This window comes from Ammoniphilus oxalaticus, from assembly GCF_003609605.1.
GTDB classification, from domain to species: Bacteria; Bacillota; Bacilli; order Aneurinibacillales; family RAOX-1; genus Ammoniphilus; species Ammoniphilus oxalaticus.
Genome location: NZ_MCHY01000008.1, coordinates 863,271 through 920,941, shown reverse-complemented (window position 1 = coordinate 920,941; position 57,671 = coordinate 863,271). Strand labels below are relative to the sequence as shown.

Genomic DNA, 57,671 nt, shown 5'->3' with positions numbered 1-57,671 from the left:
ACCGCGCGTTGACTGCAATGCAGACGAAATTGATAGCGCTTCAAGATGATCACCAATGATTCTCTTTTCCGAACGAGAAAGAATCGCGGAAGACGTCGCATGCTCTTCCGGACGAAAACGGTTTAGCCTAATCACATCAATTCCATAATCATGGGCGATTCGAAATCCGCCTGTAATTAGTTTCATTTGAGCCACAATCGGATTTGCTAAAGATTCAACCCCGATTAACTCGAGAACCTGTCTAGTAAAAGCGTGAGGCACCGATAAAACCGAATCAATCCCTAACTCTTTTCTACCTAGTAATTCATTAAACACTTGCCTCCAAATGGTGGTAGAGTGTGGAAATTTCTTTTCTTTAAACAAAAAGTCAAAGTCATTTAGGATCACATCTACTGACCCCGTTAATAGAGGCCTTAACATCTCTCTCAATTCACTCGGATTAATCGCAAAATCCGCATCTAAAAACAGAAGAATTTCCCCAGTTGCTTGACGGGCGCCTATCATTCGACCGACATCATTTCCCAAAGCTAGCGATTCTACAATGATTTGACAATTAAATTTCCTAGCAATTTCCACGGTCCGATCCGTACAACCATTCGCGACTACAATGATCTCATGCGGATCTAGTTGTTGGCAGGAAGAAAGTACGCCAGGAAGCGTACTTTCTTCATTACATGCTGGAATAATAATTGAAACCTGCTTACTCACGATTAACTCAACTCTCCTCTCGCTAGTTTTCGACGATACCAACCGATCGATTCTTTCAATCCTTGTTCCAATTTGACTTGCGGTTCATATTGCAGGATCGTTTCAATCTTATTAATATCTGGAGATCGTTTGGGGATTTCTTCGAAACCATGAGGATATACTTTATCAAAAGGAATGTGTACGATATTTGAGGAAGATTTAGTGAGGTTTTTAATTTTAGTTGCTAGACCAAGGATTGTGATCTCATTCCGACTACCAACGTTAAAGATCTCTTGATCGGCTTTCTCTTCTAAGCATCTGATCGTTCCTTCGACAGCATCACTGACATAGGTAAAACTACGTGTTTGACTGCCATCTCCGTAGACTAATAGATCCTCGCCTGTCAGGGCGGCTTTAATAAAGCGGGATACAACACCACCATATGACCCATCTTTTTGTCTCGGTCCAAATATATTAAAATAGCGAACAATCGTAATTGGTAACTTTTTGCGCCCGTACGCAAGACAAAGACACTCTTCTAACGATTTTCCAAGCGCATAACTCCAGCGCAATTTTGTCGTGTTGCCAAAGCGCAGATCCATATTTTCGGAGAAGGGCGGTTCCCCTTTACCATACACTTCTGAAGTCGAAGCAAAGACAACCTTTTTTCCTGTCCTCATCGCTTCTTCTAAAATAATCGATGTTCCCGCTAGATTATTTTGAACCATTTCGATCGTATGGGTCATCGTCGTCTTGACGCCTAACATCGCAGCCAAATGAAACACAGCATCGTGTTCAGCAACTAGCTCCCGAACCAAAGAACGATCAGTTACACTCCCTTTTACAAAAGAAAGCTGCGAGTTCTGGTCTAAATCGGGATCAGCAATCGAATTCTCTAAATTGTCCAGGACCGTGACTTTATAACCCCGTTCAAGCAATCCCTCAGCAAGATGAGAACCGATAAAACCTGCGCCGCCTGTCACCAGGTACTTCCGTCTAATCATTTGCATCGAATCACCTTTCTTCATGATTATCGTAAACACCTCGCATATCTATGATTCGTTGACCATGCTCCTTAATCATCTTCCAATCGATAGCTGAATGATCCGTTAAGATGACAATAACGTCCATAGCGCGCAACAGGTTTGCTGATAACGGACAAGACGTAAGCTGCTCTTGATTCATGTCTACGACAGGGACGTGTGGATCGCTATATTTCACCTTATATCCATGCATTAACAGTAATTTAAGAATATCGAGAGCAGGCGATTCTCTTAGATCATTGACATCTTTTTTATAAGTGAGGCCGATGAGTAAGATTTGCGCTTCTGTCTTATCTACGCTCCCTAATTCCTCGTTTACCCTGTCTACCACGACTTGAGGCATCACCCGATTAATTTGTAATGCCTGCTCAATAAGTTGACTGGATAATCCTTGTTTCTTTGCTTTCCATTGGAAATACATCGGATCGACAGGGATACAATGGCCTCCCACCCCAGGACCAGGCCAATAAGGAGTGAAGCCAAAAGGTTTAGTAGCCGCCGCTCGCAATGATTCTCTAAAATTTATATTAAGCTGTTGGCACAATTGATCGATCTCATTAACTAATGAAATATTGACAAGCCTTTGAATATTCTCAAACAATTTACACATTTCCGCAACGCGAGGTGAGCTGACCGGAACGACCTGTTCGAACGCCACTTCATATAACTCCGTTACTTTCTTCAAGCAGGCTGCTGTTTGCCCGCTAACAACCTTCGGTATTCGTTGTAAGGAATATTCGGTGTTTCCAGGATCAATTCGTTCAGGCGAATAGCCTAGGAAAAAGTCTTTTCCGACCGTTAACCCGGTACGACTCATAATAGGGAGAATCACCTCCTCTAGCGTCCCAGGGAATGTTGTGCTTTCTAATATGATTGTCTGCCCTTCTCTTAACTGTTCGGCAATCAATTGACACGCTTCTTCTACTGCTGATAAATCGGGTTGCTCATTTAAAATCGGAGTTGGAACGGCGACGATGATATAATCCGCTGATTGCAGCAGGTTTTTATTTGGCAACGAGGGGGTTAGTCTCCCTTTTTTCAACGCTTCTCGTATGGCTTGCTCCGTGACATCACTAATATAGGTTTCGCCCTTCATCAGACGAGCGATCTTCTGTCCATCCTTATCCTTGCCGATCACCTCAAATCCGTGTTCTGCAAAATGAACGGCCAAAGGCAATCCGACATAACCCAAACCAATCACAGCTAATTTAGATGTTGTCATTTTCCTTATCCTCCATTTTTAAGAGTTCTCGCTTTCGATTTCCATCGGTAAACAAGCCTCTATGATTTGTAAGATGAAGAAGATGACCTAGCGCCTCGACATGATCACCTATAATTCTTTCAAAAGCTGGTATTTTCCCTTGCGTTGAAACGTGATCTTGACGTATCCGATTTGGCTTTACCACATCTACAACATGAGTCGCCTGGATCTTAAATCCCTGTTGCAACGCCTCGACTTGCGCTTTAGGTGGAATCATCAAAGATTTAAATCCAATCTTATCAATCACTCTTCTATGCATGGCGTGCGGAACAGCGGTAAGCGAATTATTTAGTAGATCTGGCCTTCCTGCTGACAAGTTAAGAAAGTACTTGACAACACTGATCGTATCCATCGGATGAAATTGGTCCATCAAAAACTCCAGATTATTGAGAGCAATATCGACGCCGCCTTCTACAGCTTGAATAAAAGGAATTAAATCATCGGGTGGAATAACAAAATCTCCGTCTATAAACAAGCAAATCTCCCCTGTCGCATATGCGGCTCCTATCGCTCTTCCCACATTGTGTCCCAGCTGTTTCCCAAACGGGACCAACAACACTTTTTCCTGCTGAGCAAAATGGAGCGTATCCCGATCCGCGCCATTGGCGACGACGATGATTTCATCCACGCCCGCTTGGCGTACGGAAGAAATAACTTGGCTGATGGTTCGTTTTTCCTCGCCGACAGGAATCACTGCGCTCCTTTTCGCTCTTTTAGCAAAGGAGTGAGGAACAAATCGTTGTAAAAGTTTGCGATTTCGATTTCCATCCGTAAAGCCACCACGCGGCCCTTTTTTCTCAATTAAATACTGGATAGCCCGAAGGTGATCTCCTAGTATTCGACTAGTTGATTGCGGATACGGTGATCCTACAGAAGGAGCGGAGTGAACAGGCCGAATGCGATTCGTACCGATAACATCTACATCGATAGGCGATGCGATTTTTAACTTTTTTTCTATAGCGATCGCTTGAGCTAACACCGGATCAGCAAGATGATGCCAGCCAATTTTTTCTAGAGCGACTTTACTCATAGCATGAGGAATCGCTATTAGTGAATTAACCGACAGCGACGATGCGCGTAAAAAATGATTCACTGCGATTTTGGAAACAGTTGTTGTATGAGGACGAATAGGAAGTTGCGCTGTCCAGCGGAGATTATTTAGGGCGATATCAGAGCCCGATTGGATTTCACGAACAAAAGGAAAAAGCTTATTTGAAGGGATAGGGATATCCCCGTCTATAAATAAGAGGATATCCCCGTTGGCATGAAGCGCGCCAATTGCTCTTCCAACATCATTTCCGATTGAAAATGGATACTCGATAATTTTACATTGGTGGGATTGAACGATTTGTTTCGTATTGTCACTGGAACCGTTGATAACGACAATTATTTCCAACGGCGATAGCTTTTTTGCCTCTTCGATTACCGATGAGATTGTTTGTTCTTCATCTTGAGTCGGAATTATAATTGACAGTTTACTCACTCGAACACTCTGACGTAGCCAATGTTTTCGATCCGGATCATTACGTCCTCCGCTCCGTCATACCCCGGAAAAGTAGATGTCCTTAGTGTGATCACTTCTGCATTAACTGCCGCTAAAACTCCCGCTAAAACCTGACCAGGTGTGGCAACTTGGATCTGACTGTTTATATGCCTTCTCAATTCATCAATAAACATAATACTACTCCTTTCTATTCAAAATTTTATTGCGGTCGAATAGAGGTCACATTTCCAAAGGGAACGATTACAATCGTTGACTCCGTTTCACGCAAGACAAGATAACCGTCTTCCACATCCGTTATTGTTCCATAGAGGGCTCCCGCATGTGTAAGCACTTCAACATCCTCATTTAGAAATCGTTGAGCAATTTCTTTGAAATCACCTTGCCCACGCTCGGCTTGTAGGACCTCTTTTAACCATTCGGCATAGCGCGCTGAATACAACTCATTTTGCAACTCTCTTCGCGCCTGTTTTCTTAATCGATTCTCCAGATCATACATTCGATTCTCTAGATCATAAGTTTGATAGCGCAACATTCTTCCAAAATACCAAAGTAATCTTTGACGCTCCCTCCTAATCTCCCTCTCAAATGCCCTCTCTAACTGTTTCCTTTGCCAATAGATATAACATTTAAGCTCAGGATATCGTTTGTCTAATTCCTTTGAATAGCTTTTACCTTTTTCCTTGCATTGATTTCTCATATACTTTGACTCCTTTCAATAGACTTACTCTTATTTCTATTGAAAGGAGCATCACACTGATTGTTTAATTACCTATCACATATGAAAACAGGCTATTAATAGAGGATGATGATCCCAAAGAAAGAAATGGTTTGGCAGGCGCAAAGTTTGACGGTAACTTAAAGATTCAATAGAAAAAGCGCCCCTTAGCAACCACACCAAGAAGCGCTTTTACATGTTCATACATACTTAGCCAAATCTAGTTATAATCCTACCCAAACGGCAAAATAGACACACTCCGCAGCATCAAATAGATCAACTCGCGCGTAAGGCAAGTCTTTTCACAACATCATCCTGGGGAACTCTAGCCCAAAACCAACTTTCAACCCCTTCATTAGAAATTATGCGATTTATGAAGCTTGTGCGATTCTTCTTTTTCATGCTTATTTGTTCTCTTTTATCTGTTTTAATATCTGATCCCACTCCGTATGGATGCGGACAATATCTTCTTCAATTAGTTTTCTGCCCAACTGAACTTCAATAAATTCCAGCTCTGTTGTAGCCCGAATCGTATGCGCGCTGCCCGCGGGAATCGTTACAACGTCGCCTACCTTCAATTGTTTTAACGATCCGTTGAGAATAAACTGACCTTCGCCTTAACTCACCTAATGGCAAACGATAGTCAGGAAAAAACCAAAACTCTATAGATTCAAGTCTTTTTCTGTCCTTTGAGACTTCAATCCTTTTTATCAGTGCCCTTAATAACGATTTCTTTAACAACCTATCCGCCGAGAAATAAACTGATTCAAAGTCTTTAAAGGCTTCTCTTATTCCTTTTTCATTAATTTGCTTATTTTCCTTTTCAGCTATCTCTTCCTCTAAAAATCCTTTGTTAATCTCTAGTTCTTGAAGTTCTTTAGAAACTTTTTCAGCTAGCTTATTATTACGTTCCCTAGCGTAGTCATTCAATAAATCATTTAGATATTCTTCTTCAAGTTTTGTAAGTCTCTTATTTGTAAGTTCAATTTTATTTATAATACTTTTCAATTGACTCTCAGCTAAATCAGTATTTGCATTACTAGTTTTTTCGTGATACTCAATCATTTCTTGTATTATTTCCTCATTATTAATTATTTGTAGTACCACATTTTCAACGTGTTTTTCTATAAAGTCCCTTTTAACAAGATTACTTCTGCATACTGTAATTCCTTTATTGTGATATTGTCCACACATATAATAGAAGTGCCCTTTACTTTTATGCATAACAGTACCGTAATTACAAACAGGGCACCTAAGGACACCAGTAAGCAGTAATTCCCCTTTCACAGTTCTATTCACTAACCTTTTTTCTCTATACTTTTTATTTATCTCTTGTACATTATCCCATAACTCCTGTGAAATAATCTTTTTATGCTGGCCTATTACAATCTCAGGCTCTGCTCTTCCTGCCCTTCTCTTTTCATTCCAATTAACATACTCTCCATATTTTATTAGACCTATATATATCACATTATTCAGGATTCCCTTTATTCCAGCTATAGAAAAGGAGTTGTTCCTTTTTGTTTTAATTCCTCTTGCATTCAATTGTAGGGCAATATATTTATATCCTTTTCCAAGAGCTCTTAGTTCAAATATCTCTTGGACTATCTTACTTTCATCTTCATTTACAACCAAATGTTTGTTAACCATATCGTAACCAAAAACTTTACCGCCATTACGATACCCTTCTAAGGCCCTCTTTTTCATACCCAAACTTGTTCTTTCAAGTATCTTTTTTCTTTCCAATTCAGAAAAGTACCCCTGTAAAAGAAACACAATGTCATCATTCTCTTTTGTAGAATCTGAATTTGTGGAGGTAATTACAAGCTTTTTATCTTTCCCGTTTAGTTCTTTTATTAATTGCATTAAATCAACAACATCTCGGCTGATTCTATCAACTTTCCAAGCTAATATTACTTCAAATTTATTCTCATATAAATCTTTCACCATTCTTTGGAATTGGGTACGGTTTAAATTTTTCGCTGATTCTCCCCGCTCCTCATATATATCCACTATTTCATATCCGTTTAAGCTTGCATATTTTCTTATCTCGTCTGCTTGAAATTCAAGAGAGTAACCTTCCAATTGCTCTTCCGTGCTCACTCTAACATACCCACAACATTTAATTAAATTTGTACTCATATTTAATTCCTCCATAATTTTGTAGTGAAAAAGCTTAGGACGTGAATCCTAAGCTTTTTTTGATTTACTTTTCGAATACTCACTAATCATTTTAACTAAAGTCTCAAGTAATTCCTGCTTTTTAATTTCTTCTTCTGTTGGTTTTATTATTGTTTTGTTACTCATGTCCAATCGTTCCCTTACTATGTATTTTAGAAATGCTTGAACTTGAATAAATTAGCCCAAGCATTTCATTTCAATTAATTATCCTTATTCTGCAGCTTTTGCTTGTGCTCCACTTTCTGCACTTCATTCCATATATCCTTTGTAATAATTGGCAAATGCGTTCCTTTGACTAGTTGAAATTCTTTTGTCTTAATATCAGCAAATTCAACAAATCCTACGTAAAATACGTTTTGCAATATTATTGAAACCCTTTGTGCAGTAAATGCCCTTCCTCTGTCCATAATGTATCCTGATTCATTCAAATGTCTTGAAATTAAGCTATATTCCATACCTTCACTTCTTAGCTGGAAAATCTTGCGTACTACTTTTGCTTCTTCTTTTTCAATTAGCGCTTGCCCATTATTACATTTGTAACCGTATAAATTTATTTTCATATGACCTTCATTTTTCCACATTAAAATTACCTCCGTGAAATGGAATAAGATACAGGGGCAACTTCAAACATAAATACCCCAACCCCTATTTTATGAATGGAATACTTTTGCTAGTTCCAACTTGTCTATTTGCTCGCAAATATGAAACATAATTTTATCTATCATTAGGTATTCTTCATCGGGGATTTCTACGATAAAAGCTTCCCAGTTGGCAGAACTTGTTCCAACGTATTCAACATGGTCAATTTCATTTGAAATCTTATTGACATAATAAACAACCGTAAAGTATATGGGGTGATTGCTAACCGCTAATAATTGACTCTCCACTTCAACAGTGAAATCAACATTTATGAGATTTATATTTTCTCCTACCGTTTGTTCTTCTTTGCTAATAATATTGTACGATAATTGTTTCATGTTATTTACCTCCAAATTTTTTAATTGCATTACAATGCGGCACCTATGTGAATAGGTGTTATGCTATTTTGCGCTTTCGCCCAATACCCCTTCCGAAAAGGGCACATTGTATTGTTTCGTTCATTATGAAGTTATCAATGTACAAGGAACGACAAAAAGGGATTCCATTTTGTCGTAATGGAATCCCTATGGCACAAAAAAGAACCAAACTATTCCAATACCTGCGACGCTGAACTGCTTTAGTGTAAGTTGACACACCTATCCCGTGGATAGGAAACATCAAAGTTTACATACTTGTCCCTTATAAAGGGAAAAAGTAATCATTACACTATTCAATTCAAAATAAATCTGATGTGTTTAAAGCAAAATAGAAGTGCAAAGTAGCTTCCTAATTGCAACCTAACAGGAATTACGAGCATAGCGCCCCTACATTAGAACCTGGTTCGATGACCATACCTATTTAAAGGCTTCCGTGCTGGTTGCAACGTCTAAAGTGGCTTTGCATATTCTACTTTTTTTGCTATTACACAAAGATTTTCGTCACAATGCCAAGCAATTGGCTGGGCATTGGAATAAGTTGGTTCGATTAAAATAAAATTAAGTTCGACTTTTAATTTCTAGACTAACCACCTTTCATAATTAAAGTACTATCAATCTAGCATATGGTATTTTTAAAGTCAATAGTTTTTTCTCTACTAAGACAGCAAGTTGCATGGAATGCATATCATTTGTTATTAACGTGTTCATACGACTTCCCTCCTTCTCACTTCACTGAACTCATTGCGCTCCATGTATGGAATGCGATTCCTTGTTAAAGCATCCATTACCTGTATTTTGACCGTGTTAAAATTACTTAAACTCGTTCTATCATAACGTCCACCTAAATTTAACCTTACAAAGCCACTCTCTGTCCGAATTATTCCTAACCTGATATTCGATAAAATTGTAAAATTAACCCCTTTAATCGTTGCCTGATAAGATGCGTATATGACTTCCTTTTCGATAACTTGTATGACCTTTTCCAATAAGATATTTTTTGGTGTATAGATAACGAATTTCATAATTACCTCCAAGTTTGTATTTTATTAATTTTATATGACGTTTGGTTTTCTTCAAAATAAAAGGCTGTGACATGGCACCACCACAGCCTCTTCATTTATTATCTTTCAACATTATATTTGCAAATGGTATCTGCAATTCCCTGTATAAGTAACACATTCCAATCCCAATAGCATCCGCAGCATTTCCATCGATATCAGAAGCGACAATATTCTTCATATAGCCATGCCAAACAGTTTGACTAACATTTCCCTTCTCCACTTCCAAAAGTGCCCCAACACCATTTGCCCTCCCCCTCCAACTGCGTGGTTTAAATGCTTTGTAAGCATACTTTACGCCTTTGCCTATACAGAAGAGTTCAATTACCGCCTGTAGCTTTAAAAGGTCTACTGCGCTGTCGAAATTACGTACGAATACTACGTCCTCTCCAGCCACAATTGAAATGTTAAATCGAGCAAAGATATCCGATAATAATACTTTGATATTAAGTGCTTTTTCGATTCCTTTTTCTTTTTTATCATTTAATTTGCATGTACCGTATTCAATTAACTTCGCATTTTCTCCGTTTATCCTAAAAATGGCGTAACCAGTGACCGTTGCAGGGTCAAGGGCTAAAAGATAATCCAATAAAACAATTAAAGTTTGTTTGAGGTGTCTCTAAGTTTTTATTTACAAAGTTAATTCCAGTAAAATTCAATTGTATTTTTATCTCCAAAAATTTCTTCTGGTTCATCATTTTCATTTTGAAATCGCTCCATAACATATTTTGTTAATAATGTTGTTCTTGTTTTTATCTTCAACTCATAAAGGTTTCTGTACAATGTATTTAAATTACCTACAATGTATAGCTTTTCTTTGGCTCTGGTGATAGCGGAGTAAATCACATCACGTCTTATTAGATGCTCGCTTTCCGTAGGTACCAATAGAATTACTATACGGTATTCATTACCTTGGGCTTTATGAACCGTTAAGCAACTGCCCAAGGTGATTTGATTTAATTCATCGAATCTATAAGTAATAAATTTATCATTTTGATTCCCATAATCTATTGTGAGGATTTCACGTTCAGGACAAATACCTACAACAAAACCAATCTCTCCGTTCAAAACACCTTTTTCTTTGTTGTTGGCGTTTTGAACAACTTTATCGCCTAGACCTATGCCCAAATCTTGTCCAAATGGTGGGGGATTACTAGACCATCTAAGCTTGGTAGTCCATTTCTGTATTAGGCGACTTACATTAATGCATCCAAAACGATATTCTTCTGAACTAAAAAGTGTTAATATCTGAATATCTGTTAACGGGTTATATCCCTTTCTCCAAAGGTCATGAAAAACATATTCCAGTTCGGAAATTATCTTCCCATCGTCAGCATCAATTAGTGCAAAGTCTGAATCAAATGGACTCTCAATAAATTCTTTACCCACTAATAAACGGTCTGAATTAATCCTTATCAAGCTATCACTTGCTTGCCTATGTATACGTGTTAATACCGTATGTACAAATCTCTTACTATCAACAATGTCCCTTAGAAAGCTTCCTGCTCCTATGCTTTCAACCTGATTTATGTCGCCGACAATGATTACACGACAACCACTTGGTAAAACTCTAAAAAGCTTATTGGCTAAAATATTGTCTATCATGCTAGCTTCATCAATTACTATGATGTCTGCTTGAACAGTTTCTTTACAATAGGAACGTATTTCCTCAATCAGACTATGAATAGTGGTAGCGGGGGCACCTGTTGCAGCATTTAATTTCTCACTTGCCCTACCAGTAAATGCAACAAGCCTCACTTGAAGATTTGCTTCTGACGCAATATTCACTATCGAGGAAATCAAAGTTGTCTTTCCAGTACCTGGATTGCCAGTTACAATACTTAAAGCACCATTCTCACTGAATACAGTCTCAACAGCCTTTCTTTGTTCTGTATTGAGTGGTTTACAATGCTTCTCGATATTGGAAGGATATATTTCTAACTTTTTAGTTGCAATGCGGTGAGCGTGGTAGGCAAGTTCTTTTTCAATTTTATTTTCCTTATAAAGAACAATATAGTTGCCTTCAATCTTAAATTCTCGAGATTGCATTTTTGTTATTTCTTCAGCTATTAACTTTTTACTAAGTTGCAGCTTAATTTCCATTTCACAATAAAATTCCTGAATATCCATCGCAGTATTTCCCTGATTAGTATTGTTGACCAATATATCCAGCGCCCATTGTTCAATCCTCATAGTATTTTCAGGTGTTATATTTAAATTTCCAATTGCAAATTCATCATATATCGCTAAATCAACATCTATATATTTATATAGTAGATATGGGGAATCGCAAATTATTGAAAAAATATTGCTTTTTTGCTCCTGTTCAATCTTTGCAATCGCACCTGCCAAATGCACCATGGGCTTTCCTAGTTCATACGCTAGTAGCTCTGCAAAGTTGTTTTTCTTTTGTACTTCCTTAAATTCTTGATAGAGACTATAACTTACATCACTAAAGGGCAATATTTGTCTTATTAGCTCAGGTGTCTTAATTAAACATTCAATTGTGTCGTTCCCAAATACTTTATAAAGTTGCCCAAATCTCTTTTCGCCGATAGAGCAATCTCTTTTTTTCAGCCATTCCAAAATCCCTGTTTATTGGCGACATACGGATATTTGGCCTGTTCAACCCCAAAGTTCAAACACTCTCCTAACGTCATCGATTCCGGCAATTGAAACACAGTGACATTTGACGATCGTCTCGCTCTCGCCTCCCAAACGCTGCGATCCATGTCATCCCGATTTAATATAATAATAAGCTCTTTTTCACGATAATCCTGACTTTCATAGTTTCGAAATGCATTCTCCATAAAATGCTGACGCATCGTACAACAAATAATAGAAACCATTCGGTCGATCCCCTCTCTCGGATTGAACTAACAAGCATCTATTCATTCTATTCCTTGCTTCATTCTTCTGTTTGTGCGATGGCATAGGATACAGGCGAAAGCATTCATCATTTCCTTCCTTTAAAAATATACGAATCTACCAAGAAAAACGCCGATACCAGTTACGAGAAACAAGCATATCTTATATTAACCAAACAAAAAGGAGGAATTAATTATGGGAGTTCGAAAAGATTGTTTTTGTGACTGTGTTGCAAACATGAAGAGGAATTTAAGAGAACACTTTAGTATGGGGCAACCTGGCAATTTCGTGTTGCTTCTAGGTAACAATGGCGGATTTCTAGGAGTGGGAACGATTACAGATATTGAGCATTCCAAAGTAGTTCTACAATTCCCACCGACCAATGGACCTAGAAATGCGGTTAACGGCGGGTTCCCGGATATCACGTTTGAAGTTTCAATCTGCGCGATTGGCTCAATCGTATCCTTTGACTACGGTCAAATGCCAGAACCTCTAGTTCTTGAGCAATTACGAAATAGAATGATGGGTTTATAAGAGATTTTGTAATCCCTCGTGTTCGCGCGAGGGATTCTTTTTTCCCTACACAAAATGATGGGAGGTCGAACATGTTGAGAAAAGGATTTTGTCGTCCCTTAAATGATCAATGCAGCAGGGCTACAGTATTTCAGACAATCCCCTTCAGCGCGAATTCCTTCACATGCGGAGCGAAAAACCACACGGTTTGGTATACGTTCATTTCTGAATATACAGGTACGCTCGCCGTAAGTACCGCCCATACCGATTACGCTACAAAGGTATGTATTTATACAGGCGCTTGCCATGCGCTAACAAATGTAAGTTGCGGGAAAAGCGATGAGACTCCCGTATTCTTTGAGGCTGTCGCTGGGGAAACCTATACCGTTTCTGTTGCAGGCTATGGTCGCAACGCTTGTGGAATGCTTTACCTTGCCGTTTTTCCAGTGATTGATTCCGGAGTTCTTTAGAAATAATTTAATAGAGGGGGAATGAAAATGGGAATGATTCATCGTCCACGTAAATCACAATTCATTGCCTGTCCTGTTAATGACGAATGCGTTACAGCGACAACCATCCGTAGATTACCTTTCTCAGCGATTGAGCTCACCTGCGATGCGACACAAAACCCACTGGATCCAACTTGCGTCACCGATGAATACTTTTCAGTTTGGTTCAAATTCACCGCGCCGCGCAATATGACAATTGGTGCCAACACGATTCATAGCAATTACGATACAATATTGGGTGTTTACACGGGAACCTGCGCTAATTTAACAGAGGTCGCTTGTAGTGACGACGATGGACCTGGTTATACTTCCTTAGTATTTTTTGAGGCGCTAGCGGGAAAAACCTACTATTTCAAAGCGAGTGGATTTGATAACGACGATTGCGGTCAATTATTTCTCAACATTTTTCAAGTGCCACCCTATGCTAATGGAATTGAAATCGGCGCGATCACCAGACTTGCAGCGTCGAAAAAACAAAAATAATAGAAAAAGGGCTTCTTCAGCTCCCATGCTAAGAGGCCCTTTCTATTTGTTTGCGCTTTGATTCATACATACTTCTTCAAGTCTAGCAAGGACCCAATCCAAAGACCAAATTCTTCAGATGTTTGCAGAAAGCCGCCGCCCGGAGCGAAGGTCATTTCATTAAAATAGACACGCCCCGCAGCATCAAATAGATCAACCCGTACGTATCGTAAATCTTTGGCAAGGGCGCGGGCAACGCGTTCCATTTCCGCGAAGGTAGCTGGTTTCGCTATGCTCTTCTCATCGTTATTCGACGGCGTCGTCTCGACCCGCTCGAGGAGCGGCTGCCAGTCCATAGAATAGATGCCGAGGCTTTGATATCCGTCGATCCGAACAAACTGAGGCTCTCCATGGAAACAATGAAAAGAGTATTCTGAAAAGGTTTTCGGCGCGCGGGGTAAATACTCTTGAATCAAAATCCTCTTCGGCAATGGTTTATAATTCGATTCCTTTGATTTCGAGAACCAGCTAGACTCAAGCCACTCTCCTAGCAATTGCTGGATCTCCATCCAGTCAATCTGGGTTTTGTCCTTTACAATCTTATACCAGCTTGAACCATGCGTTGCTTTTATGACAAAGGACTGCGGGAGTTGTTCAAATTCAATCTCCTCCAGATGCTCATACACACCAATCGTTGGAATAAGATAAGCTTCACCGATTGTCTCTATTATAAACGTTTGAACCTCAACCTTATCTGTATATTTGGCAAACCTTTCTAACTTTCCATATATCTTAATCCATTGTATTTTCTCTTGGATTGTTTTGGGGTCTTTTAGATCACATTCATATCCTAGTTTTTTTTTAAAACTTCTTTTCAATGATTCAATTTGCTTCCGAGTCAAAGCCTTCTTCATTTAGCGCCCCCCCTACTCATAAACGTTCTATCATATTATATGCTAGGGGAAATAGTCTTGCTCTCAGTCAATCACCCCATCGTTCTATCCAAAACCAGCCAGCGCTTTAGCATAAGCAAGCGGTGTTGTCACAAATTTTTCGTACAGTTCATCAGGATTGTCATCTACATATAATCCTATTTCATACTGATGAAATTTGTTGATTTCTAACAGCCAGATCCGCTTGGATTGATCGATGATCACATCAAATCCAAAATCCCCATACATCCCAAAACGCGCGTAACGTTGTTCCATAACGTGACTGGCTTGGATGCATAGATCAATGATCTGTTGCTCTTTCGCCTCCGCTTCCTGTTCCGTAAGCTCAAAAATTTCCATTAACGCTTCCATCCCTGTCATAACTGCGCTCGCATCATTCGTGAAGATCTGATCAACCCGACCGAACTTCGCTAACACCGCCGATGACTTCCAACTTTGTGAACCGTCTTTTTGCAAGATGATTCTAAAATCTACATGTCGATCTTCATATAAAAGGGGGACCGCTTGCTGAATAATATAATGCTGCATAATCAACGGATTGAGGTCGTCTGCAATTTCTGCCACAGCTTGAAACGACTTGTCAACTTTGTCGCCATCATACAACCGATACCCGTCTGCCGTCTGATCTATTTTTAAAATCCCGATCCCGTACCCGCCAAACATCGGTTTCAAATACACCGACGGATAGCGCGCTAACATCCGATTGACATCCTCCACCCCAATGAACAACGCGGTTTCAGGCAGATGATTACGCAGAGAAGGAACCTTTGACAACGCGTCCCACATTTCATATTTGTTGAATAAATAGCCATTAAAGAGTCTCCCTTGTAACGTAGTAACAAGATCATAATGAATCCGATCTTGTAAAAGAACGCGGCGAAAAACCGATCCTGGATATGGAAACACACCTTGCTTCCAACATTCTTCTTCCTCACTCGCCTGTGGATCATAGTAGTATCCCTCGATCGTTTTTGCCTGCGTATTAATTCCGCTTTCCGCGCAAATATAGACAAGGCCGTTGATTGACGCATAATCTTGTAAGTAGGTTTCGAATTCATCGAATGCATCTTGATTTAACTCTTGCTTGCCAACGATCAGAGCGATAACCGGGCCAACGATCAACTGCGTCCCCATCCATCGACTCTCGTAATAGAGGTTCGCTGGAATGGTTAGACTTGGAAATAAGGCAGTGGAGATGCCAATTGTATCAGAGGCTAAACGGTCACTAAACACGACTTGCATACGTTTTCTCCAGGCGCCAAGATTCAAGGTTAGTTCTCTTGGAAATCGACTGCTCCGCCACTTCTTTGAAATAAGGACTTGATCGGGAGAGAGATGGTAACAACGTTGGATCTGTACATTCATTGAATGCGCCTCCTTTCTTTTTTTATTAGAAAAATAAAGCAATGATAAAAATAAAAAGACTGACCCAATACGAAGGGTCGTACCCTGATTGAGTCAGCCTCTCAACAGTGATTAGCCGTTATTTTTGCAACAAATGCAGAATGTCTTTTGGATAATAAGTTTTCCAACACAATATCCAGGGACACCACCTGTCGGCTCACAAGCTAACGAAACCCACTCTACATTTTCAACTTGCATCGCATAACTACCGGGATGGTCATATTCATTAACGACTGCGGCAGGGATTAACTGTGAAAATGGTTCATTTCTATCACGCGTCTTTACAAATAAGCGTAACTTGCAAGGATCCGCATCTGTCCGTTTTACAACGATTAACGCTTTGTTATGATTGTGAGTCTTGTCTTCAAAAAAGACTCTGCCGTAATCTACAACACTATTAATCGGCATTGATCCGGAAGGGGCCGGCGCGGGGGTATTGTTGTAACCGAGAGCAAAATCTAGATAGGCTTTATGCGTTTCAACAAAGCATTGATCATGTTTTCGAATTCCCATTATATTCACCTCTTTCATTTGATCTAGTATATTTATATGTTAGAGAGAAGCTTATTGACTAAGCGCTCGTCCTCATCCATTTGCACATTTTAATAGAGTGACTACAAATGATTGATAGGTCGAGTCAGAGTATAAAAAAGCATAGATCAAGTCTATGCTTTTACGTTCCTCTTATTTTTTCAAGCGTACGCGATACCGTTCTAAACTGAGCGCAGGTCGAAACTTTTCCTTAAACTTGCTAAGCCCCTCCACCCCTAAATCACTGCCGACATTGAGTAGTTCCACCGTCGGATAGAGACGTTGAACTGCGCGCGCCATTTCTACAATCATCACTTCATTCAGACCGTCAACATCGGCCATTTTCTTAATCAGGCAGCCCCATGACTGGCCTTCCGCGGTCAATCCTGCGCTCACCATCCCGACAATTTCGTGATCAATTTCAACGACAAGGATTGCGTGTTCCAGTTCTTCATGCTGTTTCATGATTTCCCGAAAGTACAGTTGGTCGAAGATAACCGAATACTGCTGCTTCGCTTTTTTCAACCAGTTGTTGTTTACACGCAACACAGCCTCATAATCACGATGTTCGTAGGGACGAATCACCGCATTAGGATAGTCGCGGTTAAAGCGGTTTAGTTGATTGCGTATTCGTTGAAAGTCCTTTCCCTTCAATTCGGTAATCTTTTCAATGCTGAAATGCCGTTCTCGCCCGTTCATCTCTCGGTATTCAAAGTATTTTTGAAACTCGGAACTACGTTGCAAAAAAGTGAGCTGATCCCGATTGACCGTGCGGATTGTCGCTGGATAGTAGCGGTTTTTTCGATTCCAAGTATTGCAGAACTTTAAGCATTGATAAGCAACATATAATATACGATCGGGTCCCCCCGCTCCTAACGGCAAACAAAGGAGATGCAATCCTTCTTTCCGATATAGAACAAACGGGACGAGCAGATCATCGATGATTTTCCAGAAAACAAGCTTCTGATCCCCTTTAGCGTCTGCCCAAAGAAACGCAAAGTTCATCGACCATAAATTGGTCGGATAGTCACAGCGTTTCGTGTACGATTCAAACATCTCTTTGTCTCTTAAGCGAATCTGACGAAACGTCTGATCACCTAACTTGATTTTCCTTGGCTGTTCTCCCCACTTGATCAAGGACGATCCCCCTCCTTGATGATCAATTTTTTAATTTGATCGACGCGATCCATCATCGATGTCTTTAGGAGGACAACAGCGTCTTTATCTACTAATTGACGAAACCGTCCGTACACTTGATGCGGGGAATGACACGAGAATACTCTACGAGGATCCATACCAAGCTCAATCGCGCGCTTCCCGATCAAATCGGCGGTTGGATCGATCGTAATTAAAGCGTCGACCTGATTCTCAACAACTTTATCCCCTAGCATCTGATGTTGTTCGTCTGTATGTTCCCCTAGCATGCCGATTCGCCCCATGATCGCGACCGTTTGCTTCCCTTGCGCCAACTCATGCAACACTTTCAAAGCCGCCTCCGCCGAAGTCGGATTGGAACTCCATGTATCATCTAATAACAGACATCCATTAATCCCTACGCGTGTTTGTAGATGCGCCTCTAGCTGACGGTAGGACGCCAAACGTCTGATCGCAGTCTGCAGATCAACCCCAACGGCTTCACAGGCAATCAGCGCGGCAACCGCATTGTAAACCGTATGTTCCCCGTACCCGTGCGTCGAGGCTTCATACGACCTTCCATTGCTGGAAAAAGTAAAGCGCATGCCCTCGTTTCGATAACTGATCTGCGTAATCCGATAATCCACACCCTCTCCTTTTCCATATGTTAGGATCTTTCCTTGAAAAGAGGACGTGTCCAGGTTCCGAATATTCGCGTCGTCCCAGTTCAAAATAAGGACGCCCCGCGGATCTAACCCATCGATTAACCGCGCCTTCTCTCGGATATAATTTTCCATCGTCCCACAGTGTTCTAAATGATCCGTACCAATGTTAGTAAAGATCCCTATTTGCGGTTTAAACACGCGGCACGTATGCAACAGATCGCCAGGCACGGCGACTTTCATTTCCATTACAGCCGCATCGGTTCGTTCATCGATCCCAATCAAATAACGCAAATTGTAGACGAGTCCGTTGTATGTTTTATAGGTCGATTGCGTTCGCATCGATTCACTCAAAATATAGCTGACCATTTCCTTCACCGTTGTTTTCCCGCATGTGCCGGTTACACCGATGACAGGGATGTCCCACAGTCCGCGATAATACTCTACAAAGTCCCAGAAAGCTTGTTCCATATCTTTCACGTATATGATCGTCCAGCGACAGTCGTTGCCCAAAAACATCGGCGGCGTGTCGGTGACAATGACCCCCCTGGGAAACATCCGCCACGCGCGCGGCAGCAAATATTTATCGTAACGGTCAAACACTAACGTGTTTCTTCTCCGAATTTGCGAAGGATGTTCAACGGCATCCCGTATCGGCTCAGTTCGGCTCCCGCGGACCAAAGTCCCTTTAAGCGGTCCCAAAATATCTTGAACAGTTAATGTTTTCAAGTTCATTCCTCCCTAGCGTTAACCTACTCTATTGTATTAACAAAGATAGGACTTGGCTTGAGCGTTTGCGGCGGGGCATTGGCTTAATTTTGAGGTTACCCTCCCTTCTGTCTAGTCACTTGCATGACAATTTCATATACTAGCTACTACACTTGCCTGACGTTTTCCCGCGGGAGGGATTTCACTTGATTAGAAGAGTCAAGATTATATCAGAATCTAGCGCTTCCGCTTGTCTGACAGCTCATCCTCAAACACTCGCCCACCTAAATTTAGAAAAGGGAGAGCAAGTAACACTCGTTTTTGGCAATGTTTATGAAGAGGTCACGCTTGCGTTGGATCCCGACCTGGATTTGAATATGCTGCGGGTTTGTTCGGACACGTTATCCCATTTACATCTTCCAACAACGGTGGAGTACGAAGTCAAACGACAAGGAAATAGCCTGATCATCGGGCCCTTTATCGGGGTCTTAGCCGCTGTATCCGATAATCAACTAGAAAATAACGAAAACTATCTAGCGAGCTTTACCGCAAATTACGAGCAAATCGGTGGCGCCTTGCTCATCTTCTCTCTTGAAGGTGTAGATCCAGGCTCGCAAACGATTCAAGGATGGATCTTCAATCCAACATACAACCGTTGGGAAAAAGGAACATACGCGTATCCAGCGGCAATCCTATCGATCGTGGAAGTGAGTCTGACCGATAAATGGAATTTATTTCAGGAATTATCCACTCATTTTTACCAAACGCTAGGTCCGCGCATTTTCAACTATCCGATTTTCGATAAATGGGAAATGTATCGATGGTTGCGCCGTCACCCCAATCTCAAACACCATTTACCCGAAACCGTCTTATTAAACGACTCCTCCGATGTGAAACGAATGTTAAAAAAATACGGAAAAATCTTCATTAAACCTGTTGTTGGCCGACTCGGAGCGGGGGTCATCGAAGCCACCTTTGACCGCCCAAAAGTGATCGTGAAAACAAGGGTCTATGGCCAAAACATCAAACATATCTTCGCGGATCACAAACGGTTTATTTCTTACTTGCAAACCGTAACCGCCTCGGAAAAATATTTAATTCAACAGGCCATCCCGTTATTAACGCTAAAGGGAAGGGTGATTGATTTTCGCTTAACGTTAGTGAAAGACGATACCAATCAATGGGCAAACATTGGACTGTTTGCTCGATATGGGGCGAAACGCAGCATTATTAGCAACATTACTTCTGGCGGTTATGCCGAATGGGGTAAAAAAGGGTTAAAACAAACGCTCGACATCAACCGTCGGAAAGCGAATCAATGGAACAATAAAATGACGATGATCGCGCGCCACGCCGCGCTAGAACTTGAAAAACGCGGCATCCACTGCGCCAATCTCGGTTTCGATTTAGCGATTGATAAAAATAAAAAGCTGTGGTTGATCGAGATCAATAACCAAAATCCCGACCACTTCATTGCTGTTGTCGCAGGAAGAACCGATAAGTTTTTACAAGCGCGCTCAGCGAATCTGCTCTACGCAAAAAGACTAGCTGGATTCCCCAGAAATGGAACATAACTTAAACATGAAAAGACGACTTCCACCATGTGAAGGTCGTCTTTTTTAGTGACGTCTACTTATGAATAACCGAGCGTCTCTTTCATCAATTGGCGGAACGGAGCAAAGGCGGCAAGACGATATTTGTAGGGGAATTTATACAATATGAGATGTTGGTCATTCAAAAAAGGCGTAAGGGCTTGGGCAACCTCATGACCTGAACGACAGTAATCAATCCGATTCGGATCCATACCCAGTTCAGTTACTCTTTGCCCGATTCTGTTCGCTTCGCCAATCACAATCAAATGATCGACCCCGACTTCCATCACCCGCTGCGCTATCTTGTCATATTCGCGTTGGCCTTCCGTTCCTAATTGCGGCATATAACCAAGCAGCGCTACTTTCCTTCGGGCCCCTGCCAACGCATCCAACACCTTCAATGAAGCATGGACTGAAGGAGGAGTGCAATTCCAAGTGTCATCAATAATCTCGCTGCCATTCGGACCTTGACGCTTTTCAAGATGTTGACGCACTTGTTCAAATTTGGCCAACCCCGCGCCCGCTTCTTTTAAATTCATGCCAATCGCATGAGCGGCAGCAAGGGCGGCAATGGCATTGTATACATTTTCCTCTCCATAACCATGAACGATCAATGGAAGGCTCTGCCCCGCCGCATGCAAGGTAAAAGCCATTCCCCCTTCTATATAACGAATATCTGTCGCGCGAAAATCGGCGTTTTCACCCACTCCAAAGGTGACGATCTGTCCCTTAAAGGAGCTCACATCGAGGCTTCGAACATGCTTATCGTCCGCATTCAGTATAAGCGTCCCGCCTGGCTCAATCCCAGCGATCATCTCCGCTTTGGCTCGAACGTATTGATCGAATGTTTTACAACCGAGCAAATGATAAACGCCTATGTTTAAAATAATTCCCACTTGGGGACGAAAATGGCGACAACTGTCGGCAACGCAGCCGGGATGAGATACACCCATTTCAAATACGGCCGCTTCCGTTTGTTCATTGAATCCTAATAAATAAGGTAAATTATTGTTCAGATTGTTCTTTCCATCGACCGTTCCATGTACCCGATAACGTTTCGCGAGAATCGTCTTGATCATTTCCGTCGTCGTTGTTTTCCCGCATGTCCCAGTCACGCCGATGACAGGTATTTTGAATCGTGTGCGATAATAACGCACAAAGTCCCAATAGGCTCTAATTGAATTTTTTACTTTTATAACCGTTGTATTTTTATCGAATAGTTTTTCAAACCGATGCGGGGAAGAACTAACAATAATACTCGGTTTTCCTTTCAAGGAGCCGAGCGACCGTTTGGAATAAGGATGTGGCATATCGAAATAAAGGGTGTGCTTTCTAAAGCTTCTTGGAAAATAGCTCACATGCCTAATCTTAGCCTCCTTACTGCCCCAAACGATCTCCCCTCCCATCTTTTTTACGACCTTCTTTAACTTTAACTTTTTCAAGAAGCTTCGCCTCCATCTTTTTCCTTTGCAAGTTCAATTGCCCGCTGCGCGAGCATCAACGTGGGATCCCATTTTTTCATCTGAACTTGAAGCAGTGGAAACAATAACGGAATCTCCGTACAGCCACCGAGTAAAGCCCGGGTTCCTCTAGCGAAATAAAACTGCAAACGACTGTTTAGTTTGTTGATTAAGGCATGATCAATCGCCGACGCTTTCACTTGCTGGATGACAACCTCGATAAATTGTTGATCTTCGACTGTCGGCAGTTGAATGGACATATTCCTCTCTTGAAACGCTTCTTGGTAAAGGCCATGTCGAATCGTCGCTTGCGAACTAAGCAACAGAATCTGTCCCAAGCGGGGGTCATGCTCTTGTTCGATCGCCGACACAGTCGTCTCAACGATACTGATGATCGGGATTCTAACTTCCCGCCGAATCTGATTTAACCAGATATGCGCTGTGTGACAAGGCATAATGAGAAAATCGGCTCCTGCTCGCTCCAAGCGACGCGCTGTATCGATTAGTTCAGCAAGGGGGGAAACCCCGTGGCCCAACCCCGCCTCCATTCGACTCGGAATTTTCGGGTTGTTGTAAATCATCATACGGTGATGCTCCTGATCTGTGGCTGCGGGTGTCATCTTTACGATTTTTTCAAAAATATCAACAGTAGCCAGCGGACCCATTCCACCTATGATCCCGATGATTTTACCCATCTTCCGCTCGCTCCCGAGCCGAAAATCCGGCTAAGCCCTTCAAATAAAGTAAATGCTTGCGTAAAATCTGCTCATACAGCTCGAATGCGCTAGCATCTAGCGCAAGCGTATGATCTGGATTGTTATGTTGAATTTCTAAAATCCAAATGCGGCCTTTTTTATCAATGCCAAAGTCGACGCCCATATTTCCACAATGCAGACCTGATTTGTCTAGGCAACGCCCGACCTGATGGGCAATCCGACTGAGCCGCTTGCGCCACTCGATTAACTCGTCAGCCGATAAATTAAAAAGTCGCTGCAATGTTTGTTCGCCAAGTTCCGCTGTGCCGCCCGCGGAAATATTACTAACAACACTGTTCGTAGGTCCAAAGCGGGAAACAAGCCCGACATCCTCCCATTTCCCTCGCTCGTCCTTTACCATGATCATGCGGAAATCAATGATTCTTCCTCCTTCAACGAGTAGATCAACCGCTCGTTGAATCATAAACGTTTTTGGACGGATGGATCGTCGTAAGAACTTGTGTAGATCATCGAACGTTTTAAAAACAAGCTTCTCGTTTTTCTGATCGGACCTAAAGCGCATCGAGATTCCTTTTTTATTTTTGCTGATTCGAGCCACCGCATAACCTCTGGAGCCGTTGATCGGCTTCAGATACACGGGCTGCTTGCTTTTTAATAGGGATTGAAGATCTTCAACTTGCTTATAAAGTTTGCTTTTTGGCAAGTGCTTCTTTAGTCCCGTTTGCGACAATACCTGATCCATTTCCCATTTATTAAGATTAAAGTTGTTAAAGACCGTCTTGCCCATTTTCGTTTCAAAATAGCGCAAATCACGTGGCGAAAGCATCGCAGTCTTTATGAACAGGGAAGACGGGACCCCATAGACCCCACTCTCCCACCCTTTTTTGTCAGGATCATAAACAAATCCGCGCAGACGATCGGTTTGCCGATCGACATCGCCCAATGCAAATGCGACGATCGCGCCGCCAACTTGATCATAAAGCGGGAGATAATCGTTCAGATAAGGAAGGTATTGCTCCACATTTTTAGATGGATGAGTGAGAAGAAAACCGATGAAGGGTCCAAGATAAATGCCATTTTCGTTTCGTCTCAGTTCATAGCGAGGTTGCAACGGAATCGCTAGACGGTCGACGCTATCGGTTGAGATGTGAATCTCTCCTTGCCGAAGTTGACTAGAAACACGGATGTTCATCTTTTGTGAGGAGACTCCGAAATGGAGTCTTACTTGGGCGGTTGAAGCATCCATTCCTAAGGCTTTGGCCAGACCAGGGGGAATGACCATAGAATGGGACTCCAGTTGCTTGGCCACGAGTTGAACTTTTGTACCCACCTTTTCCACTCCTTTTTGATCGATCAATCTAACAGTTTCACTTTTTTATTTAGGCTGTCATCTTCTTTTATTATATGTTTTGAGCTAGAAAGCGATTGGACGAATATAGTCATAGACTCTTAAAATAGGTAGCAAACTAGTTTTGTTGAAATAGTTGAATGCTGCGGTTCGTCTATAAAATAAGGGCAAATTCAGCGTTGTTTTCATAAACTTTTTTTACTAGAGTAGCAAGAAGATTAAGAGGATGCGAGTGAGAGACAATAAAAAACGCCCTCTCCCTTAAACGGATAAGGCGCTATCTACTATTATTGGGAACACGATTCTTTTCCCGAATCGAGCTGTTCATTTGGCGCCAACGTTTGAAATAGCTGCAAGTACTGTTCCGCTGTTCTCGCCCACGTGAATTGTTTGACCCGCTCTAACCCTTTTTGACCAAATTCAGCGCGGAGATCTTCATCTTCGAGCAACTGGCTAATCGATTCGTATAAGTCCTCTTTGTAATTTTTTAGCGGAAATACGAATCCGTTCTCTTCATGCTTGACGACCTCAGGAATGCCGCCGCGATCGGAGGCAACAATCGCTTTACTCGATGCCATCGCTTCTAAGTTAACCCTGCCAAATGGCTCTTGCCAAAAAGAAGGAATCACGACGATATCAGCCAATTGGTAAACATAGGGAATTTCATTTGGTCGCACAAACTGAGTGAATACGACATGCTTACGCAACTTCGCGGCCTGTCGATTGAGTTTACGAACGTACGGCGTGGACGCGTTCCGTCCATAGCGAGCGGAGCCTGTGATGATCAATTTCAATTTCGGATACTTCTTGATTAATTTCGGCATCACATCGAGAATCATGTGAATCCCTTTTTCCTTCATAAGGCGACCGACAAACAGAATCGTCTGATCCCCTTCTTGAATGCTCAGCTTCTTCCTCAGACCCTCAATTTTCTCCGCGCGTTGCTGAGCAAGCTCGAACGGATCAGGGTGGATGCCAAGATGAACAGCGACCCCTTTTCCTTTAAAAGCGGGGAAGCGGGATTCATATTCACTCAATAGATATCGACTGTTCGTAATCAAACCATCTACCTTTTCCGCGACCTGATTCATTTTTTCGCGATTGATTTGCGGCGGGGATGCAAATAACATCGAATGCATGTTGAGCGCAACAGGAATATGTTTGATGTTTGCCTTAATCCGCAACACGTATGACGGACGATTCTCGACCATAATGATGTCTGGTTTTTGTTTTTTTATATGACGGATCACTTTCCGAAGATAGCGAGCTGGATGGGAATACGTATATCTTTTATATCGTAAGTTGCCCTCACTGCTCGATCGCCGATACTCGGGGCATTTTCGCGTGTAGACCGTGACTTCATGCTGTTCTTTCAACTGTTCAGCGACCATTTGAATATCGTGCTCCACACTTGTTCCAATGACAGGAGGGACGGAAAATGGACCTGGACTGATGATGGCGATTTTCATAGTTCACCTCTTCATTCCATGATTTACTTATAGATTATGTAATCATGGACAGGAAGGAAACGGCGGTTGTCCCTCGACATCTGACCATTCTTGACAGCATCATCCAGAACGTTTCCTGTTCATAATCGAGCGGAGCTTTTCATACATAGTAAAAGGGCAATCCCACTTTTGGAAGGAAAAACGGCGCGTGTTCTTACACCTTTCGCCTTTCATCCGCATAAGTTCACATCAATTCACATTATTCCACACAAGGCGACACAATCCCCCATCCTGATCATTCACACCCATTCACACATATTCACAATATGCGACAAAAAGAAAAACCCCGGGCTCTCCCGGAGTTTATTTATTTTTATCCAATTTTCGATAAATCCCCTGTAAATCGCGGGCGACGCGAGTAAACGTATACTTCCGTTCGGTTAACTTTCGACCATACCGCCCCATTTTCTTCGCTCGTTGACGGTTTCTTAACAGCTTATTTAACGCTGTTGAAAATGCTTTTGAACTTCTGTAAGCGCGAAGGGAATAGCCATTCTTTCCTTCGATCATGACCTCCGCGTTTCCGCCGCGTCGGGTTGTAACGATGGGCAGACTCGCTGCCATCGCTTCATAGTGAACACGCGCGAGCGGTTCTTTCCATTGAGAAGCGCACACGAATACGTCTGCAGCCGCGTAATAGCGGGGCATTTTATTGACGGGGATATACGAAGTGAACGTGACATGCGGATTTAACTTAGCGGCTTCGCGATACAATTTGCGAATATAAGGGGTCCGTTCATGTTGCGCGTACCACTTGCTGCCGACGACAAGCAAACGGACATTGCGATGCTTTTTGATGACGGATTTCATGCTTTTGAGGACAACATGAGAGCCTTTGTCGGGGACCAAACGGCCAACGAATAAGACCACTTTTGACTTTTTGGGAATCCGCCAACGTTTGCGAACGGATTTGCGCCACTTTTTCCAACGAGCCGAACCTCGTTTTGGGTAGTCCTTTAAATCAACGCCCGAATAAACAGGACGGATTTTTGAACTTGAAAACCCATAGCGCGTCACATGTCTGGCCACAAAACGGCTGACCGTCACAATGTAATCGACATGCTTCAAACAAGCGCGCGCATCTTTATCTTTAAGCCGCTTCGTTCCGAAAAAAAGATTGTGCAAACTGAGGACGACCTTTGTTTTCGGACTCGCCTTCTTCACTTGGGTCACTAAGGTCGGACGATTAAACACTTGGGCAATATCATAGTGATCCTTTTTTATTTTTTTCAATACTTTTTGTTCAAATTTGCTTTTAGGATAACGAACGTACGTCACGCCGCCGCGATTTTCACGGTTCGGTAAAGATGTGTCCGAGATGGAAAATACAGTCACTTTGTGCTTCTTGGCGAGGATCGGAGCGACCTTAGCGATATAAAGCTGAATCGCGCCCCCCTTCACAGGAGGACAAGGACCGCGATCCGAACAGATCATCGCTATTTTCATCGCTTAACCCCCCGTTTTCGTTTTTTCTTCTTCCTTTTTCTGTTTCTTAACACTTCATCATACAATCTTTCTAAACGCGCCGTCTGCTTCCGACTATCGAAATCCCGGGCGATTTTCCGCCTAGCGCGGATTCCGACTCCTTTCCATTTGTTCGGACGACGAATGACATACAACAACATCTTCGCCAATGCCTTTGAATCCCGCTCACGCACGAGAAAACCTGTTTTTTTGTGCGTAACCAACTCGGGTATCCCCGCATGTCTCGTAGAAATGACTGGGACCCCGCTGGCCATCGCTTCTTTCAATACGTTGGGAATCCCTTCCTGGTCCCGATTTTTACCGGTCACACTGGGCAGGCAGAAAAGATGTGTATGGCGCATCTGTTTCACGACCTGCTGATGAGGCAATGTGCGAATCATGTTCACTTTTTTGCTTAAACCTAGTTTTCGGACGAGTCTTTTGATTTGATTGCGTTGACTGCCGTCTCCAATCATCGTTAATTTTACATTCGGGACCCGTTTCGTCACCCTTTTGAAGGCGCGCACGAGATACTTCGCCCCTTTTTTCTCGACGAACCGCCCGACATATAAAATTTTAATCGGACCCTTTTTGGGACGTTTACGCGCTTTAAAGCGGAATTTTGCTAGATCTATTCCACTATGCTGCACGTGAATTTTTCTCTTGGGACAACCGTATTCGCGTAAAATACGGCCCATCTGCCGATTCGTGACGGTGAATTTCTCGCCATGACGGAACAATTTCTTTAAATTTCTATACTTTTTTCGGTTTTTACGATTACGCGGATTATCATGACCGTGGAAGGACGTGATCATCGGCAACCCTGTTTTACGCTTCGTGTCAAGCAAGTCGATCCCTGCATGCCCAAAACGAGCATGGATCAGGTCAATCTTATTTTTCCGAAGATAATGTCGCCAGCCTTTCTTTTTGTTGATGACCGTGACGCGCGGATACGGAAACTTCTTTCGGTTTGAACGTTTTTTCGCCAGCACATAGGCTCGATACCTTTTCAACCTTTTCAACTCTTCATATATAAACGTTTCTGTTGGGGGCAAGAAATTACTTCTGATGACAGCCACCCTTTTCATCCTGTCACCTCATTTTTATTTTCGAGTTTGAGCAATCTTTTGTATGTATATGAGCCGCCAGGCGAGTTCGCCCGGTCCATTCGCCTAAATCACCCAAAAATAGACGAATGCCGCCTGCAAATCGCCGTCGCGCTCATACAATAGACCAAACGATAAAGGGTGGGATGTTCGTGATCAGCTATGTCGTCGGCCGCAATTTTGGCCATTTAAGCCGCTGTGTTCCGAATGTGAGATACTTAAAGAAAAAAGGGAAAAGAGTCACTGTCTACTCATTCGGCGGGGTTCATAGATGGTTGAGATCGAATCTCGGTTCATCCGCTACCAAATTGAGACCGTGTTCAGGAAAGCAAATCAAAGGGGTTCATCGTAAACGATTGTTGCGCTCGCGTCTAATTGTCCATGATTGGCGCAAAGAGATGAAGCCGCTTAAATCGATCCCAAAAAAGAGACGACCGATCATCTGCGGCATCTATCACAGTGACTTAAAAATACGCAAGTCCGATTCCAAGCGAGCGATCAAATTTAAAAAAGAAGTCATCCGCGACGCCAACCAAACGACCGATGTCTTCTTCCACATGACGCTTGGCCAGCCAAGCTATATTCCGAAAATGAAAGGAACCCGCTATGTCCCGATCCCATTGATCGTTAGACCGATCAGTCAGTCCGCCCAAAAAGTGAAAAGGAAGCTGGGTCTTAAACCGAATGAACGGTTTATTTTGGTCCAGATGGGCGGCGGCAAAGGGAAATATCGCTATCAGCATATTAATCAGTGGTATAAACGAATCGACCGCTTGAAAACGAAGCATCGAATCGTGATTGCCGGCCAACTGAATCGCGGCAAAGGCTATTCCTTCAAAAATAAACGCATCATCAAAGCGCCGTTGTTTCCGAATGGCAGAGATCTAATCAATGCCGCCCATATCGTTATTTCCAAACCGGGCATGGGTGTGCTAACCGATTGCATTGCCTCCAAAACACCCCTTCTGATGCTACCCGCCGACAGCCGCGAGCGCGTCGTCAAAAACGACATGCTACGTCGCTTAATCGGCTCAAACATGTGCATCCTCCGCAACGGAATGTCCACGCGTCAACTGCAAAAACGAATCAATAAAGTAGACAAAAATCGGAAACGCTACACGCGCGCCTACTCCAAAGTACGCGTAAACGGCGCTCAAGTCATTGGAAAAGCGCTCTTACAACTCTATAAAAAGAAACCAACCCACGTCAAAAAGCTATACCCACGGTTACTCAAAGTAACCCCTTACTCCGTCAAAAAACGCTGATCCCCGTGGGGTCAGCGTTTTTTTTTGGGGGGGCCGCGCGATAGAACGCAGCGACGGAATGAGCGCTTATAGGCGGGGACTCCCCCCGATATTTCTTACGTAAACACAGCGGTTAGGTTGATAACAAGCCCCTCAAATAACGGAACGTCGATCACGTCTCCTTTTCCATAGCATGGCCCAGCCTCGTATGTTCCTTGCTCAGATAGAAGAAACGTTTCAATCGTTTGGTTTAACGGATCCACGATCCAATACTCTTTTATAACGGCTCGCTCATATAATTGTTTTTTCAGCCCTCTGTCTTTTTTTGCTGTCCATGGAGATAATACTCCAAGCGCAAAATCGGGAACACCCTCACACCCTGTTGCGGTAATTTTGTTCGAATCGCAAACCACAGTCAAGTCGGGTTGTACAACGTGTTCATCTTGCTTCTTTTGATCGGGAAACAAACGGACATCGAATGGGGCAATGAACACTTCACACGAATGATCTTCGAAGTAGTCAGCAAATTTTCTAGTTAAACGTAACAAAACTCTTTGATGTTCGGTTGAAGGAGCGGGCGTCATGTTATAGGCGATTCCATCGATCAATTCCCAACGTTCATTGTCAGGCCATAAAAGATAGTCAGCATACGTATAGCGTTGATTCGGTTGTGGACGAGCGACCATCCACCCCACCTCCTTTTATGATCCCATTTTATCACATTTCGTTCGAGGATTTGGAAGCGGTTACAACTTTTATGGGACGACTCGCTCGATACCATTGCAGACAAAGGATCAGGATAATCAGGGCATCGACCACATCCCCTCCGTAAAACATCAGCATCCCTCCTCGTTCCGCTTCCGATCGCAAAACGCCTTGTGGCGGATCGGCGTAAATGTACTTAGATAAAATGCAATGCGCGGCTAAAGCCGAAACCAACACAGTCATCCGATACGTGTAACTGGCTCGATGCGGGTTTGGGTCAATCTCAATCATCGCCGTCGTAAACACATACCCGGCTAAAAAGACATGCAAATGAATCAACACATGCAGTATTGTATATTCATGCATCATGGCGTACAAATTCGTCATATAGAGAATCCATAACCCGCCAATATTGAGCAATGCAGCCACCACGGGATCGGAGATCATCCGCAACAGTTTCTTTCTTAATAACGCAGTGAGCCGTCTCGCCAGATGGATCGGAAGCGTCCGTAAGATAAGGGTAAGCGGTGCCCCAAGCGCCATCAACAACGGCCCCAACATCCCAAGCAATAAATGGCCGATCATATGTGCGAAAAAATCAACATACGCTTTTGAAGCTAAGGGACCGATTACGGCGACAAGGGAGCAAACGCTGCCAAGCAGCCAAAAGAAGGTACGTAAGAGTGGCCAACGTCTATATTTTCGATTGGAAAAAAGGACCGCCAACGCATAAACAAAAATCCCGAGCAAAAAAGGAAATGCCAAAATCCATTGAGCGACAACTATGGGATCAAACAAAAAATTATGTAGATGCGCGTTCACGTTTTCGCGGTTCCCCTTCTCGCTGTGACCCTTGCTGAAGCTGTTTGACCAAGACCAACCCGATCACAAGCATCAGCGCGCCCGTTAAATTCCAAATGACGTCATAGACAAGCAGATTGTTCACGTACCTAATTTGATGGAGGCGCATCAATTTATGTTGAATGATCCCGTCATACAATTGAAAAGCGCCAGCCCCAAGCCAGACTCCACCCCACCACCGCCTCATCCAAACCGCATTTCGACGACGAAGATCAGCAAACATAAACAAGCCTCCAATCGTCGCAAACCAACTAAACGCATGAAACAACCCGTCCGAAATTAAACCAATACGTGTCGTTTCCCGATCATAAAAGTGATGCCATTGCAGCAATTGATGGAACACCGCCTCATCCACAAAAGCAATGAACCCCATTCCGAATAGAAAGCCCGACCACAAATTTTGTTTTCGATATTTATTATCCAATGATCACTCGTCCCTTTTCCATATACTTACACTCAGTTTGTCCGACATGGAAAAGTTGTACTCCTTTTTAAAGGGAATAGCGCGACCCATTACTGACCGATCACCCGCTTGATTGGCGCCTAACACGAAAAAAGCGGGCGCTGACTGACACACCCGCTTCCTTCCTCCGCCTCTTACGACAGAGCGCCGCGCTATCGCGGTATCCTATACCCCTACTTCCGCCTTGCTCCATTCATTTCGAATCAAAATGCCCGCTGATTTGATGATCTGATAGATGGGACAGCGGGCGTCCACTGTATCTTGTAATTGTTGAATACGTTCGCTAGATTCGGAAGTTTGGAGGAATGCCTTGACGATGACCGTTTGCAATTTAGGGTCCACATTCGGGTCGCCCATCAAGCCGCGCGTGTCTAACGTGGCGTCGACCTCAAATGAAATTCCTTGTAAGTCAAAGTTCATTTCTTTAGCGATGATTTGAGCCATCACATTTTCGCACCCGAGCAAAGAGGCAAGCAGGGTTGAAATCGGATTGGCCGCTGTATCTTTTCCGCCAAGCGACGCAGGTTCATCGATCGTTACTTTATGCTTACCGTCCGCCACCGCGTCAAACCGCATGCCTGTCCCTGTTCCTTCTATTTTAAAATTCATGATTGACATGTGTAAAACCTCCCCATTTTTTATAGTTTCCCGCCGATTGTTACTCTTCCAATATATCACAGTGACTCAACCTGATATACGATTATTTATCGCGCATTCGTTTTGCTAGACGCTGATAGAAACCCATCAGTCCGAACGTGAACAACACGACCATCGCGGTTTTAAAATAACTTGTTTTAACGGTGTCGCTAAGTGAATCTGACTGACTCCATGCCGCTGTTCCGAGCACACAGATGATAATGGCTAACAAGATGGTATTATGCAACGTTCTCCTCCAATGATGTCGATTCTACGCAAGTCTTATGTAACTATACTTCCTATTCTGAAAATGAGTTTTCTCTCAATTTGATCCTATGGAGGGTTAATCTGATTGGAAGCGACTTCCTTTTTTTGCCCGTAGCTTGGCCATTTTCGCTTGAATTGAATCCTGTTTTTGGGATGTTTTTGCTGGATTCGACGTAATATCGACAATCTCGTCGTTGGCATCGAATGAAAGGGTCACCCAATCCCCCTCTTTTAACTGCTCTGTCATCTTTGAAAGCGGAACGACGCATTCCTTTTCTTCGTCCCCAATCAATAAAACAAGATGCTTGCCATCAACGATGCGATCCACCACAGCTTCTTTCATCGGCTTACCTCCTTACACAAGCGAGTCCTTCCGCTTTAATATCTTTCAACCGACCTTCGCCTATGCCCTTGATCCGCGTTAACTCATCCACTGAGCCAAACGGACGCAACGCAATTAACTGATCGGCATAGTCGGTACCAATATGTTTAATTTGAATTAATTCCTCTTTTGACGCGGTATTGATATCGATGCAATCGCCAAGGGATTGCGGCCCTTCATCCAAAGGCGTTTCAGATTTCGTCTGAATAAGCTCCGCGCCCTGAGCGCCTTTTACTTGATACGTTTGTCCATCAGTGACGACTAACATCGTTCCATTGCGGTCGGTTCCATAAAGTGGGATATTCAAGCGACTGAACAGATCGACCACTTCTCGGTGCGGGTGACCGTATTCATTTTCCCTGCCCGCGGAGTAGATACCCACCTTTGGTTTGATCGCCTCCAAAAATGGTTGCGTGTTCGAAGTGGATGACCCATGATGCCCTAATTGAAAAATATCGGCTTGGATGTTGCGCCCCCGATTCAGCATTTCTTGTTCCGCTTCTTTTTCCGCATCCCCGCTAAATAAAAACACAACATCTCCAAATGTCACCCGCGTCGAAATCGAACCGTTGTTGAGATGGCCCGTCACGGTTTGCGGGTGAATGACTTCGAGATGCGCGGAGCCGATCGTAAACGTTTCTCCTGCCCGCGGTTCATGATACCCTGCGTCGGAAGACAGAACCGTTTCGAGCGCCCGTTCAAACGTTTTCGACGTATGCTCATCTCCGCTCATCCACACTTCTGACACCTCAAAGTGGCTCATCACCTTTTCGAATTGTCCAAGATGATCAGCATGCGGATGGGTAACGACAAGTAAGTCCAATGCCTTAATTCCGCTGGACTGCAAATACGGAACGAGTTCATCCCGATCGTGTCGCCCCGTATCGATTAGGATCGTAAAATCAGGTCCTTGCAACAGCGTCGCATCCCCTTGATCCACATCAATAAAATGAGCAATCAGTTTCCCATCCGTTGAAACCTCGGTTGCCGAGATGCCTCCGCCCGGTTCCACCGCGCAACCGCTAAGAACAACGGCCACCATCATCAGCATTCCGATGACCAATTGACTTGTCCTGCTTCGGCGTTCTAGCCGATTCGAGATCCACGCTGAAGCAGTAGCTTGAAAAACACGCCCGAATAACGAGCCTAAATGACTAAACTTCATTGAACTCCCCCAGCTTATATGATTTTATCTATTATATTATAATTGGAAGGATTAGCAAAATAGCCCGTTTCAGACACGAACCCTTTAAAGGAAAGCCGACGAGAATAATTTAGAAACCGCGACCCGATACTACGAAAAACAAAACGCTTGATCAAAAGGGGGCGCGTTGGATTTGACTGAATTTCAGGCCGTCATTTTACCCGAGGAAACCGCTCCGCCCGACGCTCGCGCCTGCGAAAAATGCGAGTTGTCAACACATCGTCAACGGGTCGTTTGGGGCGAAGGCAATCCAACCGCTCCTCTCTTCATCCTGCTCGATAATCCGGGCTTGCGCGAAAATAAGGAGGGGCAACCGTTTGTTTGCGGCACGCGTCAAACGTTGCAACGCGGCTTGCTTGAAGCAGGGCTAGACTTGGATTCGGTTTATATCACCTACTTGCTTAAATGCCGTCCGAAAAAAGCCTATGATAAACCGCTCGCTCGTCAAACGTGTTTCTCTCACCTTCAATTTCAACTGATGGAAAAGAAACCGCAATTCATGCTTGGCTTAGGGAACACCGTTGCCCAAACACTGTTTTCCGATGAAAACGTCGATGTGAAGGGGCTCCGCGGATCGTGGCATCTGTTTCAAGATTCGATCCCAATTGCCTTTTCCTATCATCCGCTTGCTGTTCGCCGCAGACCCGCGCTATATCGTTTCTTTTTAGAAGATTTACAACATGTCGCAGCCCGCTTTCCTCGCTAAAAGGAGCCGGGCTTCTTTTCAAACACCCAATCACCTCATTTTTAACACGGAGCGAATGCTAGAATTCTAAGCATTTACCCCATCCAAAGTATGTTGAAATCCCCTTTTACGACGCATGGGGATTCCTTCCATTTTTTCTTCCTTCTCATTGTGGGAATAAATTGATACAATAATATAATATGATCTTCATACGTGGTCTTTATATTCAAATTTGGACGTACTGAACTTCGACTGGAGGAAGAAGAAAACAATGAACAATCATTCAAACAGGACAATGCGCGAATTGCTAGACTCACAAAAAGATAATAATGAAATCGCTATCATGGCCCCAGATAAACCATCATTAACATATAAGCAAATCTATGAGTATGCTGGTGATTTATCTGCCGCTTTGAATCAATTTGGAATTGGGCTCGGGGACCGAGTTGCGATCATCATGGAGAATGGACCGGAATTAATTTTAAGCTTCCTAGCGACAACGATGAAAGCAACCGCATTTCCACTGAACCCGATGTATAAGGAGGAAGAGTTTGCTTTCTATTTGGAAGACATTGAAGCCCGCGCTTTGATAACGCTTCCAGAAGCAAATGAGTTGGCTCTAAAACTGGCGAAACCTGGCATGGTCATCATTCAGGCCAATCCTCAAGCAAATGGCTCGCTAACATTTGAGCTGATCAAAGGTGAGTTGCCTGCTCGTCCTGAACAATGGGCTGGCGCCGATGATGTAGCCATGCTTTTACATACGAGTGGCACGACGGGTAGACCAAAACGCGTTCCACTATCCCATGCCAATTTAATCGCTTCCACATCAAATATCGTATCCACCTATGAATTAACATCGCAAGATCGATCATTATGTATTTTGCCGTTGTTTCATATTCATGGCATCGTCGCCTCTGCTCTTTCGACGCTTGCGTCGGGCGGAACGCTCATTTGTCCAAAAGGATTTAGCGCCAGACGTTTTTGGGATTTGGTCCATACATACAAACCGACGTGGTACACGGCTGTGCCAACGATCCACCAAATTATTTTAACGAGAGTGGAAGAACATGAAGAGATCGTGAAAAACAATCCGTTTCGGTTTGTTCGTTCATGCAGCTCCTCACTGCCGCCTGTTGTTTTAGAACGAATGGAAAAAGCGTATAACGCGCCCGTACTCGAAGCTTACGGCATGTCGGAAGCCGCGCACCAAATGACGTCGAATCCACTGCCCCCTAAAAGTCATAAATCTGGCAGCGTCGGCATTGGATTCGGCGTTGATATCGGAATAATGGACGAAGAAGGCAATCTTTTACCGGATGGAGAAATCGGCGAAGTGGTCATAAGAGGAGCCAATGTTTTTAACGGCTATGATGAAAACCAAGAAGCGAATGAAGAATCTTTTACCGATGGGTGGTTCCGCACAGGGGACCAAGGCATGAAAGATGAGGAAGGGTATCTGTTCCTAACCGGTCGTTTGAAAGAACTCATTAATCGCGGCGGTGAAAAAATCTCACCTTTTGAAATTGATGATGTGCTGTTGCGCCATCCCTCCGTTGTTGAAGCGGTTTCATTCGGCGCCCCAAGTAAAATGTACGGTGAGGAGGTCCACGCAGCCCTCCTTTTGAAAGAAAAAGTAAATGAAGATGAGCTAAAAACGTTCTGTTCCGACTATCTGGCTCGCTTTAAAGTACCTGTTAAATTTCATCTGTTAGAAGAAATTCCAAGAGGCGCCACGGGCAAAATACAAAGAACGAAAATGGCGGAACTGTTGGGACTTACGACTTAAATAGGAGAAGAGAATAAAAATCGGGGGAAGCGAAGGCCATCATGTCTTCGCTTCACTTCGTTGGGGTTCGAGGGCGCGGATAGATGATGATTTTAAGCGGAGTTTCTCCGACTATTTCATGGAATCGAACCAAGAATCGCGAGAGAAGCGGAAGCACTAACGAAAAAGATAGATTTAAGCGGAGTTTCTCCGACTATTTCGTGGAGCTGAGACAGGGAACGCGAGAGAAGGAGATGGACTAACGAAAAAGATAGGTTTAAGCGGAGTTTCTCCGACTATTCCCGCGGCTGGTCGGCTATAAAAAAAGGAGCAGTCCCATCGACTGCTCCCCCCTCTATCTATGTTCCAAAAATAGCGACATTTTGATCTTGTAAAACAAAACGATTTCCATTCCAGCCTAATTTGTTTAACACATAGCCTAGGCCGTCAGCATTGTATCTCCCCGCGATTCTTTGGTACGCCAATAACTCATAAACGCCATTGGAGTCAAAATCGACAGGGTACAGTCCGCTTAATGGATTGACGAAGCCGCTGATCGGCTGTTTCAATTTACCATTCTTGTCATAGATCTCATTCAAATATTGCGCATCTCTTAATGAAATATCGATCATGTATCTTTTTCGATTATTTTCGCTAATGAATTCCACTTTATAATGATCTCGATAATGAACCTGATAACGATATTGTTCGTTGTATACATTAGAGTCAAACAGCAATTGCGCTTGGTTATTCATGAAAGAATAAATGTACTCATTCATGATTCCCCCGCTCCCGCCAGTCGCGCTGCTTACCAAAATATCGGCAACCCCATTCCCCGTAAAATCCCCTAAAAAAAGAGTCGGGTTGTAGCCCGCGTTTTCACGCAGAGGCGCGCTTACGGAACTTCCCGTTCGTCCATCTCGGACAACAAGCGTAATATTTTGTATATATGGACTGTCTGAAGCTTTGGTTCCCGTTAAATAAACATGATCCGGCACACGATCCCCCGTTACATCCCCTACTGCATACGCGACGACACTCGGTTGAACTTGATTAGCCCTTGAATAATAATGATACATAATATGCTCCTTTACTTCATGATCCCTATCATCTTATGGGCTAATCACCTTTTTGCTACAAGAGTCATGCTTTTCAACGCTGAATTCCTAATTCTTTTTTTGATTTTCATTCTTTTGCTTCTGGAACATCGACCGAATCACACTGAACAAAATATACCCGCCAAACACGTATAAAATGGGTTGAAAGAGAACCAACGCTTCTCGCATGACATCTCCTCACTTTTAAAATATTCTGAATATTTTTATTGTACCACAATTAACCTTTTAACTCCAATTATTTCCTCAAAACATTTTACTGTGTCTTTTACACTATGAGTTTCAGCAGTGCTTTAGAACAGAATTCGTCTAAAATCGATATGGTTTGTCAATCCTAATTAAAAGTTGATGATCCCCCTCGTAAATGGTAGAGTTAGGAGATCAACCCGTTAGGATCGATGAAAGGAAGTGTGTCGCCCGATGGCAAGTACGCATGTTTTCTCCAAAGGGGAGGAAATCGTGAATGCAATTACCCACGGTATCGGCGCTTTATTAAGTATCGCCGCCCTCGTCCTCCTGATTATTTTTTCATCTTTATACGGTAACGCTTGGCATGTGGTCAGTTTTAGCCTCTTTGGAGCAACAATGGTCATGTTATACTTTTCATCCACCTTTGTTCATGCTCTTCCAGAGGGAAAAGCGAAAGATGTCTTTGAGATCTTGGATCATTCCTCGATCTATTTCTTTATTGCGGGCACATACACGCCTTTTCTTTTTACCGCTGTCAACAATGGATTAGGCTGGACCTTGTTCGGAATCGTGTGGGGGATTGCCTTAGGCGGGACCGTGTTCAAATCATTTTTCGTTAAAAAATATCTGTTCATGTCTACCGTGCTGTATGTCATCATGGGTTGGTTGATTGTGTTCGCCTGGAACACGTTGGTCGCCAACATTTCCGTGATGAGTCTGCGTTTTCTCGTGATCGGGGGCATTCTCTATACAGTCGGAGCGGTCTTTTATATGTGGAGAGGCTTTAAATTTCATCATGCCGTTTGGCATTTATTCGTTTTAGCCGCTACCATCTGCCATTTCTTTTCCGTGATGTACTTATTATAAAAGCAAGTTGGGGAGCCAATAAGTGTCCCCGAGTCATTTTCTCGTCTGAAAAAAGGGGAAAATGGCGGCGATTTGCGAAAGTCCAGTTGGAAAGTTGTTACACATTATAAAAAAATTCCCTCCCCTTGTGTTGCGCCTGGGAGGGAATTTCTAAATTCTCATGAAATAATCTCGTTCAACCAATCTGTAAAATTTCTATTGAACAGGAATGCGAACACCATTGATCAGGATCGCTGTCACTTGTTCAACAGCGAGTGGCTCACTCGTACTCCAACTCGCATGGAAGGTCTGTTTATTCGAATCCTCGCTACCTCCTCCCCCTTTTAACGGGATGAGTAGCTCATCTACCATTTCAACTTCGAGCGACATGTCACTGAACACGAAATGATCACCCTGATACGTCCCGATGATTTCAACCCCTAACGGGCTAAGCGTAATCATTTCGAATAGATGTCCTTCAACTGGAATGTCATTTTTCCACGTGCGTAATCGGCTCGGATCATTCACATGCGCCGCTACCTTCCATTTTCCTTTTACACCGGAGTAGACCGCGCCTGTATAAAGAAGCGTATATTCGCTGAGATCCTTTGTATCTACGGGAAAAATGAATTCTTCATATTTATATCGAGCATCGCTATAGTCGCCTTTTTGAATATCAACGAAGTTGCCTTCATCATCACCAAGCAATACGACACTATATTCGGGAGGGATGAGTTGACCATTCGGACCTTTTAATGAAAGATTCGCGTCAGTAGAACCAAACTCTTGGTTATAGATCTTGCCAATCTGAACATGTAATTTCCCATCACTCTTCCCGATATTAGAAACCCATTGATCTTGTTCCCCATGCGGCATAGCAGCATAATTCCCTGGATTGAGAACCTTCGTTACGAAACTCCAATCATCTCCTAGATTACTTCCTCCCCAAATTTGCGCTTCTTTTATAGGGACGATGTTGGCTTTTTCAACTTCAGAAAGAGTTACTGAAATCGGTTCTTCCATATAATCTCTTCCGTCAAAATAAATCAAGAAACTACCTAACTCTAACGGATCTTGCATCGGGGCGGTAGCGTCAGCCGTGATATTAAACTCGTAATAAATCGTGTTCGTATCCTCATCGAAAAAGATCACGTTTTGACTATATGAAAAACCCGTGGCGACCTCTTGTTGTCCGTTCACCCTCTGTGGATTTACTTTCACACCGAACCCCTCTCTAAAATCCGTCTGTTCCGTCAGCCGATTTTTCCCTGTTAGATCCTGCAAAGAGAGATAGACGATCGCCCGATTATCGTATTTCTGGGCCCCGATCACTTCCATTCGGATGCCTTCATCTTCACTATAAGCTTCGACCGATTCAACAATTTCGCCAAAAGAAGGATTAAATCTCTGCATAAACCAATCAAAATTCCCTAAAGCAGCAGCCGTGCCCGCAATCAGTAGGACCGACATCAATCCGCCTACAAGCGCTGGCCTTGTCCACCATCTTTGACGCCTCATGCCGACGACCTCCTTTTCCTCCTGTAATCTATCTTTCACCTGTTCCGCCAGTTGACTTGAATCGACCGTAATTTGAGAAAGCAGCTGATGGATTTCTTGTTCATCCCTATCATATTTGTCCATATCGAGACTCCTCTCTACCATATTCAGCATTCAAATAGTGAAGTAGTTTCTCCTTCGCTCGCTGGTACCGCTTCCTTAAAGCAACGGGAGAACTTCCCGTCAACAAAGATAATTCTTCGTAACTTTGCTCCTCTATGATCCGTCCATATACGAGCGCCCGCTCCTTCGGTTTCAGCTTCTGTAAAGCGCGAAGCGTCTCATCACTCAACCCTTTATCCTGCTCAGCTGAAATGTCTTTAACGCGAACTTCGTGAAAATATAGGATTCTACGAAACCTTTTTCGTTGATTTAAACAACGATGGTAGGTCATTTTGTACAACCACGCGGAAAGATTGTTGCCATCAAACGTATTTCGATTTTGATAGGCTGACAGAAAAACTTCCTGCGCGATATTTTCCGCCTCATAATAATCACATAAAATAGCCGTCGCATAACGCAGCAGTTTTTCTCCGTAAAGACTCATGATCTCTTCAAGCTCATCTTCCCCACCAACCACAAACCTTTGACCCAGGTCCTGCACAGTCCGATCACCCCCTCTATTGTTTTTCAGTCGACTGTACCCTTATAACAAACCAGTATCCTGTTTTGTGACATTTATTTTAAAAGAAAAACGAAAATGGATAGTGAAAAACTTTGAGGGCGATCCTCATCGTAAAGTGAGGCGATAAAGTCGCCCATATCCTAAAATTCTCGCTCATATCCCAATTCCCTAACGAAATGTACGCAAAAACCCCCTCACTACCACATTAGTGAGGGGGTTCATCATGTATTATGCTAATCCTAGATGTTCGCGGAAGGTATGACCTTCATATTTTTCTCTGTATATGCCTCTTTTTTGCATTTCGGGTACGATCAGTTCAACAAAGTCTTCTAAACTACCAGGAAATGTCGGAGGCATGAGATTAAATCCGTCCGCCACGCCCTCTTCAAGCCACATCTCCATCTCATCCACAATTTCCTCGGGTGTGCCGATCAACGTGCGATGTCCGCCGCCTGCGCTTAAATAGCCTAGCAACTCTCTTACTGTCGGCTGTCTATCGTTGATAATTTCTAGGATCGTTTGATAACGTCCACTCGGTCCTGTAAATTCTTCGACTGGCGGTAAGGTTGGCACAGGTTTGTCGATGTCCCAGTTTAAACAATCTTGTCGCACAAAGAAACTCAATTGTTTTAAACCTGTTTCAATCGGTAGCCGCTCATCTAAGGCCGCTTTTTTAGCTAGAGCTTCTTCACGCGTGTGACCGACATAAGTGACTAAGCCTGGAAACACCTTAATATGTCGATCACTTCCGTTTTGTCGCAATTGTTCATCTAATCTTGCGCGGAATCTTTTGGCTTGCTTTAAGTTCCACGACACGGAATAGACGGCATCGGCATATTTCGCCGCTAAGGCAACGCCATATTCAGAGGCGCCCGCTTGCATCGCTACCGGTCTGCCATACGGACTTTTTGGCGTGGTCAGTGGACCATGCACTTTAAAATGGGCGCCTTCGTGATGAATCGGCTGAATGTTTGATGAATTGATCAATCGATTTCCTGCTCGATCGTGTATAAAATCTTCAGTGTCCCACGAATCAAATAGTTTATTCATAACAGTCGCGAATTCATCCGCCTTCTCGTAGCGTTGTTCATGGGGAGGCAATCCATCCATACCATGATTGAATGCCTCTAAATCTGTCATGGATGTCACGAGATTCCAACCGATGCGTCCTTTTGTAATATGGTCCAAACTTAAAAGTTGGCGCGCGGCGGTGAATGGATTAGCGAAAGTGCTTGAGATCGTTGATACTAATCCCACATGACTAGTCACTTGGGAGATCGCTGTTAAATTGACAATCGGATCCAACCAAAACATAGGCATTACACTCGGATCATTAGCTGGAAAGGATTGATTATCAGCAAAAAAGACGGCGTCAAAGAGCCCCTTTTCCGCTACTTGAGCCAAGTATTGGTAATAGGAAACATCTCCGATATCTTCAACACTTGAGTCAGGCATTAACCACGCAGCTTGGTGGTGTCCACATCCAATTAGCAAAACACCGATGTGCAATTGTTTTTTCTTATCTATCATTTGTTTACACCTCAAAACACATCATGATAAATTGTCTCGTCTACTCTTTATTAAAAAAGGGGGTGTCTATTGTGTTTGAAGCGCGATTAGTTCATTGTCAATCCACCGTCAACAGTAATATTTTGACCTGTCACTCCGTCCGCATTTTCCGAAGCTAAATAAGCGACCATGTTGGCTACATCTTGCGGTGTCGTCACTTTTCTCAATGGCGTTGATTGCGCAATCAGATCGAATACTTCTGGCGTGGTCACCGCGCTGGCGTCCGTCGTTTTTAATAATCCGCCTGAAACGACATTCGCTCGGATCCCATATTGGCCCAACTCAACAGCGATATTACGCGTGAATCCGATCAGTCCAGCTTTAGCCGTCGTATACTCATGATAAGGCACAACAGGATTTTGATATAAGTTAGTACCTATGCTGATGATGCCTCCATTTTTTCGATCAATAAATTGAGGGATTACACTTTGAGCGATATTAAATGCCGCTTTTAACGTGCCATCAATTTGTTTTTGGTAGTCTTCCCAGGAAAGTTCTGGAAAAGGCTTCTGTTCCGTTGGATCAAATTTGAAATCTACCAACGCATTGTTAACGACAACATCGATCTGGCCAAAATGTTCCGTTCCCTGTTTTATGAGACGATCTACTTCCGCGCGATTGGTTACATCGGCCTGAATAGCAACCGCTTTTTCTGAGCCAATTTCGGAAGCAAGCTTTTCAGCAGCCTCTTTGCTTTGATAATAATTGATCACTACATTAAATCCTTGATCCGCCAATGTCTTTACAATCGCCGCCCCTAAACCTCTGCTTCCACCTGTTACGAGAACCGTCCTACTCATCGTACCCACTCCTCTATTTTTACTTTTTTGATGAAACTCAATAAACAAAATGATCGATAAAATAAAAAATACACAACCTCCCCATAGGAAAATTGCGTAAAAAAATAACTACATATTAAGAATAAGACTGACCACTCTTTAAGTATGTATTAGAAGTTACACTTTCCTACGCTAGTTTCAAATAGTTCAGGTTCAAAGGGTTTGAGTTCAAACTCATCTCAGTTAAATAACACCCCTAGTGCATCTATTAAAGCTATATTTAATATATAGTTAATAGATATTTATGTCAAGGCGGGAAACGAGCTACACTATTTCCTCAATTTCGTTCATTCGCCTTGCTAGTTTAGAGCTTACTTTCCACTAGCCAACACCTTTTTATCCGTTCTAAGGAATGATAAGATGATATGTGTTTAAATTGTTATCGTCAGGTGTGATTGCATCAATGGGATTATTCGAAAAGCTATACACCCTTATTATTTTCGTAGCCGTAATGATGGGGATAAGTATAGGACAAGTAGAACTAATACGAGCGAATGCGGATAATTTCATTGTCCCACTATTAGTAGCTATGCTGTATATTACCTTCTTACAGATTCCAATCGAAGAAATAAAAAAGGCTTTTAAAAACATGAAGTTTACGTACACTGCAGCGATCATTAACTTTGTTTGGACCCCCGTGTTAGCGTGGCTTCTTGCATTATTATTTTTAAGTGACAATCCTGCGCTCTATCTTGGATTTATGATGCTGATGGTTACACCATGTACGGATTGGTACTTAATTTTCACAGGAATAGCCAAAGGAAATGTGGCATTAGCAACAGCTATTTTACCTCTAAACCTCGTCTTGCAAGTCACTTTGTTGCCTATTTATCTTCTTGTTTTCGGAGGAACGACAGGGGTTATAGAATTTTCATTGCTGATCAAAAGTATTTTAATTACTTTATTCTTACCTTTCATTTTAGCTTTTCTTACAAAAATCGTCTTGAGAAACAAGCAACAGTTTAGGGATTATCTCATCTCTCATCTCAGCATGTTACCGATTGTTTTGCTTAGTCTCGCCATCGTTGCTATGTTTGCTACTCAAGGTCAACTATTGCTAGATCACTTAGATCTAATGTGGCAAATCACCGTCCCGATCCTTTTATTTTTCATTATTAATTTTGTTGTCGGACAAAAGGTCGGACAGTTTATGAAGTTCCCATACAAGGACAGAGCCAGTCTGAATTTAACGATCTTAGCAAGAAATTCGCCCATTGCCTTAGCCATTGCTATGACCGCTTTTCCAAATCAACCCTTAATCGCTTTAACACTCGTTATAGGACCATTATTGGAATTACCCATTCTAGCTCTCATCACTCAGCTTTTATTATTTACAAATGAAAAAAAATAGCAGACTATTACTAACTACCCGATGCATTCGGTTACTCGTTTTGAGGGGGCCTAGCCCCCTTAGCTAGGTGAAGCGCCAAAGCGGTGCGCCCTGAGCGGTTAAATCCTTCTATGATCAACGCTATGTCATCGCAAGTAAAAATTCCTCCCCGCTCGGCAACCGTAGATTGTCTGTTCGGTCGCTAAAATAGCGTTCGTTTAAATCTGCGGCAGATACATGGCAAACGTCGCGGAACCGGAGCTCACGCGCCAACGCTGTCATTTCTGAAGGTGTGAAAAAGCTAATAAAAGGTGTGCCGCTCGCGCGCGCTCCTTGCTTGGCCTCCTCCACTTCGGATCGGATTTCAGAGTCGGTCTGCTCTAACGGCAGTAGAAATGTCATAGCCAATGTGGAGCCTGGGGCAAGCTGCGCCGTCCGACGCAACATCGAAACAATCGCATCGTGTGTAAGGTACTGCGTGACCCCTGTGGCTGCAAGCACAGCGGGCTTATTTGTGTCAAAGCCGACGCTTGTTAGCTGCTCCCACCAAGACGCGCCCTTTTCGAAATCAACGGGGGCAAAGTGTAACGAGTCAGGTACTCCAAAACCCAATTCCATAAGGCGTTGCTTTTTCCATGCTTGCGTGCTTGGAGCATCCACTTCAAAGATTTTCAACTTCGAGGAAAGCTCTGGTCTCCTTTGAGCAAAAGTGTCCAATCCCGCCCCAAGGATAACATATTGCGTAATCCCTTGAGCGAGCCGCTCTAAAACGATATCCTCAACAAAACGCGCGCGGGCCACGATAGATGCTCGAAAACCACTGGTACCCACTGGATCCATATCTGGGCGTTGACGCCAATCTTCTTTCGGCGCAATCAATTCCAGTCCGATATTGTCTTCAAATACATAGGGCGGCGAATCCACTTGTAGGTGCATCGCGCGCCACAAAGCCACCCTTACTGCCGTATGATCTGGTTGCGCTACTTGCTTATCACTCAATGTCGTACCCTCTCTTCCATATTGCTCCCGCTTTAATTCGCGCGGCGCAAACGAACCATACATGGTCAATAGAAATACTGTAGCTTACTTTGGGAATTTCATCTATATCATTTGATCATTTAAGGTAAATATTCACAACAAAGTTGGCCCGACGATTACGATATGCGCCTCTTTCTTACAAACGCTACAAGCATAAGATCGCTCATATCCGCCGAGCGGCTGCCCCCTCCCCTCCCTTGGACTGGTTCTAATCCAAAACCAGTCTTTTTTAAAACCGCCATTTAATTTAAATAACGCCAACCCTCATTTGACGGGGGCTAGGCATGTTTCCTTGTTATAGACAAACTGGTCCAAACGAGAACTAGTCCCGATTTAAAACCAGTCCGTTAGATCTATAAAGATTTATAAGATTAAAAGAGATAGATTGATCTATGATCTTCATATAATTGTCACATTATTCCTGTTTTTCCCCAGCGCAAAAGTCCTACATTTGGTAAATTAAAAGAGATGTGGGAGGACAGACTCAATTCGACAATGCGTTACACCTAGAAAGTGTGAGACAATCACCTTTTTTAGCGAAAACTCACACCTGTGGTGCCTGTTCAGATCTTCTTTCATTGTTTACACTTAAATTAAAGGGAGTGATTTGATGAAGCATATTGGGTTTTACATTCGACGAGCCAGAATGGCCAAGCAGCTTACCCAGGAACAACTAGCGGAAAGGACAGGTTGCAGTTACTCTCACATTCAGAAGATTGAACAAAGGAGGAAGTCGCCGAGTCAAGAAACACTTCAAAAGATAATAGATGTGTTAGGTCTGACACCTGGAGAAGTATACACTTACGGATCAGATCATTTTGAATATCAATCCCAATTATTACAGGACGTCATTGTTATCATGGAAACAGATCCTGAATTTGTAGTCTCGATTGTTGATGCTTATCATTCGTGTAAAAGAAAGATGAACTAGGGTAGGGTCCATCCTCCCTCCATCACATGTACCAAACAAATTTAATCCGCTATGGAGGTTATCATCTCATGAACTCACAAACAGTACATGGTCCTCGTCCTCTACTCGATCCTGTTGTTTTAGCTGAGTGGCTTCCAAAATTAGGTGAAAAAGCTTTGCTTGCCTGGATCCAATTTCAAGGCTGGGTTACCGAAATGAATGAGAGCGAGGGAGAGCTAACGTCACACCTGATCCCTACCTCCCTGAACAAAATCATCCAAAAATTGCAGACAGGAAAATCAACTTTTTACGGAAAAATTCTTCATCCTTTGCTTTCGTTTGGACTCGTTTATTTGCAACGAGCGCCTCATTCCAAACAAGAACTGCGTCTCATTGTCCACAATGCGCCTGTGCAACCGCAACCTTACGTCATTGTCGCCGCTACTCCCAATCTCGATGAACAAACGCCAACCGTTACACTAGAAAAAGGGGAGTCAAAGCAGACTGTTGAAAAACCTGCTGAGCCGCTCCCTGCAACGATGGAAGCAATTATTGATCAAGACGATCAACTGTCAGACAAAAAAGAAACGATCGTCCAAGCCTTCAACGACTGCAAAGATCATCCGCTATTCAATGAACCGCAATTTCTAGAGAAAATCTATGCTTGTCTCCAATACCGTCACGTAAAAAACTTTGGGGCGTATCTTTTGAAATCTTTACATAACGAATGGAACAGTGCTTCATCCAACAGGAAAAAGTCGATGCAGGCGCAGCCACAACGATCATCGCAAACGCTCGGCGCGAGAGAGGCTTCTCTGCCAAGGGGGCCAATCACGGGAATAGGTCCAACTCGACCTTCTTCCAGATCCTCACAACGGCGTGGTTCTGATCTGCCCGAATGGGTCATCAAGCAACAACAGCGGCAAGAGCTCGGTCTCGCTACCGACAAAGAGGACAAGCTCTCGCCCGAACAACAAGCAATCGCAGCTGATCTCTTACGAAAATTGGAGGCGTTAGGCTCATGAATCCGTATCTTTCAAAGCAACCCACATACGGCGATAAACGTTGCCCTGCCTGTGGTCTGACCGTTGCTCTGTTTCTCAATGGCGACCTTGTCCCTTGTCCGTATGGACCGCCCGCTTTTTATCATTTTGGGTGCAGACATCCGCCGACTGAGGCGCGGCAACCGACCGATCGATCACGTTAACTCTTTCAGCTATCCATCCTATACAGAACAAAGCCAACACTAAAAGGAGGACTCTCAATGCATCCTATTGTCTGGAAACCGAGCCCAAACTTCACGCCCAATGTCCGTTCCATAACCACCCTGCCGCCGACCCCACCGCTAATCGTGTTGCATACGATGGCCGGGTTTATGGCGGGCACGCTCGCCCATTTTCAAAATCCGACCACCCAAGTGAGCAGCCATTACGGTGTCGGGCGCAACGGCGAGATCCATCAATACGTCAAAGAAACGGACGGCGCCTGGACGAACGGGCGGGTCCTGAAGCCAACCGCTCCGCTTATTTTACAACGGCGCGGCAATCCGAATCGTTACACGATCACGATTGAATTTGAAGGAAAAGACCGCGGCGGCACGCTCGATGAAGCGCAATACCAGGCGGGACTTTGGCTGATCAAACAGATCGCCGCCCGCTGGCAGGTCCCGCTCACCCGCGATTACATCATCGGACACAACGAAATCGATTCCGTGAACAAAGTGTATTGCCCGGGTCCGCTTTTTCCATGGACGCTACTCATGAAAGATTTGCAAACAGAAAAATCGCTCGTTTCGATTTGTGACAATGGCCGCCCGATCGCGATGGGGTTTATTGAAAATGGACTGACCTACGCCCCGATCCGCAAAGTCGCGGAGGCGTTAGGCTATGACGTCAAATGGGAAGAACTCGCTCGACGTGTCAATTTAAGGAGGTGATGCCTTTGTACTCAAAATAATAAATTATTTCAAAACAATTGTTTACAAGCAACACGAAAGGCGCTATACTTAAATCAATGAAGTGAGAGGAGGTTGGTCGACAAGGTTCAACAAGTTCCGACCGGGGTCAGACCCGTTCCTCTAGGGGTATCCGTATCCCAATAAGCTTCAGAAAACCGATTGAAGGGAGGTGAAACAAGATGATGTACACGACAAAAGACAATAAGCAAATTAAGCTTGGGTTTCTCGTCGGAGTCAGCGATTTAGGCAAACCGATCTTCAAAAGCCGCTCATACAAAAACGTCGACTCCGAATTTGCGACATTGGATAATGTCCAAGCCTTTGGCGACGCCCTCGCCGTCCTATCTGAATTGCCGCTGGATCGCGTGATCTTAGCGACTGAATCCGAAGTCATTCGCATGTAACTGAAATCCAAACTAAGTCCCATGTCCTTCCGTTAACCGCCTCGGTTGACCCGCCTCACGACTATTTCCTCACGAAAGGAGGTGCGCCTCATGCCTCGTGAAATTGACGAAACCGTTATCGCTTTGTATTTTGCAAAAGACGATGGAACGACGGTGAAATTTGAAGTTCCCGCCGCAAGGGAAGATGTAACGGACGCTGAAGTCAAACAGCAAATGGAAGAAGTCCTCGAAATTGGCGCCGATCTATTCGGCATCGTCTCGATCAAAGGAGCCGCGATCACGCATCGCACAGTCACACCGTTTGATGTGCAAGAAGCGTAATTTAATAAAAATCTAAAACAACCCAAAAACAAAGGGGGGACCTACACGCATGGAACATCTGGATCTTATCCAGCTGATCAGCAACCTAGGTTTCCCCATCTTCGTTTCCTGGTATTTGCTCACCCGCGTCGAAAGCCGCATCGAAACGCTCACCGCCTCGATCACCGCAATGACCCAGGCGATCCAAAGCCAAGGCACTGCGCAAAAGGAAACGTAGACGGGGGACCTTTTCACGCTCAAGCGCCTAAGGGCGCTAGTCCTCTGTCGAATAGCTATTGAATAGATCGGATATTCGATAGAGGCATAGCGCCCGATCAGTAGATTTTGGGACCTAACTCCGACTGAAGGTGGCTCGCTCTTCCGCACTGACTGGCTTAAAACTCCGCTTATGTGACTCAATTCATATGTAATAATCAACCCGATCCCTGTCTGCTTATTTTCTAATTCTCGTATTATTTTTCTTTTAACAATGAATACTTTCGATAAGCTTTATAGAAACTGATACCAAAGAAAACAAACATAAAGACGGGAAGCAACCTTAAAAGGGCAAATGGCGTTTCGAATAAAAATGCTTTCCAAAATAATGAACCTTTCATATTCCAAAGACCTTCCGTTAAATATAAGCCAGAATCTTTTAAAATCATATATGAAAAAATCAATGACAGTATAGCGAAACTTGATGAATAATCCATCAATCTTTTATAATAATTACTAGTTGATTGGCGATCTGAAAAGATTTCATTTTGATTATCATCTTCTTTTTGCCAATAGTGTTTTCCACCAAATTGCGACCCCTTTATACAGTTCCAACCGAAATCCTCATAAATCACTTTGTATTCCACGAATCTATTCTTTGATAAATAATCTTGATAATCCAGACGCATTACATATCTCTTGTCGGTTTTTTCGAAAGTGTATATTCCTAATCCACTAATATTTGTGCAACGATAGCCTTTTTGTAAATGATCGTTCAGCCATTTCTCCTCTTTTTCTATATCAAAAAACGTGTTACATTTCTTCATTCGATTCACTTCCTTCGTATAGGGATAAAATATGCAGCAACCGATTTTGTTCTATTTTCAAAATGGCGTTTCCTTCCGCAGTTATCGTATAAACTTTTCTCCGACCTGACTCTCCAACAGGTTCTATCCAACCATGTTTGTTCAAGTTGTCAATCGCGCCGTATAATGTACCAGCCGCTAAAATAACGTTGCCATTACTCATTTGTTCTATTTTCTGCATTACGGCATAGCCGTGAAGTGGCTCACGTAGAGCTAATAAAATATAGTGCATGGTTTCGGACAACGGCAATAATTTATGTTTCATATTCTCAGCCTCTATTCAGTTCTACTATATAGTTCAACTTAATAATAAGTTAATACAGTTCAACTGAATAGTCAACATTTTTTTCAAAATCAATCAAAGGAACTTAAAAGTAAAAAGCATGATCACAGGGGAAATATCAATCTAAAAAGTCGCTTTCCTAACGTAAGGGAAAGCGACTTTTTATGTAGTAAGGATTAGTAACTCTGAGGATTTCTGGTTAAGGAGTGTTGATGAATGGAAAATCAAGAAAGCCAAAATACAAAGCGCAGTGTAACCACCTTGAGAACGAACCACTTTATGGATTATTAAGGAAATAAACGTCTTCATTCTCTTCACTTTTAAGGGGTATTCATGAAACATCTTCTCTATTTTGGGTATTATTATTAGAACTATATACCATTCGCATTGATAACTTAAAAGTGAGCCACTTTTAACCGATTCGATCACATAAAAAGTGAGATTAAGCGATTAGTCGACCTGATTTCTAGTTTTGGCTTAATCGTCGTAACGTTTCTAATTTTAGCCGTTGAACTTTCTGAAATAATATGGAGTGTATGAGTTTCTTCTACATTCATAATCATCCCGTCAGCCTCATTAAGCCATAGGAAATATGCTTCACTTCCAAGTTCAACTCTATATTGAGGATCAACTACGTTAACCATTCCTGGTAACCTTTTAGCATCCTTGAATGCCTTCTTAAAATCGTTAACTATATTTTTGTCTGTAAAAGTAATCAACGAATTTTCTTTCATTTCCGTAAAACTACTCATTTCATTAATTTTTATATTTTCAAGATCCCCTGATGAACAACCAACAACTATACTCAAAGCTATAACTAAGAAATATAATTTTCGCAGAAAGAAGCCCCCCTCAATAAAATAGGACGGATAGCACGTAAGATAGTTTCTTGGACAAGCAATGTTCGTGCCCCCCCCTCTCCACCATAGTTACTGAGTAACACTGTTCCGGACATAAGCGCCGTTTTCCCCTCATTTTTCCCGAAAAAGAGGAGGGGGCGTAGGAAGCAGACGAACAATCTCACTCCAAAATCATCCATCCATCAATCACTATATCCGCACACCAAATAAACCCAAGACGGTCGGCTTTGAGATCCTACGTTCATTTTTCTAGAGAGTAACATTAACTCCTTCCCCTATTCATTCCAATCGATATACCGTGCATCGGCCCCGCTTAATTTGTCGGCCACTAATTTTCCCTGTTCATCAAAGCCGCGAATCGTCCACTTATCTTCCGTGAAGTCATCGAACACAAAGAATGCGTACCCATCAACAACTTTTTGCGTCTCATATTGGTTCGGATGTTCCTTTACTTCATGCCAAGTTAAAGAATAAGGTTCATATAGCGGAATCCCTAACTCGCTATTTCCAATCGCGATGTGTTGGATTTCAGCATCCTCAGCTATTTTGATCCCTAAAATAAAACGGTCTTTCTTCACTGTACCCGACGCGATTCCCGCCGCTTGAAACGGTTCTTCTTTCTTTAACCAATTGGTGGAGCCGCCATCAAATCGATAAAGAAATCCAAGCTTTTGGTTGACTCGCGCGACACTAAAGGAGTGAGTTTCCGGATCTTCCAACAACATAGCCATTCCATCGGCCATTTCCAAAGTCCGTACGATGTTACCTTTTTGCGGATTCCCATGGGTTGGCTTGAATCCATAACCCGTAAGATAAATCCCCCCCAAAATAACGATGAGAACGGATATTATGCCAATCAACCATTTTCTAGCCATCATTCAACTGCCTTTCTTTAAAGTAAATCCAATCTTTCTCCTTCCATTATGCTACACCGCTTAAACACCCAGGTTTCCCCTCAAAGGGGCGATGTATAAGATCCCGCATAAACAAACGGATTCTTTAGACGTTAGAAATCCTATGTAATCAAGGGGATCGGCTCCATCGCCGTGTTTAACAAACCAGACAAAATCTAAACATTGTCTTCCTAAATGCAGCGCCTATACAAATGATTACTTTCGCACCTCTTTTTCCAACTGCTCCACACGTTTTTCTAACGTTGCATAGTCCGCTGCGCTATTTTTCCGTCTTCGAAAAAATAGAATTATAAACAAGCATGGAATACCAACGATAACAACCAGTACAATAAAAAAGACAACGAGCGAATAAATCATAGTTCCCCATTGTATCTCTAGATCCATGTCGTTCCTCTCTCCTTTCGACGGTCATTTATTCTAATAATTATTTCTTTACATAAAAATTACCTCGATTCAAAATCACGCTTATGTCATCCTGCATGCAATCATCATACATAACAGGCCGTTCCTGTAAAGCAGCCCGTCTCTTCTCCCGATTCATTCATGACTGATTAAAATTTTAGAGTAATTCCTTTATTTCGTTATCGTAAAGATCGATTGCTTTTTAAGCCATTTTATTCTCTCCATGTAATCTTTCTCTGCTTCAACTTCCGTCAATATATTGTTGGAAACTAACAAGACATAAAACGACTCCAACATCTGTGCTGATATATGTATAGGTGATCTCTCGGAGGTAATCATCATTCGTTGTCCGTCAATCAAGATAGATGCTATCTTTTCAGGCTGAACAAGCTCGATTTGTACACCGTTCCTATCGATTACCTCCGCTAGTACTTCGTCATCTGGGACTTCCTTATCCGTATCATCCTGGTTAGATTTCGCCATAACGATTCCGATCACAATCAAAATAGCGATCATAGAAGCCGTAATGGGCACTTTCTTGGTCTGCATAGTATGGATATAATCCTTTCTACAAATGATTTTTTAGGAGAAAATCGCTGAAAGATCCATAATCTTAAATCGATTCGGGGATCAATTTAATTTTCTCTTCAAACACCTCTTCATCCCCAATCTTTATCCAATATATCATCATATAAATTTGACGGATATCATCAAATGTAATCGGATCCCCATCTTTATTGGAATGAACCCCCAAGTTAGATCTACCTATATCGGCCTGAACCTTGTTCACCGGACCCATTTCCTTAATACAGAAAGATACTTATGCTGATCAACTCCATCGATTTCAGTAAAGACTTCTATACCAATAAATTGGAGATCATATCTTGATTCATATTTCTTTGTAATTTCCCCACCTCCCGTCTTTATTGTTGTGGGGGTTATTTCTAAAGAGTAAGACTCAATCTTCCAATCTTCTCCTTCACCAGACAGAAACAACACATTATTTTCTTTACTGCACCCTGAAAAAATCAATACAATAAAAAAACTAACGATAAAAACAAACCATCGTTGACGGTGGTTAATAAACAACAACAATTCCTCCTGTCCCTTCGTTTTACCGTGTAGATCTCCATCCAAAAAGCAAGTCTATATAAAGACGATATTTTAATCCAAAACGTTCCTAAATTATATCTGAAATAGTATCTATTAGATGCGCCCCAATAGGGTACACTCTATTGATATATTTTTTTATAAACACAAACAAATACGTATTTGTTTCCACATGACCTATATAACGATCTAAATATGCTGGTTTTTAATATATTCTAAAAAAGTCTCTTATCGGATTATCCGTAAATTACCTAGATTAATGAGAGGTGTGTTTAATGACGATAAGGAGAGAAGGGAAGAGGCTGACTAGGGGGTTTATCCCATAAATTTATAAACTATATTATTGGAGTGATTCCTATGATGTTTATTGCAGAATAGAAGTACATAGTTTTGCAAAGGAAAAGTACATAATGTAGCAACTTAAATCCCATAAAAAAAGTTTTCTAGCCTTCCAAAATTTCTCTACTGTATTGGTGTCGAATCAAATGCAGTGGAGGTCGAAAGGAACGCTGGCAATGCTTGAAGTTAATTGTATCAAACTAATGAGAAATCAGAGATCATTATCTATTAATCACATATCAAAAACGCTAGATATTAATTGGAGAACAGCGAAAAAGTTTGCGGATGAAAATCAACCCCCATGATGTGGATAATCAATGCTAGAAATAAAGGTGAAGCGTGAATGAGTAATATCTACCTTGTTGTCTATATGCGACAGTCATGCTAAAATTAGATACACAAAATATAGTATTGGATATACTAAAAGAGCCAGATGTTGGTAGCGCCTGGCTATGCAACCGTATGCCGTCTAAAGCGGTCAACCAACTTTAGGCTTTTGAAAAGGTAACCAGCCAAATCTCGGTCAGGAGCGGGCGGTTACTTTTTTCTTTGCCTGACGAGCATGATTACAATCGTAAGTACCCCGATCAAAACTAAATTTGATGTCAGAGTTACCATCATAGCTTCATATGTCGTCATTTTTACCACCTCTCCTCATAAGGGAAGCGGTCAACCGCCCAACTGCTTTATGTAATTGCCTCTCTATTCTAGCAAACTATTCCTTTACCGTCTATTTATCACAAAGCAAAAAATATAGCGGGCATATGATGCGATGAACTGTTTATATCCCTCTCTATGCCCCCGCAATCTCCTCCGCATTTCGATTGATCTCGTCGATGATGCCGATGATGTTTTTCGCGTCGTCGATGTTATCTTTGAACAATTCAACGATGCTGCCGACGGTTTTGAACGGTTCTTGTTGTAATATTTTTTTATCGAGGGTTCCGTTCTTGACGATGAAATCAACGATCAGTCTGACAAAGCGGGTTTGCTGAAGGTTCAATCGTTCTTCCGATAGGAACTGTGAAAAGGCGGCATTGGCGGCTTCGCGGTCCAAACCAACAATCTGACGGACGAGTTTCGTAATCGGCATCGGCGTATCCCCAAAATCCCGCTCGTAATCGTCTTTAGTGCCGAGTTCGTTCCAAAGGATATGTTCCAGCATGTCCACATCTTGAGCCGTTAACGGCTTATTGTGGTTCAACTTATAAATCGCCAGCTGATCTTTATGTTGGACAAGGTAATGATGCACTTTTTTCCGATAGCTTTGTAGGTCATTGGCGCGGAACATCGGACCGCTTTCTTTTACTTCCAACACTTCATCTTGAAAGTTTGTATAGTAGAGTTGTTGCGATTCTCTTTCTATGTACTTAATGAGTTCCCTTAAGGCTTCTCGGACCTCATCCAGTTCAAAAATATCCGCGTTGTCCCAGAATTCTTCTGTTAAAACTTTTTCAATGGTCGGCTTATTGTCTAACACTTCTGGAATCGTGCCTAACTTGGATAGCGCTTCCGCTGTTCGGATCACGCTATGGATTGGTTTTGTCGCATTTCTCGTTTGCAACTGTAACCGTCAAGTAGAATTAAACAGTTTTTGATAATTAAGACTCAACAGTTTCCAACAATTAAGAAGTTTCTAGCGCAACGGTATGGGAGTTATCTTCCTGCGATTTCATTACTAATCGGCAAAACATCGTCATGATTGGAAACCCGGTTGCGGGGAAAACTCATCTTTCGATCGGTCTCGGAATGAAGGCTTGTCAAGCTGGCTTTGCCGCTAAATTCTATACAGCCGCCAATTTAGCCTTAGAACTATCGGAAGCATTACAGTTCAACCGTCTTTCTAAACTTGAAAAAAGTCTGTCCAAGCTAGACTTGTTAATCCTAGATGAATTATCTTATCTTACATTTAATCGGCATCAATCTGAATTGCTGTTCCAGGTTATTTCAGAACGATCCGAACAAACGAGCAAGCATTATTGTAACAACCAATTTTTAATTTTCAAGGTGGACAGAGCTATTCGAAAATGACATCATAGTGTCCGCTCTTATTGATCGTATTACGTTTCGTTCTCATTTCCTCGATATGAATGTTGACGATTCATATCGATTATTACAAACCATGAAAGGAGATTAATAAAAGCGAAACGCTTCCATAATTGAATGTTATAAGAAAACGATGCATCTGTAAAGATGAGCCTTCGATCTTTCAGGTGCATCCTTTTAACCTAAAGTGGCCTACAATTCTTTCAGCGTTTTAATTCAACTGGTCTATTATTTTACAGGCGCGACGGGTCTACTATTTTCTCATCAGCTGGCCTACTTTTTTATTGACATTCGCAATTTAATTGCGGCTTCCGCAAAATCTTCCGACTTCCCAGCCTTTACCCATTTCCTTACATGCACGCCTGCCGTTAATTGAGTACAGGCCATAAAGTTAGGATTGTTCATAGTAAGTGACGACACTCAATCGCCTTCTCCTCTCCTTTTAAAATCGTTGTTGGCAAACAAGATTCGACTTAGTATGATATAATTTTTGTTAGTATAGGTATAATTGCTCGGTTGTAAACGACGAGTCAGAATTTGTTCTTTACGGCTGATATAAATTTTATGCAAAAATCCTGCGTTGAAATTTGCATAGATTAGGGGGCTCGTAATTGAGTAGATTGATAGATAACAGCATCACCATATACGAGGCGTTGCAGAACATTAAAGACGGAAAATATGTAATGCCCGCATTTCAAAGGCAATTTGTTTGGGGAATGGATCAAATTGAAAAACTGTGGGACTCTATTCTATTGGATTATCCTATTGCGACATTTCTATTTTGGCGTGTCGATAATTCTAATGTTACAGGAGATACTTATTTTTGTAACTTTTTATCTGAAGTGACCTTTAACAGCAGAAAGCAAGCTGACAGCGTTAATTACGAGTTAATAACTATCGATGTTGAAAATACAGATACGGCAGTATTAGATGGTCAGCAAAGGCTAACATCATTGTTTTTATCATTGTTCGGAGAAGCATACATACGTCCAAAGAACGCTAGAAGAAATTCTGGGAATAAGATTATAACTAAACTTTTAATAGAATTAAACAAAAATAAGATATCCGTCGATGCGGAGGAATATAACAGTAAAAAGTTTGATATTAAATTCAGCGAAAAAATTGGCAGGTTGAGTCCTACACAATTTGAGATAAAAAACATCCTCGATCCAGTATTTCATGATGAAATAACGAGAGAAGAGGCAATTGAAGAAGCCATTGTAAATGTACCAGCTGACAGCAAGGAATATGCGAGAAACATTTTGCAAAAGTTGTATGATAAGGTTTTTGTTGAGAAATTGGTTAGATTTACGGAAATTCTTGATATGAAACAAGATG

Annotated in this window: 65 protein-coding genes, 2 pseudogenes and 1 riboswitch (2 of these 68 cut by a window edge); of the genes and pseudogenes, 19 read left to right on the top strand and 48 right to left on the bottom strand. The window is 42.6% G+C overall.

Annotated features, from left to right (window positions below; translation table 11 throughout):
• The 14 genes from BEP19_RS10975 to BEP19_RS10910 all read right to left on the bottom strand — a co-directional run.
• Nucleotides 1-708 carry the start of a glycosyltransferase family 2 protein gene (locus tag BEP19_RS10975; protein WP_120189903.1) on the bottom strand. 849 nt of this gene lie to the left of the window's left edge, so 708 of the gene's 1,557 nt are visible here — the first part of the coding sequence; the start codon lies at nt 706-708; the stop codon falls past the left edge of the window.
• Between the two features lie 2 nt (nt 709-710).
• Nucleotides 711-1,688: an NAD-dependent epimerase/dehydratase family protein gene (locus tag BEP19_RS10970; RefSeq protein ID WP_120190007.1), complete on the bottom strand. Its 978-nt coding sequence runs from the start codon at nt 1,686-1,688 to the stop codon at nt 711-713.
• A gap of 13 nt (nt 1,689-1,701) precedes the next feature.
• Complete coding sequence (locus BEP19_RS10965) at nt 1,702-2,952, bottom strand: nucleotide sugar dehydrogenase (protein ID WP_120189902.1); 1,251 nt, start codon at nt 2,950-2,952, stop codon at nt 1,702-1,704.
• Nucleotides 2,939-4,474, bottom strand: a complete 1,536-nt coding sequence (locus BEP19_RS10960; RefSeq protein ID WP_120189901.1) for a glycosyltransferase family 2 protein — start codon at nt 4,472-4,474, stop codon at nt 2,939-2,941. Before BEP19_RS10960 ends, BEP19_RS10965 begins: the two co-directional genes overlap by 14 nt.
• Nucleotides 4,471-4,668, bottom strand: coding sequence for a hypothetical protein (locus BEP19_RS10955; RefSeq protein WP_120189900.1), 198 nt, complete (start codon nt 4,666-4,668; stop codon nt 4,471-4,473). The genes BEP19_RS10960 and BEP19_RS10955 overlap by 4 nt, the downstream gene beginning before the upstream one ends.
• Nucleotides 4,669-4,694: 26 nt before the next feature.
• Nucleotides 4,695-5,192 carry a hypothetical protein gene (locus tag BEP19_RS10950; protein WP_120189899.1) on the bottom strand — a complete coding sequence of 166 codons (498 nt, stop codon included), beginning with the start codon at nt 5,190-5,192 and terminating at the stop codon, nt 4,695-4,697.
• A 422-nt stretch (nt 5,193-5,614) separates the two neighbouring features.
• Nucleotides 5,615-5,788: a cupin domain-containing protein gene (locus BEP19_RS18320; RefSeq protein ID WP_170145346.1), complete on the bottom strand. Its 174-nt coding sequence runs from the start codon at nt 5,786-5,788 to the stop codon at nt 5,615-5,617.
• Nucleotides 5,709-7,352 (bottom strand): recombinase family protein, encoded by a 1,644-nt coding sequence (locus BEP19_RS10940; protein WP_170145345.1) that lies wholly within the window; start codon nt 7,350-7,352, stop codon nt 5,709-5,711. Before BEP19_RS10940 ends, BEP19_RS18320 begins: the two co-directional genes overlap by 80 nt.
• A gap of 239 nt (nt 7,353-7,591) precedes the next feature.
• On the bottom strand, nt 7,592-7,972 hold the full coding sequence (locus BEP19_RS10935; protein ID WP_120189896.1) for a recombinase family protein: 381 nt from the start codon (nt 7,970-7,972) through the stop codon (nt 7,592-7,594).
• Nucleotides 7,973-8,041: 69 nt separating this feature from the next.
• On the bottom strand, nt 8,042-8,368 hold the full coding sequence (locus BEP19_RS10930; RefSeq protein ID WP_120189895.1) for a hypothetical protein: 327 nt from the start codon (nt 8,366-8,368) through the stop codon (nt 8,042-8,044).
• Between the two features lie 743 nt (nt 8,369-9,111).
• Complete coding sequence (locus BEP19_RS10925) at nt 9,112-9,429, bottom strand: hypothetical protein (RefSeq protein ID WP_120189894.1); 318 nt, start codon at nt 9,427-9,429, stop codon at nt 9,112-9,114.
• Nucleotides 9,430-9,520: 91 nt separating this feature from the next.
• Nucleotides 9,521-10,054, bottom strand: coding sequence for a crossover junction endodeoxyribonuclease RuvC (locus BEP19_RS10920; protein WP_170145344.1), 534 nt, complete (start codon nt 10,052-10,054; stop codon nt 9,521-9,523).
• 50 nt (nt 10,055-10,104) lie between these two features.
• Nucleotides 10,105-12,051, bottom strand: a complete 1,947-nt coding sequence (locus BEP19_RS10915) for an ATP-dependent DNA helicase (protein WP_120189892.1) — start codon at nt 12,049-12,051, stop codon at nt 10,105-10,107.
• Nucleotides 12,039-12,314, bottom strand: coding sequence for a glycosyltransferase family A protein (locus BEP19_RS10910; protein WP_120189891.1), 276 nt, complete (start codon nt 12,312-12,314; stop codon nt 12,039-12,041). The genes BEP19_RS10915 and BEP19_RS10910 overlap by 13 nt, the downstream gene beginning before the upstream one ends.
• A gap of 214 nt (nt 12,315-12,528) precedes the next feature.
• Between BEP19_RS10910 and BEP19_RS10905 the strand changes: the two genes are divergently transcribed.
• The 3 genes from BEP19_RS10905 to BEP19_RS10895 all read left to right on the top strand — a co-directional run bounded on the left by BEP19_RS10905 (nt 12,529) and on the right by BEP19_RS10895 (nt 13,838).
• Nucleotides 12,529-12,867 (top strand): hypothetical protein, encoded by a 339-nt coding sequence (locus BEP19_RS10905; protein ID WP_120189890.1) that lies wholly within the window; start codon nt 12,529-12,531, stop codon nt 12,865-12,867.
• Nucleotides 12,868-12,938: 71 nt separating this feature from the next.
• Entirely contained in the window at nt 12,939-13,316 is a 378-nt protein-coding gene (locus BEP19_RS10900; protein ID WP_120189889.1) for a hypothetical protein, read from the top strand.
• A 27-nt stretch (nt 13,317-13,343) separates the two neighbouring features.
• Nucleotides 13,344-13,838 carry a hypothetical protein gene (locus BEP19_RS10895; protein WP_120189888.1) on the top strand — a complete coding sequence of 165 codons (495 nt, stop codon included), beginning with the start codon at nt 13,344-13,346 and terminating at the stop codon, nt 13,836-13,838.
• Nucleotides 13,839-13,900: 62 nt separating this feature from the next.
• Here BEP19_RS10895 and BEP19_RS10890 read toward each other — a convergent pair whose 3' ends face one another.
• The 5 genes from BEP19_RS10890 to BEP19_RS10870 form a co-directional block, all read right to left on the bottom strand.
• Nucleotides 13,901-14,731: an ATP-grasp fold amidoligase family protein gene (locus BEP19_RS10890; protein ID WP_120189887.1), complete on the bottom strand. Its 831-nt coding sequence runs from the start codon at nt 14,729-14,731 to the stop codon at nt 13,901-13,903.
• An 84-nt stretch (nt 14,732-14,815) separates the two neighbouring features.
• Complete coding sequence (locus BEP19_RS10885) at nt 14,816-16,135, bottom strand: YheC/YheD family endospore coat-associated protein (protein WP_120189886.1); 1,320 nt, start codon at nt 16,133-16,135, stop codon at nt 14,816-14,818.
• 111 nt (nt 16,136-16,246) lie between these two features.
• Nucleotides 16,247-16,687: a hypothetical protein gene (locus BEP19_RS10880; RefSeq protein ID WP_120189885.1), complete on the bottom strand. Its 441-nt coding sequence runs from the start codon at nt 16,685-16,687 to the stop codon at nt 16,247-16,249.
• Nucleotides 16,688-16,858: 171 nt separating this feature from the next.
• Nucleotides 16,859-17,842, bottom strand: a complete 984-nt coding sequence (locus BEP19_RS10875) for a phosphatidylglycerol lysyltransferase domain-containing protein (protein WP_120189884.1) — start codon at nt 17,840-17,842, stop codon at nt 16,859-16,861.
• Entirely contained in the window at nt 17,839-19,230 is a 1,392-nt protein-coding gene (locus BEP19_RS10870) for a UDP-N-acetylmuramoyl-tripeptide--D-alanyl-D-alanine ligase (RefSeq protein WP_170145343.1), read from the bottom strand. Before BEP19_RS10870 ends, BEP19_RS10875 begins: the two co-directional genes overlap by 4 nt.
• Nucleotides 19,231-19,415: 185 nt before the next feature.
• Between BEP19_RS10870 and BEP19_RS10865 the strand changes: the two genes are divergently transcribed.
• Complete coding sequence (locus BEP19_RS10865) at nt 19,416-20,783, top strand: YheC/YheD family endospore coat-associated protein (protein WP_120189882.1); 1,368 nt, start codon at nt 19,416-19,418, stop codon at nt 20,781-20,783.
• A 59-nt stretch (nt 20,784-20,842) separates the two neighbouring features.
• Here BEP19_RS10865 and BEP19_RS10860 read toward each other — a convergent pair whose 3' ends face one another.
• The 6 genes from BEP19_RS10860 to BEP19_RS10835 form a co-directional block, all read right to left on the bottom strand.
• On the bottom strand, nt 20,843-22,243 hold the full coding sequence (locus BEP19_RS10860; protein ID WP_120189881.1) for a Mur ligase family protein: 1,401 nt from the start codon (nt 22,241-22,243) through the stop codon (nt 20,843-20,845).
• Nucleotides 22,240-22,956 carry a cysteate racemase gene (cuyB, locus tag BEP19_RS10855; protein WP_120189880.1) on the bottom strand — a complete coding sequence of 239 codons (717 nt, stop codon included), beginning with the start codon at nt 22,954-22,956 and terminating at the stop codon, nt 22,240-22,242. The genes BEP19_RS10860 and cuyB overlap by 4 nt, the downstream gene beginning before the upstream one ends.
• On the bottom strand, nt 22,949-24,307 hold the full coding sequence (locus BEP19_RS10850) for a YheC/YheD family endospore coat-associated protein (protein WP_120189879.1): 1,359 nt from the start codon (nt 24,305-24,307) through the stop codon (nt 22,949-22,951). The genes cuyB and BEP19_RS10850 overlap by 8 nt, the downstream gene beginning before the upstream one ends.
• A gap of 305 nt (nt 24,308-24,612) precedes the next feature.
• Nucleotides 24,613-25,794: a glycosyltransferase family 4 protein gene (locus BEP19_RS10845; RefSeq protein WP_120189878.1), complete on the bottom strand. Its 1,182-nt coding sequence runs from the start codon at nt 25,792-25,794 to the stop codon at nt 24,613-24,615.
• A 342-nt stretch (nt 25,795-26,136) separates the two neighbouring features.
• Entirely contained in the window at nt 26,137-27,279 is a 1,143-nt protein-coding gene (locus BEP19_RS10840; RefSeq protein WP_120189877.1) for a glycosyltransferase family 4 protein, read from the bottom strand.
• Nucleotides 27,276-28,376, bottom strand: coding sequence for a glycosyltransferase (locus BEP19_RS10835; RefSeq protein WP_170145342.1), 1,101 nt, complete (start codon nt 28,374-28,376; stop codon nt 27,276-27,278). Before BEP19_RS10835 ends, BEP19_RS10840 begins: the two co-directional genes overlap by 4 nt.
• Nucleotides 28,377-28,555: 179 nt before the next feature.
• On the opposite strand from BEP19_RS10835, the gene BEP19_RS10830 reads away from it, so the two are divergent.
• Complete coding sequence (locus BEP19_RS10830) at nt 28,556-29,668, top strand: glycosyltransferase (RefSeq protein WP_170145341.1); 1,113 nt, start codon at nt 28,556-28,558, stop codon at nt 29,666-29,668.
• A gap of 95 nt (nt 29,669-29,763) precedes the next feature.
• On the opposite strand, the gene BEP19_RS10825 is transcribed toward BEP19_RS10830, so the two are convergent.
• The 7 genes from BEP19_RS10825 to BEP19_RS10795 all read right to left on the bottom strand — a co-directional run bounded on the left by BEP19_RS10825 (nt 29,764) and on the right by BEP19_RS10795 (nt 34,126).
• Nucleotides 29,764-30,333 (bottom strand): Uma2 family endonuclease, encoded by a 570-nt coding sequence (locus tag BEP19_RS10825; protein ID WP_120189874.1) that lies wholly within the window; start codon nt 30,331-30,333, stop codon nt 29,764-29,766.
• 31 nt (nt 30,334-30,364) lie between these two features.
• Nucleotides 30,365-31,174: a cytochrome c oxidase assembly protein gene (locus tag BEP19_RS10820; RefSeq protein ID WP_120189873.1), complete on the bottom strand. Its 810-nt coding sequence runs from the start codon at nt 31,172-31,174 to the stop codon at nt 30,365-30,367.
• Complete coding sequence (locus tag BEP19_RS10815; protein ID WP_245983480.1) at nt 31,155-31,637, bottom strand: DUF2243 domain-containing protein; 483 nt, start codon at nt 31,635-31,637, stop codon at nt 31,155-31,157. Before BEP19_RS10815 ends, BEP19_RS10820 begins: the two co-directional genes overlap by 20 nt.
• Nucleotides 31,638-31,841: 204 nt before the next feature.
• Nucleotides 31,842-32,294 (bottom strand): OsmC family protein, encoded by a 453-nt coding sequence (locus BEP19_RS10810; RefSeq protein ID WP_120189872.1) that lies wholly within the window; start codon nt 32,292-32,294, stop codon nt 31,842-31,844.
• Nucleotides 32,295-32,376: 82 nt separating this feature from the next.
• On the bottom strand, nt 32,377-32,559 hold the full coding sequence (locus BEP19_RS10805; RefSeq protein ID WP_120189871.1) for a hypothetical protein: 183 nt from the start codon (nt 32,557-32,559) through the stop codon (nt 32,377-32,379).
• A gap of 96 nt (nt 32,560-32,655) precedes the next feature.
• A complete protein-coding gene (locus BEP19_RS10800) occupies nt 32,656-32,922 on the bottom strand; it encodes a DUF3006 domain-containing protein (RefSeq protein ID WP_120189870.1) in 267 nt (88 codons plus the stop codon).
• 4 nt (nt 32,923-32,926) lie between these two features.
• Complete coding sequence (locus BEP19_RS10795) at nt 32,927-34,126, bottom strand: MBL fold metallo-hydrolase (protein ID WP_170145340.1); 1,200 nt, start codon at nt 34,124-34,126, stop codon at nt 32,927-32,929.
• A 172-nt stretch (nt 34,127-34,298) separates the two neighbouring features.
• On the opposite strand from BEP19_RS10795, the gene BEP19_RS10790 reads away from it, so the two are divergent.
• Nucleotides 34,299-34,871 carry a uracil-DNA glycosylase gene (locus tag BEP19_RS10790; protein WP_211329337.1) on the top strand — a complete coding sequence of 191 codons (573 nt, stop codon included), beginning with the start codon at nt 34,299-34,301 and terminating at the stop codon, nt 34,869-34,871.
• 250 nt (nt 34,872-35,121) lie between these two features.
• Nucleotides 35,122-36,639, top strand: coding sequence for an acyl--CoA ligase (locus BEP19_RS10785; protein ID WP_120189869.1), 1,518 nt, complete (start codon nt 35,122-35,124; stop codon nt 36,637-36,639).
• Nucleotides 36,640-36,977: 338 nt separating this feature from the next.
• On the opposite strand, the gene BEP19_RS10780 is transcribed toward BEP19_RS10785, so the two are convergent.
• Nucleotides 36,978-37,697, bottom strand: a complete 720-nt coding sequence (locus BEP19_RS10780) for a VCBS repeat-containing protein (RefSeq protein ID WP_120189868.1) — start codon at nt 37,695-37,697, stop codon at nt 36,978-36,980.
• Between the two features lie 456 nt (nt 37,698-38,153).
• Here BEP19_RS10780 and trhA point away from each other — a divergent pair, with 456 nt between their 5' ends.
• Nucleotides 38,154-38,789: a PAQR family membrane homeostasis protein TrhA gene (gene trhA, locus BEP19_RS10775; RefSeq protein WP_120189867.1), complete on the top strand. Its 636-nt coding sequence runs from the start codon at nt 38,154-38,156 to the stop codon at nt 38,787-38,789.
• 195 nt (nt 38,790-38,984) lie between these two features.
• On the opposite strand, the gene BEP19_RS10770 is transcribed toward trhA, so the two are convergent.
• The 4 genes from BEP19_RS10770 to BEP19_RS10755 all read right to left on the bottom strand — a co-directional run bounded on the left by BEP19_RS10770 (nt 38,985) and on the right by BEP19_RS10755 (nt 43,319).
• Nucleotides 38,985-40,409 (bottom strand): hypothetical protein, encoded by a 1,425-nt coding sequence (locus tag BEP19_RS10770; protein ID WP_120189866.1) that lies wholly within the window; start codon nt 40,407-40,409, stop codon nt 38,985-38,987.
• A complete protein-coding gene (locus tag BEP19_RS10765) occupies nt 40,396-40,929 on the bottom strand; it encodes an RNA polymerase sigma factor (protein WP_245983479.1) in 534 nt (177 codons plus the stop codon). Before BEP19_RS10765 ends, BEP19_RS10770 begins: the two co-directional genes overlap by 14 nt.
• A gap of 249 nt (nt 40,930-41,178) precedes the next feature.
• Complete coding sequence (locus tag BEP19_RS10760) at nt 41,179-42,480, bottom strand: LLM class flavin-dependent oxidoreductase (RefSeq protein ID WP_120189865.1); 1,302 nt, start codon at nt 42,478-42,480, stop codon at nt 41,179-41,181.
• Nucleotides 42,481-42,566: 86 nt separating this feature from the next.
• Nucleotides 42,567-43,319 (bottom strand): 3-oxoacyl-ACP reductase, encoded by a 753-nt coding sequence (locus tag BEP19_RS10755; protein WP_120189864.1) that lies wholly within the window; start codon nt 43,317-43,319, stop codon nt 42,567-42,569.
• 146 nt (nt 43,320-43,465) lie between these two features.
• Nucleotides 43,466-43,566, bottom strand: a riboswitch (TPP riboswitch).
• 195 nt (nt 43,567-43,761) lie between these two features.
• Between BEP19_RS10755 and BEP19_RS10750 the strand changes: the two genes are divergently transcribed.
• Entirely contained in the window at nt 43,762-44,709 is a 948-nt protein-coding gene (locus BEP19_RS10750) for an arsenic resistance protein (RefSeq protein ID WP_120189863.1), read from the top strand.
• A 120-nt stretch (nt 44,710-44,829) separates the two neighbouring features.
• Here BEP19_RS10750 and BEP19_RS10745 read toward each other — a convergent pair whose 3' ends face one another.
• Nucleotides 44,830-45,687 (bottom strand): class I SAM-dependent methyltransferase, encoded by an 858-nt coding sequence (locus BEP19_RS10745; RefSeq protein ID WP_120190003.1) that lies wholly within the window; start codon nt 45,685-45,687, stop codon nt 44,830-44,832.
• Nucleotides 45,688-46,336: 649 nt separating this feature from the next.
• Here BEP19_RS10745 and BEP19_RS10740 point away from each other — a divergent pair.
• From BEP19_RS10740 to BEP19_RS10715, 7 genes are all read left to right on the top strand, one after another.
• On the top strand, nt 46,337-46,657 hold the full coding sequence (locus BEP19_RS10740; protein ID WP_120189862.1) for a helix-turn-helix domain-containing protein: 321 nt from the start codon (nt 46,337-46,339) through the stop codon (nt 46,655-46,657).
• Between the two features lie 68 nt (nt 46,658-46,725).
• Nucleotides 46,726-47,661, top strand: coding sequence for a hypothetical protein (locus BEP19_RS10735; protein WP_120189861.1), 936 nt, complete (start codon nt 46,726-46,728; stop codon nt 47,659-47,661).
• Nucleotides 47,658-47,843, top strand: coding sequence for a hypothetical protein (locus tag BEP19_RS17405; RefSeq protein ID WP_147393791.1), 186 nt, complete (start codon nt 47,658-47,660; stop codon nt 47,841-47,843). Before BEP19_RS10735 ends, BEP19_RS17405 begins: the two co-directional genes overlap by 4 nt.
• 57 nt (nt 47,844-47,900) lie before the next feature.
• Complete coding sequence (locus tag BEP19_RS10730; RefSeq protein ID WP_120190002.1) at nt 47,901-48,572, top strand: N-acetylmuramoyl-L-alanine amidase; 672 nt, start codon at nt 47,901-47,903, stop codon at nt 48,570-48,572.
• A gap of 200 nt (nt 48,573-48,772) precedes the next feature.
• Nucleotides 48,773-48,997, top strand: coding sequence for a DUF1659 domain-containing protein (locus BEP19_RS10725; protein ID WP_120189860.1), 225 nt, complete (start codon nt 48,773-48,775; stop codon nt 48,995-48,997).
• A gap of 90 nt (nt 48,998-49,087) precedes the next feature.
• A complete protein-coding gene (locus BEP19_RS10720) occupies nt 49,088-49,318 on the top strand; it encodes a DUF2922 domain-containing protein (protein WP_120189859.1) in 231 nt (76 codons plus the stop codon).
• Nucleotides 49,319-49,367: 49 nt separating this feature from the next.
• Entirely contained in the window at nt 49,368-49,535 is a 168-nt protein-coding gene (locus BEP19_RS10715; RefSeq protein WP_120189858.1) for a YvrJ family protein, read from the top strand.
• Nucleotides 49,536-49,770: 235 nt separating this feature from the next.
• Here the strand turns inward: BEP19_RS10715 and BEP19_RS10710 are convergent, their stop codons facing one another.
• The 9 genes and pseudogenes from BEP19_RS10710 to BEP19_RS10675 form a co-directional block, all read right to left on the bottom strand.
• Nucleotides 49,771-50,340 (bottom strand): DUF2812 domain-containing protein, encoded by a 570-nt coding sequence (locus BEP19_RS10710; protein WP_120189857.1) that lies wholly within the window; start codon nt 50,338-50,340, stop codon nt 49,771-49,773.
• A complete protein-coding gene (locus BEP19_RS10705; protein ID WP_120189856.1) occupies nt 50,327-50,644 on the bottom strand; it encodes a PadR family transcriptional regulator in 318 nt (105 codons plus the stop codon). Before BEP19_RS10705 ends, BEP19_RS10710 begins: the two co-directional genes overlap by 14 nt.
• A gap of 443 nt (nt 50,645-51,087) precedes the next feature.
• Nucleotides 51,088-51,471 carry a YhfM domain-containing protein gene (locus tag BEP19_RS10700; protein ID WP_147393790.1) on the bottom strand — a complete coding sequence of 128 codons (384 nt, stop codon included), beginning with the start codon at nt 51,469-51,471 and terminating at the stop codon, nt 51,088-51,090.
• Nucleotides 51,472-51,797: 326 nt separating this feature from the next.
• Nucleotides 51,798-52,400: a hypothetical protein gene (locus BEP19_RS10695; RefSeq protein ID WP_120189854.1), complete on the bottom strand. Its 603-nt coding sequence runs from the start codon at nt 52,398-52,400 to the stop codon at nt 51,798-51,800.
• Between the two features lie 231 nt (nt 52,401-52,631).
• Nucleotides 52,632-52,820 (bottom strand): hypothetical protein, encoded by a 189-nt coding sequence (locus BEP19_RS10690; protein WP_120189853.1) that lies wholly within the window; start codon nt 52,818-52,820, stop codon nt 52,632-52,634.
• Nucleotides 52,821-53,009: 189 nt separating this feature from the next.
• Nucleotides 53,010-53,387 (bottom strand): hypothetical protein, encoded by a 378-nt coding sequence (locus tag BEP19_RS10685; protein ID WP_120189852.1) that lies wholly within the window; start codon nt 53,385-53,387, stop codon nt 53,010-53,012.
• A gap of 64 nt (nt 53,388-53,451) precedes the next feature.
• Entirely contained in the window at nt 53,452-53,628 is a 177-nt protein-coding gene (locus tag BEP19_RS17680; RefSeq protein ID WP_170145339.1) for a hypothetical protein, read from the bottom strand.
• Nucleotides 53,625-53,927, bottom strand: a complete 303-nt coding sequence (locus tag BEP19_RS10680) for a hypothetical protein (RefSeq protein ID WP_120189851.1) — start codon at nt 53,925-53,927, stop codon at nt 53,625-53,627. Before BEP19_RS10680 ends, BEP19_RS17680 begins: the two co-directional genes overlap by 4 nt.
• 1,153 nt (nt 53,928-55,080) lie before the next feature.
• A pseudogene (locus tag BEP19_RS10675) lies at nt 55,081-55,854 on the bottom strand (type I restriction-modification enzyme R subunit C-terminal domain-containing protein); the annotation flags it as partial.
• Between the two features lie 89 nt (nt 55,855-55,943).
• Here BEP19_RS10675 and BEP19_RS10670 point away from each other — a divergent pair.
• Together BEP19_RS10670 and BEP19_RS18275 are read left to right on the top strand one after the other, a co-directional pair.
• Nucleotides 55,944-56,318: pseudogene (locus BEP19_RS10670) on the top strand (ATP-binding protein); the annotation flags it as partial.
• Nucleotides 56,319-56,325: 7 nt separating this feature from the next.
• Nucleotides 56,326-56,424, top strand: coding sequence for a hypothetical protein (locus BEP19_RS18275; RefSeq protein ID WP_425452752.1), 99 nt, complete (start codon nt 56,326-56,328; stop codon nt 56,422-56,424).
• Between the two features lie 182 nt (nt 56,425-56,606).
• Here the strand turns inward: BEP19_RS18275 and BEP19_RS17675 are convergent, their stop codons facing one another.
• Complete coding sequence (locus BEP19_RS17675; RefSeq protein WP_170145338.1) at nt 56,607-56,753, bottom strand: hypothetical protein; 147 nt, start codon at nt 56,751-56,753, stop codon at nt 56,607-56,609.
• 191 nt (nt 56,754-56,944) lie between these two features.
• On the opposite strand from BEP19_RS17675, the gene BEP19_RS10665 reads away from it, so the two are divergent.
• A protein-coding gene (locus BEP19_RS10665; RefSeq protein ID WP_120189849.1) for a DUF262 domain-containing protein crosses the window boundary here: on the top strand, nt 56,945-57,671 show its 5' portion. It continues 965 nt past the right edge of the window; 727 of the gene's 1,692 nt are visible here — the first part of the coding sequence; it begins with the start codon at nt 56,945-56,947; the stop codon falls past the right edge of the window.

Bases quoted from the DNA above. Each gene is read 5' to 3' on its own strand.
- BEP19_RS10950 (WP_120189899.1), bottom strand. From the start codon at position 5,192: ATGAGAAATCAATGCAAGGAAAAAGGTAAAAGCTATTCAAAGGAATTA.
- BEP19_RS10965 (WP_120189902.1), bottom strand. From the start codon at position 2,952: ATGACAACATCTAAATTAGCTGTGATTGGTTTGGGTTATGTCGGATTG.
- BEP19_RS10760 (WP_120189865.1), bottom strand. From the start codon at position 42,480: ATGATAGATAAGAAAAAACAATTGCACATCGGTGTTTTGCTAATTGGA.
- BEP19_RS10955 (WP_120189900.1), bottom strand. From the start codon at position 4,668: ATGTTTATTGATGAATTGAGAAGGCATATAAACAGTCAGATCCAAGTT.
- BEP19_RS10720 (WP_120189859.1), top strand. From the start codon at position 49,088: ATGCCTCGTGAAATTGACGAAACCGTTATCGCTTTGTATTTTGCAAAA.
- BEP19_RS10895 (WP_120189888.1), top strand. From the start codon at position 13,344: ATGGGAATGATTCATCGTCCACGTAAATCACAATTCATTGCCTGTCCT.
- BEP19_RS10900 (WP_120189889.1), top strand. From the start codon at position 12,939: ATGTTGAGAAAAGGATTTTGTCGTCCCTTAAATGATCAATGCAGCAGG.
- BEP19_RS10910 (WP_120189891.1), bottom strand. From the start codon at position 12,314: ATGGTTTCTATTATTTGTTGTACGATGCGTCAGCATTTTATGGAGAAT.
- BEP19_RS10880 (WP_120189885.1), bottom strand. From the start codon at position 16,687: ATGGGAATTCGAAAACATGATCAATGCTTTGTTGAAACGCATAAAGCC.
- BEP19_RS10740 (WP_120189862.1), top strand. From the start codon at position 46,337: ATGAAGCATATTGGGTTTTACATTCGACGAGCCAGAATGGCCAAGCAG.
- BEP19_RS10940 (WP_170145345.1), bottom strand. From the start codon at position 7,352: ATGAGTACAAATTTAATTAAATGTTGTGGGTATGTTAGAGTGAGCACG.
- BEP19_RS10770 (WP_120189866.1), bottom strand. From the start codon at position 40,409: ATGGACAAATATGATAGGGATGAACAAGAAATCCATCAGCTGCTTTCT.
- BEP19_RS10840 (WP_120189877.1), bottom strand. From the start codon at position 27,279: ATGAAAATAGCGATGATCTGTTCGGATCGCGGTCCTTGTCCTCCTGTG.
- BEP19_RS10780 (WP_120189868.1), bottom strand. From the start codon at position 37,697: ATGTATCATTATTATTCAAGGGCTAATCAAGTTCAACCGAGTGTCGTC.
- BEP19_RS17405 (WP_147393791.1), top strand. From the start codon at position 47,658: ATGAATCCGTATCTTTCAAAGCAACCCACATACGGCGATAAACGTTGC.
- BEP19_RS10890 (WP_120189887.1), bottom strand. From the start codon at position 14,731: ATGAAGAAGGCTTTGACTCGGAAGCAAATTGAATCATTGAAAAGAAGT.
- BEP19_RS10710 (WP_120189857.1), bottom strand. From the start codon at position 50,340: ATGAAGAAATGTAACACGTTTTTTGATATAGAAAAAGAGGAGAAATGG.
- BEP19_RS10810 (WP_120189872.1), bottom strand. From the start codon at position 32,294: ATGTCAATCATGAATTTTAAAATAGAAGGAACAGGGACAGGCATGCGG.
- BEP19_RS10685 (WP_120189852.1), bottom strand. From the start codon at position 53,387: ATGCAGACCAAGAAAGTGCCCATTACGGCTTCTATGATCGCTATTTTG.
- trhA (WP_120189867.1), top strand. From the start codon at position 38,154: ATGGCAAGTACGCATGTTTTCTCCAAAGGGGAGGAAATCGTGAATGCA.
- BEP19_RS10795 (WP_170145340.1), bottom strand. From the start codon at position 34,126: ATGAAGTTTAGTCATTTAGGCTCGTTATTCGGGCGTGTTTTTCAAGCT.
- BEP19_RS10695 (WP_120189854.1), bottom strand. From the start codon at position 52,400: ATGATGGCTAGAAAATGGTTGATTGGCATAATATCCGTTCTCATCGTT.
- BEP19_RS10845 (WP_120189878.1), bottom strand. From the start codon at position 25,794: ATGAAAATCGCCATCATCAGTCCAGGTCCATTTTCCGTCCCTCCTGTC.
- BEP19_RS10705 (WP_120189856.1), bottom strand. From the start codon at position 50,644: ATGAAACATAAATTATTGCCGTTGTCCGAAACCATGCACTATATTTTA.
- BEP19_RS10800 (WP_120189870.1), bottom strand. From the start codon at position 32,922: ATGAAAGAAGCTGTGGTGGATCGCATCGTTGATGGCAAGCATCTTGTT.
- BEP19_RS10885 (WP_120189886.1), bottom strand. From the start codon at position 16,135: ATGAATGTACAGATCCAACGTTGTTACCATCTCTCTCCCGATCAAGTC.
- BEP19_RS10905 (WP_120189890.1), top strand. From the start codon at position 12,529: ATGGGAGTTCGAAAAGATTGTTTTTGTGACTGTGTTGCAAACATGAAG.
- BEP19_RS10785 (WP_120189869.1), top strand. From the start codon at position 35,122: ATGAACAATCATTCAAACAGGACAATGCGCGAATTGCTAGACTCACAA.
- BEP19_RS10825 (WP_120189874.1), bottom strand. From the start codon at position 30,333: ATGGTCGCTCGTCCACAACCGAATCAACGCTATACGTATGCTGACTAT.
- BEP19_RS10930 (WP_120189895.1), bottom strand. From the start codon at position 8,368: ATGAAACAATTATCGTACAATATTATTAGCAAAGAAGAACAAACGGTA.
- BEP19_RS10690 (WP_120189853.1), bottom strand. From the start codon at position 52,820: ATGGATCTAGAGATACAATGGGGAACTATGATTTATTCGCTCGTTGTC.
- BEP19_RS10730 (WP_120190002.1), top strand. From the start codon at position 47,901: ATGCATCCTATTGTCTGGAAACCGAGCCCAAACTTCACGCCCAATGTC.
- BEP19_RS10935 (WP_120189896.1), bottom strand. From the start codon at position 7,972: ATGTGGAAAAATGAAGGTCATATGAAAATAAATTTATACGGTTACAAA.
- BEP19_RS10925 (WP_120189894.1), bottom strand. From the start codon at position 9,429: ATGAAATTCGTTATCTATACACCAAAAAATATCTTATTGGAAAAGGTC.
- BEP19_RS10735 (WP_120189861.1), top strand. From the start codon at position 46,726: ATGAACTCACAAACAGTACATGGTCCTCGTCCTCTACTCGATCCTGTT.
- BEP19_RS10755 (WP_120189864.1), bottom strand. From the start codon at position 43,319: ATGAGTAGGACGGTTCTCGTAACAGGTGGAAGCAGAGGTTTAGGGGCG.
- BEP19_RS10725 (WP_120189860.1), top strand. From the start codon at position 48,773: ATGATGTACACGACAAAAGACAATAAGCAAATTAAGCTTGGGTTTCTC.
- cuyB (WP_120189880.1), bottom strand. From the start codon at position 22,956: ATGGGTAAAATCATCGGGATCATAGGTGGAATGGGTCCGCTGGCTACT.
- BEP19_RS10715 (WP_120189858.1), top strand. From the start codon at position 49,368: ATGGAACATCTGGATCTTATCCAGCTGATCAGCAACCTAGGTTTCCCC.
- BEP19_RS10750 (WP_120189863.1), top strand. From the start codon at position 43,762: ATGGGATTATTCGAAAAGCTATACACCCTTATTATTTTCGTAGCCGTA.